This is a genomic window from Catenuloplanes niger (assembly GCF_031458255.1).
GTDB classification, from domain to species: Bacteria; Actinomycetota; Actinomycetes; order Mycobacteriales; family Micromonosporaceae; genus Catenuloplanes; species Catenuloplanes niger.
This window is the reverse complement of sequence record NZ_JAVDYC010000001.1, coordinates 9461294-9516817: the sequence shown is the minus strand read 5'-3', so window position 1 is coordinate 9516817 and position 55524 is coordinate 9461294. Positions and strand designations below refer to the sequence as shown.

At 73.6% G+C, this 55524-nt stretch carries 57 protein-coding genes, 3 pseudogenes and 2 riboswitches (2 of these 62 only partly in view); of the genes and pseudogenes, 24 read left to right on the top strand and 36 right to left on the bottom strand.

The annotated features are described in order from the left end of the window. Positions 1-487, top strand: partial view of a DEAD/DEAH box helicase gene (locus J2S44_RS41920; protein WP_310429090.1) — the final stretch only. 2036 nt of this gene lie to the left of the window's left edge; only the last 487 of its 2523 coding nucleotides appear in the window; its start codon lies off the left edge, out of view; its stop codon occupies positions 485-487. Positions 488-503: 16 nt separating this feature from the next. Here the strand turns inward: J2S44_RS41920 and J2S44_RS41915 are convergent, their stop codons facing one another. Continuing rightward, positions 504-845, bottom strand: coding sequence for a hypothetical protein (locus tag J2S44_RS41915; RefSeq protein ID WP_310429088.1), 342 nt, complete (start codon positions 843-845; stop codon positions 504-506). 122 nt (positions 846-967) lie between these two features. Further along, positions 968-1501 carry a GNAT family N-acetyltransferase gene (locus J2S44_RS41910; RefSeq protein ID WP_310429086.1) on the bottom strand — a complete coding sequence of 178 codons (534 nt, stop codon included), beginning with the start codon at positions 1499-1501 and terminating at the stop codon, positions 968-970. Positions 1502-1617: 116 nt separating this feature from the next. Between J2S44_RS41910 and J2S44_RS41905 the strand changes: the two genes are divergently transcribed. Next, entirely contained in the window at positions 1618-3057 is a 1440-nt protein-coding gene (locus J2S44_RS41905; protein WP_310429084.1) for a family 43 glycosylhydrolase, read from the top strand. A 52-nt stretch (positions 3058-3109) separates the two neighbouring features. Here J2S44_RS41905 and J2S44_RS41900 read toward each other — a convergent pair whose 3' ends face one another. Further along, a complete protein-coding gene (locus tag J2S44_RS41900; RefSeq protein WP_310429082.1) occupies positions 3110-3949 on the bottom strand; it encodes an acetoacetate decarboxylase family protein in 840 nt (279 codons plus the stop codon). Positions 3950-4067: 118 nt separating this feature from the next. Next, positions 4068-4952 carry an alpha/beta fold hydrolase gene (locus J2S44_RS41895; protein WP_310429080.1) on the bottom strand — a complete coding sequence of 295 codons (885 nt, stop codon included), beginning with the start codon at positions 4950-4952 and terminating at the stop codon, positions 4068-4070. Positions 4953-5003: 51 nt separating this feature from the next. Here J2S44_RS41895 and J2S44_RS41890 point away from each other — a divergent pair, with 51 nt between their 5' ends. The 3 genes from J2S44_RS41890 (at position 5004) to J2S44_RS41880 (ending at position 7902) form a co-directional block, all read left to right on the top strand. Further along, a complete protein-coding gene (locus J2S44_RS41890; protein WP_310429078.1) occupies positions 5004-5561 on the top strand; it encodes a TetR/AcrR family transcriptional regulator in 558 nt (185 codons plus the stop codon). A gap of 105 nt (positions 5562-5666) precedes the next feature. Continuing rightward, positions 5667-7211: a PstS family phosphate ABC transporter substrate-binding protein gene (locus J2S44_RS41885; protein ID WP_310429076.1), complete on the top strand. Its 1545-nt coding sequence runs from the start codon at positions 5667-5669 to the stop codon at positions 7209-7211. Between the two features lie 49 nt (positions 7212-7260). Continuing rightward, positions 7261-7902: an alpha/beta fold hydrolase gene (locus tag J2S44_RS41880; RefSeq protein ID WP_310429073.1), complete on the top strand. Its 642-nt coding sequence runs from the start codon at positions 7261-7263 to the stop codon at positions 7900-7902. 116 nt (positions 7903-8018) lie between these two features. Here the strand turns inward: J2S44_RS41880 and J2S44_RS41875 are convergent, their stop codons facing one another. Then, entirely contained in the window at positions 8019-8732 is a 714-nt protein-coding gene (locus J2S44_RS41875) for a class I SAM-dependent methyltransferase (RefSeq protein ID WP_310429071.1), read from the bottom strand. Between the two features lie 63 nt (positions 8733-8795). Here J2S44_RS41875 and J2S44_RS41870 point away from each other — a divergent pair, with 63 nt between their 5' ends. Continuing rightward, the gene (locus J2S44_RS41870; RefSeq protein WP_310429069.1) at positions 8796-9707 is read left to right on the top strand and encodes a hypothetical protein; all 912 of its coding nucleotides are present in this window, start codon (positions 8796-8798) and stop codon (positions 9705-9707) included. 24 nt (positions 9708-9731) lie between these two features. Here J2S44_RS41870 and J2S44_RS41865 read toward each other — a convergent pair whose 3' ends face one another. The 3 genes from J2S44_RS41865 to pgm form a co-directional block, all read right to left on the bottom strand. Next, entirely contained in the window at positions 9732-10973 is a 1242-nt protein-coding gene (locus J2S44_RS41865) for an RNA polymerase sigma factor (protein WP_310429067.1), read from the bottom strand. Then, complete coding sequence (locus J2S44_RS41860; protein ID WP_310429065.1) at positions 10970-11293, bottom strand: YciI family protein; 324 nt, start codon at positions 11291-11293, stop codon at positions 10970-10972. The genes J2S44_RS41865 and J2S44_RS41860 overlap by 4 nt, the downstream gene beginning before the upstream one ends. Positions 11294-11580: 287 nt before the next feature. Further along, positions 11581-13224: a phosphoglucomutase (alpha-D-glucose-1,6-bisphosphate-dependent) gene (pgm, locus tag J2S44_RS41855; RefSeq protein WP_310429063.1), complete on the bottom strand. Its 1644-nt coding sequence runs from the start codon at positions 13222-13224 to the stop codon at positions 11581-11583. A gap of 349 nt (positions 13225-13573) precedes the next feature. Further along, a riboswitch (cobalamin riboswitch) is annotated at positions 13574-13777 on the top strand. Positions 13778-13813: 36 nt separating this feature from the next. Between pgm and bluB the strand changes: the two genes are divergently transcribed. Continuing rightward, positions 13814-14461: a 5,6-dimethylbenzimidazole synthase gene (bluB, locus tag J2S44_RS41850; protein ID WP_310429061.1), complete on the top strand. Its 648-nt coding sequence runs from the start codon at positions 13814-13816 to the stop codon at positions 14459-14461. 473 nt (positions 14462-14934) lie between these two features. Here bluB and J2S44_RS41845 read toward each other — a convergent pair whose 3' ends face one another. Then, positions 14935-15495 (bottom strand): DUF4184 family protein, encoded by a 561-nt coding sequence (locus tag J2S44_RS41845; RefSeq protein ID WP_310429059.1) that lies wholly within the window; start codon positions 15493-15495, stop codon positions 14935-14937. Between the two features lie 522 nt (positions 15496-16017). Continuing rightward, positions 16018-16464: a MarR family winged helix-turn-helix transcriptional regulator gene (locus J2S44_RS41840; RefSeq protein WP_310429057.1), complete on the bottom strand. Its 447-nt coding sequence runs from the start codon at positions 16462-16464 to the stop codon at positions 16018-16020. A 54-nt stretch (positions 16465-16518) separates the two neighbouring features. Between J2S44_RS41840 and J2S44_RS41835 the strand changes: the two genes are divergently transcribed. Continuing rightward, positions 16519-17337, top strand: coding sequence for a TspO-related membrane protein (locus J2S44_RS41835; protein ID WP_310429055.1), 819 nt, complete (start codon positions 16519-16521; stop codon positions 17335-17337). Positions 17338-17848: 511 nt separating this feature from the next. Here the strand turns inward: J2S44_RS41835 and J2S44_RS43155 are convergent. Together J2S44_RS43155 and J2S44_RS43100 are read right to left on the bottom strand one after the other, a co-directional pair. Beyond that, positions 17849-18337: pseudogene (locus J2S44_RS43155) on the bottom strand (LysR substrate-binding domain-containing protein); the annotation flags it as partial. A 228-nt stretch (positions 18338-18565) separates the two neighbouring features. After that, a pseudogene (locus J2S44_RS43100) lies at positions 18566-18937 on the bottom strand (LysR family transcriptional regulator); the annotation flags it as partial. Between the two features lie 97 nt (positions 18938-19034). Here J2S44_RS43100 and J2S44_RS41825 point away from each other — a divergent pair. After that, complete coding sequence (locus J2S44_RS41825) at positions 19035-19964, top strand: NmrA family NAD(P)-binding protein (RefSeq protein ID WP_310429053.1); 930 nt, start codon at positions 19035-19037, stop codon at positions 19962-19964. Between the two features lie 54 nt (positions 19965-20018). Continuing rightward, positions 20019-20192: a hypothetical protein gene (locus tag J2S44_RS41820; RefSeq protein ID WP_310429051.1), complete on the top strand. Its 174-nt coding sequence runs from the start codon at positions 20019-20021 to the stop codon at positions 20190-20192. On the opposite strand, the gene J2S44_RS41815 is transcribed toward J2S44_RS41820, so the two are convergent. From J2S44_RS41815 to J2S44_RS41805, 3 genes are all read right to left on the bottom strand, one after another. Beyond that, entirely contained in the window at positions 20189-20800 is a 612-nt protein-coding gene (locus tag J2S44_RS41815; protein ID WP_310429049.1) for an SMI1/KNR4 family protein, read from the bottom strand. The two genes, J2S44_RS41820 and J2S44_RS41815, sit on opposite strands and share 4 nt — an antisense overlap. Positions 20801-20909: 109 nt before the next feature. Then, the gene (mgrA, locus tag J2S44_RS41810; RefSeq protein WP_310429047.1) at positions 20910-21908 is read right to left on the bottom strand and encodes an L-glyceraldehyde 3-phosphate reductase; all 999 of its coding nucleotides are present in this window, start codon (positions 21906-21908) and stop codon (positions 20910-20912) included. A gap of 10 nt (positions 21909-21918) precedes the next feature. After that, positions 21919-22686 (bottom strand): ATP-binding cassette domain-containing protein, encoded by a 768-nt coding sequence (locus J2S44_RS41805; protein ID WP_310429045.1) that lies wholly within the window; start codon positions 22684-22686, stop codon positions 21919-21921. Between the two features lie 231 nt (positions 22687-22917). Further along, positions 22918-23007: riboswitch (glycine riboswitch) on the top strand. Between the two features lie 75 nt (positions 23008-23082). On the opposite strand from J2S44_RS41805, the gene gcvP reads away from it, so the two are divergent. Next, a complete protein-coding gene (gcvP, locus tag J2S44_RS41800; protein ID WP_310429043.1) occupies positions 23083-25911 on the top strand; it encodes an aminomethyl-transferring glycine dehydrogenase in 2829 nt (942 codons plus the stop codon). A gap of 255 nt (positions 25912-26166) precedes the next feature. On the opposite strand, the gene J2S44_RS41795 is transcribed toward gcvP, so the two are convergent. Continuing rightward, positions 26167-26367, bottom strand: coding sequence for a DUF5999 family protein (locus J2S44_RS41795; RefSeq protein WP_306829691.1), 201 nt, complete (start codon positions 26365-26367; stop codon positions 26167-26169). 314 nt (positions 26368-26681) lie between these two features. On the opposite strand from J2S44_RS41795, the gene J2S44_RS41790 reads away from it, so the two are divergent. After that, positions 26682-27182, top strand: coding sequence for a peptide deformylase (locus tag J2S44_RS41790; protein WP_310429041.1), 501 nt, complete (start codon positions 26682-26684; stop codon positions 27180-27182). A gap of 100 nt (positions 27183-27282) precedes the next feature. On the opposite strand, the pseudogene J2S44_RS41785 reads toward J2S44_RS41790, so the two are convergent. Then, positions 27283-27504: pseudogene (locus J2S44_RS41785) on the bottom strand (hypothetical protein); the annotation flags it as partial. 649 nt (positions 27505-28153) lie between these two features. Between J2S44_RS41785 and J2S44_RS41780 the strand changes: the two are divergent. From J2S44_RS41780 to J2S44_RS41770, 3 genes are all read left to right on the top strand, one after another. Further along, positions 28154-28930: an SAM-dependent methyltransferase gene (locus tag J2S44_RS41780; protein WP_310429039.1), complete on the top strand. Its 777-nt coding sequence runs from the start codon at positions 28154-28156 to the stop codon at positions 28928-28930. A gap of 272 nt (positions 28931-29202) precedes the next feature. Beyond that, positions 29203-33078 carry a hypothetical protein gene (locus J2S44_RS41775; protein ID WP_310429038.1) on the top strand — a complete coding sequence of 1292 codons (3876 nt, stop codon included), beginning with the start codon at positions 29203-29205 and terminating at the stop codon, positions 33076-33078. 16 nt (positions 33079-33094) lie between these two features. Beyond that, positions 33095-33709, top strand: a complete 615-nt coding sequence (locus J2S44_RS41770; RefSeq protein ID WP_310429036.1) for a hypothetical protein — start codon at positions 33095-33097, stop codon at positions 33707-33709. A 15-nt stretch (positions 33710-33724) separates the two neighbouring features. On the opposite strand, the gene J2S44_RS41765 is transcribed toward J2S44_RS41770, so the two are convergent. Genes J2S44_RS41765 through J2S44_RS41755 form a run of 3 tightly spaced genes read right to left on the bottom strand, consistent with a single transcriptional unit; the run spans position 33725 to position 35979 of the window. Next, positions 33725-34435, bottom strand: coding sequence for an SDR family NAD(P)-dependent oxidoreductase (locus J2S44_RS41765; RefSeq protein WP_310429034.1), 711 nt, complete (start codon positions 34433-34435; stop codon positions 33725-33727). 12 nt (positions 34436-34447) lie between these two features. Continuing rightward, positions 34448-35239, bottom strand: a complete 792-nt coding sequence (locus J2S44_RS41760) for a helix-turn-helix domain-containing protein (RefSeq protein WP_310429032.1) — start codon at positions 35237-35239, stop codon at positions 34448-34450. A gap of 20 nt (positions 35240-35259) precedes the next feature. Then, entirely contained in the window at positions 35260-35979 is a 720-nt protein-coding gene (locus J2S44_RS41755; RefSeq protein WP_310429030.1) for an alpha/beta fold hydrolase, read from the bottom strand. Between the two features lie 67 nt (positions 35980-36046). On the opposite strand from J2S44_RS41755, the gene J2S44_RS41750 reads away from it, so the two are divergent. Next, positions 36047-37255, top strand: coding sequence for an MFS transporter (locus tag J2S44_RS41750; RefSeq protein ID WP_310429028.1), 1209 nt, complete (start codon positions 36047-36049; stop codon positions 37253-37255). A 94-nt stretch (positions 37256-37349) separates the two neighbouring features. Here J2S44_RS41750 and J2S44_RS41745 read toward each other — a convergent pair whose 3' ends face one another. Then, positions 37350-37610, bottom strand: coding sequence for a hypothetical protein (locus J2S44_RS41745; protein WP_310429026.1), 261 nt, complete (start codon positions 37608-37610; stop codon positions 37350-37352). A 204-nt stretch (positions 37611-37814) separates the two neighbouring features. On the opposite strand from J2S44_RS41745, the gene J2S44_RS41740 reads away from it, so the two are divergent. Next, complete coding sequence (locus tag J2S44_RS41740; protein ID WP_310429024.1) at positions 37815-38309, top strand: SUKH-4 family immunity protein; 495 nt, start codon at positions 37815-37817, stop codon at positions 38307-38309. Positions 38310-38419: 110 nt separating this feature from the next. On the opposite strand, the gene J2S44_RS41735 is transcribed toward J2S44_RS41740, so the two are convergent. From J2S44_RS41735 to J2S44_RS41720, 4 genes are all read right to left on the bottom strand, one after another. After that, on the bottom strand, positions 38420-38782 hold the full coding sequence (locus J2S44_RS41735; RefSeq protein WP_310429022.1) for a globin domain-containing protein: 363 nt from the start codon (positions 38780-38782) through the stop codon (positions 38420-38422). A gap of 9 nt (positions 38783-38791) precedes the next feature. Beyond that, complete coding sequence (locus J2S44_RS41730; RefSeq protein WP_310429020.1) at positions 38792-39637, bottom strand: NmrA family NAD(P)-binding protein; 846 nt, start codon at positions 39635-39637, stop codon at positions 38792-38794. A gap of 69 nt (positions 39638-39706) precedes the next feature. Then, complete coding sequence (locus J2S44_RS41725) at positions 39707-41899, bottom strand: heavy metal translocating P-type ATPase (protein ID WP_310429018.1); 2193 nt, start codon at positions 41897-41899, stop codon at positions 39707-39709. Further along, the gene (locus J2S44_RS41720) at positions 41892-42815 is read right to left on the bottom strand and encodes a DUF8832 domain-containing protein (RefSeq protein WP_310429016.1); all 924 of its coding nucleotides are present in this window, start codon (positions 42813-42815) and stop codon (positions 41892-41894) included. Before J2S44_RS41720 ends, J2S44_RS41725 begins: the two co-directional genes overlap by 8 nt. A gap of 131 nt (positions 42816-42946) precedes the next feature. Here J2S44_RS41720 and J2S44_RS41715 point away from each other — a divergent pair, with 131 nt between their 5' ends. Beyond that, positions 42947-43243 (top strand): metal-sensitive transcriptional regulator, encoded by a 297-nt coding sequence (locus tag J2S44_RS41715; protein ID WP_307248392.1) that lies wholly within the window; start codon positions 42947-42949, stop codon positions 43241-43243. Positions 43244-43252: 9 nt separating this feature from the next. On the opposite strand, the gene J2S44_RS41710 is transcribed toward J2S44_RS41715, so the two are convergent. Continuing rightward, a complete protein-coding gene (locus J2S44_RS41710) occupies positions 43253-43927 on the bottom strand; it encodes a GNAT family N-acetyltransferase (protein WP_310429014.1) in 675 nt (224 codons plus the stop codon). A 79-nt stretch (positions 43928-44006) separates the two neighbouring features. On the opposite strand from J2S44_RS41710, the gene J2S44_RS41705 reads away from it, so the two are divergent. Further along, on the top strand, positions 44007-44753 hold the full coding sequence (locus J2S44_RS41705) for a glycoside hydrolase family protein (protein WP_310429012.1): 747 nt from the start codon (positions 44007-44009) through the stop codon (positions 44751-44753). Positions 44754-44791: 38 nt separating this feature from the next. Next, positions 44792-45427: an SAM-dependent methyltransferase gene (locus tag J2S44_RS41700; protein WP_310429011.1), complete on the top strand. Its 636-nt coding sequence runs from the start codon at positions 44792-44794 to the stop codon at positions 45425-45427. Here the strand turns inward: J2S44_RS41700 and J2S44_RS41695 are convergent, their stop codons facing one another. The 4 genes from J2S44_RS41695 to J2S44_RS41680 all read right to left on the bottom strand — a co-directional run bounded on the left by J2S44_RS41695 (position 45428) and on the right by J2S44_RS41680 (position 49005). Beyond that, on the bottom strand, positions 45428-45781 hold the full coding sequence (locus J2S44_RS41695; RefSeq protein ID WP_310429009.1) for a hypothetical protein: 354 nt from the start codon (positions 45779-45781) through the stop codon (positions 45428-45430). A 173-nt stretch (positions 45782-45954) separates the two neighbouring features. Further along, positions 45955-46488, bottom strand: coding sequence for a nucleotidyltransferase domain-containing protein (locus J2S44_RS41690; RefSeq protein WP_310429007.1), 534 nt, complete (start codon positions 46486-46488; stop codon positions 45955-45957). Between the two features lie 163 nt (positions 46489-46651). Then, positions 46652-47626 carry a 2-dehydropantoate 2-reductase gene (locus J2S44_RS41685; RefSeq protein ID WP_310429005.1) on the bottom strand — a complete coding sequence of 325 codons (975 nt, stop codon included), beginning with the start codon at positions 47624-47626 and terminating at the stop codon, positions 46652-46654. Positions 47627-47637: 11 nt separating this feature from the next. Beyond that, positions 47638-49005 carry an L-serine ammonia-lyase gene (locus tag J2S44_RS41680; protein WP_310429003.1) on the bottom strand — a complete coding sequence of 456 codons (1368 nt, stop codon included), beginning with the start codon at positions 49003-49005 and terminating at the stop codon, positions 47638-47640. 143 nt (positions 49006-49148) lie between these two features. Here J2S44_RS41680 and murQ point away from each other — a divergent pair, with 143 nt between their 5' ends. Together murQ and J2S44_RS41670 are read left to right on the top strand one after the other, a co-directional pair. After that, positions 49149-50054: an N-acetylmuramic acid 6-phosphate etherase gene (gene murQ / locus J2S44_RS41675; protein WP_310429001.1), complete on the top strand. Its 906-nt coding sequence runs from the start codon at positions 49149-49151 to the stop codon at positions 50052-50054. 6 nt (positions 50055-50060) lie between these two features. Then, positions 50061-51221, top strand: coding sequence for a BadF/BadG/BcrA/BcrD ATPase family protein (locus J2S44_RS41670; RefSeq protein ID WP_310428999.1), 1161 nt, complete (start codon positions 50061-50063; stop codon positions 51219-51221). A 184-nt stretch (positions 51222-51405) separates the two neighbouring features. Here J2S44_RS41670 and sodN read toward each other — a convergent pair whose 3' ends face one another. The 5 genes from sodN to J2S44_RS41645 all read right to left on the bottom strand — a co-directional run bounded on the left by sodN (position 51406) and on the right by J2S44_RS41645 (position 54085). Then, positions 51406-51810: a superoxide dismutase, Ni gene (gene sodN / locus J2S44_RS41665; protein ID WP_310428996.1), complete on the bottom strand. Its 405-nt coding sequence runs from the start codon at positions 51808-51810 to the stop codon at positions 51406-51408. 1 nt (position 51811) lies between these two features. After that, positions 51812-52318, bottom strand: coding sequence for a flavin reductase family protein (locus J2S44_RS41660; protein WP_310428994.1), 507 nt, complete (start codon positions 52316-52318; stop codon positions 51812-51814). A 90-nt stretch (positions 52319-52408) separates the two neighbouring features. Next, complete coding sequence (locus J2S44_RS41655; protein WP_310428993.1) at positions 52409-52663, bottom strand: YbaB/EbfC family nucleoid-associated protein; 255 nt, start codon at positions 52661-52663, stop codon at positions 52409-52411. Between the two features lie 71 nt (positions 52664-52734). Continuing rightward, positions 52735-53493, bottom strand: coding sequence for a sulfite exporter TauE/SafE family protein (locus J2S44_RS41650; protein ID WP_310428991.1), 759 nt, complete (start codon positions 53491-53493; stop codon positions 52735-52737). Positions 53494-53638: 145 nt separating this feature from the next. After that, entirely contained in the window at positions 53639-54085 is a 447-nt protein-coding gene (locus J2S44_RS41645) for a hypothetical protein (RefSeq protein ID WP_310428988.1), read from the bottom strand. 317 nt (positions 54086-54402) lie between these two features. On the opposite strand from J2S44_RS41645, the gene J2S44_RS41640 reads away from it, so the two are divergent. Further along, complete coding sequence (locus tag J2S44_RS41640; protein ID WP_310428986.1) at positions 54403-54813, top strand: PPOX class F420-dependent oxidoreductase; 411 nt, start codon at positions 54403-54405, stop codon at positions 54811-54813. On the opposite strand, the gene J2S44_RS41635 is transcribed toward J2S44_RS41640, so the two are convergent. Continuing rightward, positions 54814-55422, bottom strand: a complete 609-nt coding sequence (locus J2S44_RS41635; RefSeq protein WP_310428984.1) for a TetR/AcrR family transcriptional regulator — start codon at positions 55420-55422, stop codon at positions 54814-54816. A gap of 93 nt (positions 55423-55515) precedes the next feature. Here J2S44_RS41635 and J2S44_RS41630 point away from each other — a divergent pair, with 93 nt between their 5' ends. After that, on the top strand, positions 55516-55524 hold the 5' portion of the coding sequence (locus tag J2S44_RS41630; RefSeq protein ID WP_310428982.1) for an SDR family NAD(P)-dependent oxidoreductase. The gene runs 741 nt beyond the window's last position; the window shows 9 of its 750 coding nt (coding positions 1-9); its start codon is at positions 55516-55518; the stop codon falls past the right edge of the window.

Sequence of the window (55524 nt, the reverse complement as noted above, 5' to 3'; positions counted from 1 at the left end):
ATGGCTCGGCGAACTCGTCCGCCAGGTCGACTCGTCCCTGCTCGACGAGTGGGAGCGGCTGCGCAACCCGGGCGCGCTCCTCGTGGAGCAGCAGAAGCTCGACGACAAGCCGCCGGCCGTCACCCGCAACCTGCGCGCGTTCAAGGTGCTGGTCCGCAACGCCATGTTCCGCCGCGTCGAACTGGCCGCGCTGCACCAGTGGGCCGCGCTCGGCGAGCTCGACGCCGAGTCCGGCTGGGACGCCGCCGCCTGGGCCGACGCGCTCGCGCCCTACTACGAGGAGCACGCGGACATCGGCACCGGCCCGGACGCGCGCGGTCCGGCGCTGCTCCAGATCACCCAGGACCGCACCGAGTGGACCGTCCGCCAGGTCCTCGACGACCCCGCCGAGGACCACGACTGGGCCATCACCGCGGTCGTCGACCTGACCGCCTCCGACGAGGCCGGCGTCGCCGTCCTCACGGTGACGGACGTCAGCCGGATGTAGGGCCCGGCCGCGCGGTTCAGGCCTGCGGGCGGGTGACGCTGCCGCTGACCGGGTCGGTGACGGTCTGCGGGAGGTGCGGCACGTCGACGATCCGGTCCGCGTCGGACAGCCAGCGGTGCAGCCAGGCCGCGGCCTCCGGGTCGCGGTCCGCGAGCGCGGTCAGGGCGTCGGCGAACGCGGCCACCCGGGCCGGGTCGCCGGGCGCGTCGTCGACCGCGTCCAGCTCCGGGCCGCCGACGTCGTGCCGGGCGGCGAACTCGGCCAGCGCGGCCCACGCGGCCGTGCCGGGCGCACCGGCCGCACCGGTCGCGAGCGGGACGACGGTGGCGGCCAGGGCGGCGGAGGTCACGGGTTCCACGCCAGTACCGTACCGTGCCGGCCGCCCGTCACCCCGCGTCGTCGACGACCTCGAAGTCGTGCCGCGCCCCGGTGCGGCGGGACGCCGGCCGCCGCGCGCCGCACCGGAAGCCGGGTGGCCGCTCAGAAGTCGGTGAGTGCGCGGATGACGTCCGCGTCCAGCGGGCGGTCGGCGTAGAGCAGGCGGATCGCGGCCGGGTCGGGGTTTCCGGCGTCCGGGCCGCGCCACATCCGCTTCAGGCCGGCGCGTTCGACCGTACGCCGGGAGCGGTCGTTGCCCTCCAGCAGGTAGGCGGTCATCGGCAGCTCCGGCCGGAGTGCCGCGGCGGCCTCGCGCGCGGCCGCGCTGATCTCCTGCGCGTAGCCCCGCCCCCAGCAGCGGGGGAGCAGCCGGAATCCGAGGTTCCAGGCCACGCCGTACCGGACGAACGTGCCACCGATGCCGGCGAACGTGCCGTCCGGCTCGCGTGCCACCCACATGCCGTGCCCGTCCCGCGCCCACCCGGCACGCCAGTTGGAGATCGTGCGCGCGGTCTGCTCCGGCGTCTCGTGCCGGCTCAGCGGGTCCGGGCCCCAGACCAGCGGATCACTGTAGAGCGCGAACATCTCCGCCAGATCCTCCGGCACGGGCTCGCTGAGCCTCAGTCGCGACGTCACGGCGCCGATTCTGCACCATGGGCGGTGCACCCGCGCCCGGTTTCCCGGCTCTTGACGCACGCCATGTGAGCGCTAACACTCATCGATACATCTCGCTCCCGTACGGAAGGACCTCGATGAGACGTACCGCAGGAAGACTCGCGGCCGCCGCCGTCCTGGTGGCCTCGGGGCTCGCGGTGCTCGGACCGGCGGCGCCGGCGAGTGCCGCGCCCGCCGTGTCCTACACCAACCCGATCGCGGCCCAGCGTGCCGACCCGCACGTCTGGAAGCACACCGACGGCTACTACTACCTCACCGCGACCGTGCCCGCGTACGACCGGATCGTCCTGCGCCGCGCCACCACGCTGCAGGGGCTGTCGACCGCGGCGGAGACGACCATCTGGACCCGGCACGCCAACGGCCCGATGAGCGCGCACATCTGGGCGCCGGAGATCCACTACATCAACGGCAAGTGGTACGTGTACTTCGCGGCCGGCGGCGACGACGTCTGGGCGATCCGGCCGTACGTGCTGGAGGGCACCGGCGCGAACCCGCTCACCGCGTCCTGGGTGGAGAAGGGGCAGATCCAGACCGGCTGGCAGAGCTTCGCGCTGGACGCCACCACGTTCGTCAACAACGGCACCCGCTACCTGCTCTGGGCGCAGCACGACAACAGCCTGCCGGCCAGCAACACCAGCCTCTACATCGCCACCATGTCGAACCCGTGGACGCTGTCGTCCGCCGCGGTCAGCATCTCCGCGCCGACGCTGGCCTGGGAGAAGATCGGCTACCAGGTCAACGAGGGGCCGGCGGTCATCCAGCGGAACGGGAGGATCTTCCTGACCTACTCGGCCAGCGCCACGGACAGCAACTACTGCCTCGGCCTGCTCACCGCGTCCGCGAGCGCGAACCTGCTCAGCCCGGCGAGCTGGACCAAGACCCAGACGCCGGTCTTCACCAGCAACGTCAACACCAGCCAGTACGGCCCGGGGCACAACTCGTTCACGGTGTCCGAGGACGGGCAGAGCGACATCATGGTCTACCACGACCGTAGCTACCGGGACATCACCGGTGACCCGCTCAACGACCCGAACCGGCGGACCCGGGTCCAGAAGATCTACTGGAACGCCGACGGTACGCCGAACTTCGGCATCCCGGTCCCGGACGGCCGGCACCCGGTGCGGCTGCGGTCGTACAACCTGCCGTCCCAGTACGTCCGGCACTGGGACTTCCGGGCCCGGGTCGAGAGCAACGTGACGAACCTGGCCGACTCGCAGTTCCGGGTGGTGCCCGGCCTGGCCGGCGCCGGCACGGTCAGCCTGGAGTCGACCAACTATCCCGGCTACTACCTGCGGCACCGGAACTTCGAGCTGTTCGTGGCGAAGGCCGACGGCACCGCGCTGTTCAACGGCGACGCCAGCTTCTACCAGCGCGCCGGGCTCGCCGACCCGGCCGCGGTCTCGTTCGAGTCGTCGAACTACGCCGGCCGCTACATCCGGCATGCGAACAACCTGCTCTACGTCCAGGCCGTCACCGGTGCCACCGCGCCGGCCGACGCCACGTTCGTGACGGAGTGAGCGGGCCGCCCCGGGCGCCGTCCGCGCCGCCCGGGGCGGTGCGCACGCGGTCCTACACCGCCCGCAGCGGGTGGGTCCGGATCAGGAACGTCGGCGACACCAGGCCCACCGGCACCGGCAGCCTGCCGACGCGCATGTCGACCCGGCGGTAGTGACCGTCCAGCGGCGCACCGGAGATGATCGTGTCGAGCGGGTCGGTGTACGACCCGCCGACCGTGAGCCGCACGTCGGCCGCGCGCAGCTCGATCGGCTCGTCCACGGTGCTGAACGTGACCAGTCGCGGCACCGACATCCCCAGCGTGCCGAGCACGTTGCGGAACGGCTGGTTGAAGATCGGCGGCACGCGGGCGACCTCGTCACCGATCGTGCCGGTCATCGACAGCAGCTCGACCCCGCGCCGGCGGACGGTCGCGGTCACCACGCCGTCCGCCACGGCCCAGTCGATCTCGGCGAGTTTCTTCGGGAAGCCGAGCGTCTCCCGCCCGCCGATGAGCGCGACGTCGTCGTCCACCACGATCCACGGGCAGTGCGCCGCCCGGAACGGCCCGTGCCGGACGTTGAAGAAGATCGCCGCCTCGCGGTAGGTGCTGTTGAAGTTCGTCCACGGGTAGTCGGCGACGAAGACCAGCGCGGTCGAGTCCTGGGCCATCCGCACGCCCGCGGGCAGCAGGTTGTCGGCTCGCTCCCGGTCCACCGGCACGGTCACCGACAGGAACGTCGCGTTCCGGTACTTGACCTTCGCGGGGTTCTGCCGGCGCTTGATGTCCGCCATCCCCTCGTCGAGCGTGAAGGCCGGCCGCGCGCCCTCCGGTGCGACCCCCTCCTCGGACATCCGCACCGGAACCCGGTCACCGCTCACGTCGTCGCCCTCCCGGAATCGATTCGCTTCCACCCGCCACACGCTGACCGTCCACACTGGAGCATGTCAATACGGAAGTGGGATGAACCGCAGAAAACGCCATCCGCGCGGGTACGCCGGGTCCTCGACGGACGTGACCGGTGCCCACGGCTCAGGACAGGCCGGCCCGGGTCGCGAGTTCGTCGGTGAGGAGCGGCCAGACGTGCGGCGGGAGGATGTGGCCCATCCGGGGGTGGACGACGGTGCGGGCGCCGGGGATCCGGCGGGCCAGGGCCGCGCCGGCGGACGGGCGGATCAGCGGGTCGTCGGCGCCGTTGACGATCAGGGTGGGCGCGGTGATCTCGCGGAACCGGCGGGCGACCGGGCCGAGCCGCAGCCCGGCGGCGGTCTGGCGCCGGGTGGTCCCGGGGTCGCGCGGGGAGCGGTGGTGGCTGATCGTGGCGACCGAGCGGGCCCACGGCTCGTCGAACGGCGCGTGCGGTGACGAGATCAGCCGGATCAGGTCGACCAGCGTGTCGATCGCGCCCGCGTCGGTCGGCGGGTGCGTGATCCGGGCGGCGCGCGGGAAGATGCCGAAGTTGACGTAGCGCAGCAGGTCGCGGCGGCGGCCGAGCGGCCCGCCCATCACGGCGGTGACCGTGCGGACGCGCTCCGGGTGCAGGGCGGCGGTGGCCAGTGCCAGACCGCTGCCGAGCGAGGCGCCGCAGAGGTGCGCGGACGCCCAGCCGAGCGCGTCGAGCACGGCGAGACCGTCGGCGACCATGTCGAGACCGGTGTAGGCCGGGGCGGCGCTGCCCCGGAACAGCATCCGGAACGGATTCTCCGCCGTGGGCGAGGCGAAGTGGGTGGAGAGGCCGGTGTCGCGATTGTCGAACCGGGCCACGTGAAAGCCGCGGGCGGCGAGCATGCGGCAGAACCCGTCGGGCCAGAGCACCATCTGGAAGTCCAACCCCATGATCAGCAGCAGCGGTACGCCGCCGGGGTCGCCGAACGTCTCGTAGGCGAGCCGGACGTCGCCGTTGGACGCGTACCTCATGGTGCCTCCCCGTGTTTTTACAATGCGATCGCATTGTAATACGGTGTGACGATGCCACGAAAGGTCGACCACGACGCCCGCCGCCGCCACATCGTCGAGTCGCTGCTGCGGATCACCGCGGAGCACGGGCTGGAAGCGGTGTCGCTGCGCGAGGTCGCGGCCGCGGCCGGTGTGTCGATGGGCCAGGTGCAGCACTACTTCGCGACCAAGGACGAGATGCTGCTGTACGCGCTGCGGCACTGGCTGAGCCTCGGCACGCACGACGGCTTCGCGTCCCGGGTCGCCCGCCGCGCGGACGGCGGCCCGCGCGCGGTCGCGGCGGAGTACCTGCCCTACGACGAGACCAGCCGGCGGGAGGCGTGCGTCGCGGTGGCGTTCGTGTCCCGCGCCGCGGTCCGGCCGGAGATCGCGGCCGCGCTCGCGCCGGCCTTCGCCGGGTTCGCCGCCGCGCTGCGCACGATGCTCGACGCGACCGGTGTGCCGGACCCGGCGGCCGAGGCCCGGCGGCTCGCCGCGCTGCTCGACGGGCTGCGGCCGGCGGTGCTGACCGGCGCCCTGTCGCACGCGGACGCGCTGGCCGTCGTGGACCGGCACCTGAAAAGCCTTTAGTTGCATTCTTGCCGCCGTTGGATACGTTGTGACGTGTCGATTCAGGACAATGCACAACGACGGGTCGACAATTCACGAACGGCAGGTTAACGAACGGGGTGCGCCGTGCCGAGTCTCGCGTTGGATTGGCTGCTCGAAGGGCCGTACGGGCTGCTCGTCGCGCTTGTGGTCATCGGCGGCGGCACCGCGCTGAATTATCTGCGCACGCGCCGGGAAAAGATGCTGTCGTTCCGGGTCCGGTTCAATTCCCGGCTCGGGTTCGACCCGCCGGACGCCGGTAACGTGGTGCGCCTCATCGGGCCGGACCACACCGAGATCCCGGACCCGGGCATGGTCGTCGCCCGGATCAAGAACGTGGGCCGCAGCTCGATCACCGAACAGGACTACGTGCACCGGCTCGGCCTGACGTTCCCCGGCACCGACCGGCGGCTGGTCACCGTGGACGTCACCGAGGCGCGTCCGCCGGACCTGCAGGACCTGCTCACCGGCGAGGGCTTCGAGGTGCACGACAACCGGATCGTGCTGCCCCGGGTGCACCTGAACCCGGGCAGCGAGTTCAAGCTGGTGGCGCTGCTGGAGCACACCAGCGGCACCGGCAAGCCCGCGGTCCAGACGAACGGCATCCTCCGCAACGGCCGCATCTTCCTCGACAGCGACGGCCGCCGCCTGCGCCGCAGCACGCTGATCGGCGCCGGGCTCAGCACGCTGCTGGCCGGTGCGCTGGTCGCGGTGCTGCTGGTCGGGCTGCCACCGGACCCGCGGGCCGAGTGCGCCGAGGGCGAGCTCACCGTCAACGGGTCCAGCGCGTTCGCGGACGCGGTCCGGACGCTCGCCGGGCAGTACATGGAGCGGTGCCGCGGCTCCCGGATCACGGTCGACGCGTCCGGCAGCATCGAGGGCCTCAACGAGCTCGACAACGCGCCGCCCGAGGACGGCCCGCGCCGGCTCACGCTCGCGGACGGCCGGTTCGACGGCGGCGGCGAGTTCCCGAACGTGGAGATCGCCGGCACGCTCGCCGTCGTGCCGTTCAGCTTCGTGGTGCACCCGGCGCTGCCGGTCACCGACGTCCCCCGGGCCGAGCTGGCGAAGGTCTTCCGCGGCGACGTCTCGAACTGGAACGAGATCACGCTGGCGGACGGCACCCGCGGCCCCGACACCGAGGTGCGCGTGGTCGGCCGCACCTCGACGTCGGGCAGCCGCACCGTGATCCAGAAGCTGCTGCTCGACGGCGACCCGCCGGCCGGCAACACCGTCAACAGCTGCGCGGCCGCGCGGACCGAGGCGGCCGTCGAGGCCCCGATCATCTGCGAGGTGAGCAGCACCGGCGCGGTCATCGACGCGGTCTCCCGGTACGAGGGCGCGATCGGCTACGTCGACATGCCGAACGCGGTCGCCGCCGGGACCGCGGTCACGCAGCTCACCGTCGACGGGCTCGGCGCGACGCTGGACGACCTCAACGACGGCTATCCGATCTGGACCGTCGAGTACCTCTACAGCCACGGACCGCTCGCCGAGACCGCGGACCTGACCCGGTCGTTCGCCGGCTTCCTGGTCGACGCGGACCAGGCCGACGAGATCCAGCAGCTCGGCTACCCGCCGTGCGTCCAGGTCGGCAGCGTGCCGCAGGGGCTGTGCAGCAAGGGCAACTGACCGCCGTCTCTCCCGCGTCCGGCGTGCCGGGTGTGCGAGGCTTCCGGGCATGGCGACGTTCGTTCTGATCCACGGTGGCGGCGGCAGCGCGTGGGACTGGCATCGGCTGGTCCCGGAGCTGACCGCGCGGGGGCACGACGTGGTGGTGCCGGAACTGCCGATCGGCGACCGGGCCGCGGGGTTCGCCGAGTTCCGGGAGACGGTGGCCGGCGCGGTCGGCGGCCGGAGCGAGCTCGTGGTGGTCGGGCACTCGTACGGTGCGTTCACCGCGCCGCTGATCGCCGGCCGGCTGCCGGTGCGGCGGATCGTGCTGCTCACGCCGATGATCCCGAGCCCCGGCGAGTCGCCGGCCGACTGGTGGGGCAACACCGGCCACCGGGCGCCGGCCGGGCTCAGCGAGGCGGAGCAGTTCTTCGACGGCGTGCCGGACGCGGTCGTCGCGGAGGCCCCGGCGCACGTCCGCGAGCAGGTCAGCGCGGAGTGGGCCGAGCCGTGGCCGCTGGCCGCGTGGCCGGACGTGCCGACGACGGTGCTCATCGCCCGCGCGGACCGGTTCTTCCCGGCGGAGTTCCAGCGCCGGGTGGCCGCGGACCGGCTGGGCGTCGTCCCGGACGAGATCGACGGCGGCCACGCGGTGGCGCTCAGCCACCCGGTCCAGCTCGCCGACCGGCTGATCGCCTACCTCGGCTGATCTTCTCGCCCGAGCCGGCCCGCTGATCCGCGCTGATCCGCGCTGATCCGCGCTGGTCCGCGCTGGTCCGCGCTGGTCCGCGCTGGTCCGCGCTGATCCGCGCTGATCCGCGCCGGTCAGGCGGGGGTGCGGGCGAGGAGGAGGCGGTAGTGCGGGGTGCCGTCGCGGCGGTTGCCGAGGGCGGGCAGGTCGACGGCGTCGACGGCGAAACCGGCCGCGGTCAGCGCGGCCTGGATCGCGGGCTGCGTCATGATCCGGTAGTACATGACGAACGGCGGGCGCCACAACGCGTTGCGCACCCGCATCGCCGCGTCGAAGCCGCCCGTCACCCAGTACGCCGGCGAGGTCGGCGGCGGCGGCGTGCCGACCGGCACCGCGAACAGGCCGCCGGGCCGCAGCGCGCGATGCACGCCGCCGAAGAGCGCGGGACGCTCGGACGGCAGGAAATGGCCGAGCGCGCCGAACGTGACGGCCAGGTCGAACTCCGCGTCGAACGGCAGATCCCGCGCGTCGGCCCGGACGACCGTGGCGTCCGGGTGGGCCGCGCCGGCCCGGGCGAGCATCCCGGCGCTGAAGTCCACACCGGTCACCCGCTCGGTGCAGAGCGGCCCGAGCACGCCCAGGCCGGCGCCGGTGCCGGTGCAGACGTCCAGCCCGGCGCGGAACGGGCCGAGCGGGCGCAGCGCGTCCGCGGTCGCGGTGAGCAGCGGGTCCGGCGTACGGAACGGGGTGTGGTCGAACTTCGGCGCCAGCAGGTCGTAGCCGCGCTCGACCGACGTCAGCGCCTGCCCGGCCAGCTCGCGCAGCGACGGTCCCTGCGGCGAGAACATCGGCCGAGCGTACCGCGCCCGGCGCCGCCCGAAACGGGTTGACGCACGGGCGACCATGGTGGGGTGAGGACGCCGTTGCAGGGCGGGCTGCTGGCTCCGGGCACGCTGACCGGCGCGGTGGTGGAGATCGCCTGCGACGAGTCCGGGTTCTCCGGCACCAACCTGCTGCACCCCGGCATGCCGGTGATCGCGCACGCGAGCGTGGACCTCCGCGTGGACGAGGCGGTCGCGCTGATCGAGGCGCTGCGGTCGGAGTTCCGCCGCTCACCGCACGAGCTGAAGTCCGGCGGCCTGCTGCGCGGCCCGGACGCGCCCGCGGCCCGCCGGTGGCTGCTGGACGCGTTGCGCGGCCGGGCGCACGTGCACCTGCTCGACAAAGAGTTCTTCCTGGTCACCCGCGTGGTGGACCTGCTGCTCGGCGAGCCGTCCTACGTCGGCGGCACCCGGCTGGCCCGGGCGTACCGGCGGGAGGCGGAGGCGCTGCACCGGGGTGGCCGCGCGGCCGGGCCCGGCTGGCCCGCGTTCCTGGGCGCGTTCGTCGATCTGGTGCGCACCAAGCGGCGCGTGCCCGGCGCCGCCGAACGGTTCCTGCACGCCCGCGACACGCTGCTCCGGGCGGTGACGGATCCGGCGGCCGTCGCGGTGCTCACCGCGATCGAGGCCGGCCGGGCCCGGGAGCTGCCGCACCGGCGCGACGACGACCCGGCGATCCCGCCGCCGCTCGAACCGCTGCTGCCCGCGCTGGCCGAGACCGTGCTGACCTGGGCCGGCGGCGGACGGCAGGTGCTGGTCACGCACGACGAGCAGAGCGCGCTCACCGCCACCCGGCTGCGCCGCCTGCAGGCCGCGCTGGCCGACGGCTCGGGCCGGTCACCGCTGGCCGGCCTGGTGATGGCCGACTCCCGCACCGACCCGCGCGTGCAGGTCGCCGACCTCCTGGCCGGCGTCGCCCGCCGCGCGCCGCACCCGGCCTGACCCGCCCCGGGCCGGGGCGCGGCGTCATCCGAGCTGGTCGCGGCGGCGGGTCAGGTACGCGGTCTCGGCCGTGTTGCCGGCCAGTGCGATCGCCCGGTCGTACGCGGCGCGCGCGTCGGTGCTCCAGCCGAGCCGGCGCAGCAGGTCGGCGCGGGTCGCGTGGAACGCGTGGTAGCCGGCCAGCGGCTCCTCGAGGCGGTCGACCGCGGCCAGCGCCACGTCCGGGCCGTCCAGCTCCGCGACCGCGACCGCGCGGTTGAGTGCCACGATCGGCGACGGGTCGAGGTGGGCGAGCCGGTCGTAGAGCGCGACGATCTGCGTCCAGCCCGTGTCGCGCACGTCCCGCGCGGCCGTGTGCACCGCGTTGATCGCCGCCAGGAGCTGGTAGCGGCCGGGCGGCTGCCCGGTGGCCAGGCGCTCGACCAGCAGCCGGTGGCCCTCCTCGATCAACTCGGTGTCCCAGGCGCCGCGGTCCTGCTCGCCGAGCGCGATCAGCTCGCCGCTCGCCGAGACGCGGGCGGTCCGGCGCGCCTCGGTGAGCAGCATCAGCGCGAGCAGGCCGGCAACCTCACCGTCCGCCGACAGCAGCGAACGGACCAGGCGGGCCAGCCGGATCGCCTCCGCGGTCAGCTCCTGGCGTACCGGCGGCGTCTCCGGCCCGGTCGCCAGATAGCCCTCGTTGAAGATCAGGTACAGCGCCGCGAGGACGCCGGAGACGCGTTCCGGCAGGTCGGCGGCGGACGGCACCCGGTACGGGATGCGGGCCGCCTTGATCTTGGTCTTGGCCCGGGTGATCCGCTGCGCCATCGCGGTCTCCCGCACCAGGAACGCGCGCGCGATCTCCGCCACGGTGAGCCCGCCGACCATGCGCAGCGTCAGCGCGATCCGGGTCTCCGGCCCGAGCGCCGGATGACAGCACGTGAAGATCAGCCGGAGCCGGTCGTCGTCGATCGCCCCGGTCGGCGCGGCCGGCTCGTCGTCGTGGAGCATCCGCGCCTCCCGGTGCTTCTCGTCGCGCCGGCTCTCCCGCCGGATCCGGTCGATCGCCTTCCGGTGCGCGGTGGTGGTCAGCCAGGCACCGGGATTCGGCGGTACGCCGTCGGCCGGCCACCGCTCGACCGCGGTGGCGAACGCCTCCGCCGCGGCCTCCTCCGCCACGTCCAGGTCACCGAAGCGCCGGGCCAGCGCCGCGACCACCCACGCCCACTCCGCCCGGTGCGCCCGCGTCACCGCCTCGGCCGCACCGGGCTGATCGGGGCCGGTCACAGGAACGGCCGCACCTCGACCCGCCGGTTGCAGGCCCGCGAACCGTCCGCCGCGGTCGCGAGTGCCGCGTCCAGGTCCGGCGCCTCGACGATCCAGAAGCCGGCGATGAACTCCTTCGTCTCCACGAACGGCCCGTCCGTGAACACCGGTGCCGCGCCCCGGTTGTCGATCACGGTGGCGGTCTCCGGTGCCGCGAGCCCGCCGGCGAACACCCAGTTGCCGTCCGCCCGCACCCGCTCGTTGAACGTGGTGATCGCCGCCGTCTCCACCGGTGTCGCGGAGCCGGTCCGGTCGTCGATCACGGAAACCAGGTACTGCATGTCGGCTCATCTCCCGTACGTCCGGCGCCCTCGTGGCAGCCTCTCACCCCTTCCACGAACGCGGCCGCCCCGATCCGACACCGCCCCCGGGAAAATCGGGGCGCGGCCGGGACGTGACCGGCCGCGCCGCCGGCGTGCTCGCCGGTGACCACGGCGTGACCGGCTCCGCCGCGGCGGCCGGAGCGGAGCGCCGGCGGAGTCGGAGGACGCCGCGGGTTGGCCCGCGGGAGCACGCCCGGCGCGCCCACGACGGAGGTGGGAAGATCCGGGCCCGGGTTTCCGGCGGGTCAGGCCTTCAGTGCCGCCGACACCAGCTCGCGCGCCTCGTCCTGGATCTGGGCCAGGTGGTCGTCGCCCTTGAAGGACTCCGCGTAGATCTTGTAGACGTCCTCGGTGCCGGACGGGCGGGCCGCGAACCAGCCGTTCTCGGTCGTGACCTTCAGGCCGCCCAGCGCGGCGCCGTTGCCGGGCGCCGACGTGAGCGTGGCCGTGATCGGCTCGCCGGCCAGCGAGGTCGCGGTGACCTGGGACGGGGAGAGCTTGGCCAGGACCGCCTTCTCCTCGCGGGTGGCGGGCGCGTCGATCCGCGCGTAGGACGGCGCGCCGAACCGCGCGACCAGCTCGCCGTAGTGCTGGGACGGCGACCTGCCGGTCACCGCCTGGATCTCGGAGGCGAGCAGGCAGAGCAGGATGCCGTCCTTGTCGGTGGTCCAGACCGAGCCGTCGCGGCGCAGGAACGAGGCGCCGGCGCTCTCCTCGCCGCCGAACGCGACCGAGCCGTCGAGCAGGCCGGGGACGAACCACTTGAAGCCGACCGGGACCTCGACCAGCCGGCGGCCGAGCGACGCGGCCACCCGGTTGATCATCGAGGACGAGACGAGCGTCTTGCCCACCGCGGCGTCCGCGGACCAGCCGGACCGGGAGCCGTAGAGGTACTGGATCGCGACCGCGAGATAGTGGTTCGGGTTCATCAGGCCGCCGTCCGGCGTGACGATGCCGTGCCGGTCCGCGTCCGCGTCGTTGCCGGTGGCGATCTGGTACGCGTCGCGCTTGCCGATCAGCGACGCCATCGCGTACGGCGAGGAACAGTCCATCCGGATCTTGCCGTCCCAGTCCAGCGTCATGAACGGCCAGGCCGGGTCCGTCTCCGGGTTGACCACGGTCAGGTCCAGACGGTGCCGGTCCGCGATCTCCCCCCAGTACGCCACGCTGGCGCCGCCGAGCGGGTCCGCGCCGATCCGCACGCCCGCGTCGCGCACCGCGTCCAGGTCGAGCACGGACGGCAGGTCGTCCACGTAGGAGGCCAGATAGTCGTACCGGCCGGTGGTGTCCGCGTTGACCGCCCGCGCGTACGGCATCCGGCGCACCCCGGTCAGCCCGTCCGCGATCAGCGCGTTCGCCCGGTCCTGGATCCACTTCGTGGCGTCCGTGTCGGCCGGGCCGCCGTTCGGCGGGTTGTACTTGAACCCGCCGTCCGCCGGCGGGTTGTGCGACGGCGTGACGACCACACCGTCCGCGAGCCCGGTGCGCCGGCCGCGGTTCGCGGTCAGGATCGCATGCGACAGCGCCGGCGTCGGCGTGAACCCGTCCCGGCTGTCCAGCAGCACGGTCACGCCGTTCGCCGCGAACACCTCGACCGCGCTTGTCGTGGCCGGCTCGGACAGCGCGTGCGTGTCCCGCCCGATGAACAGCGGGCCGTCGACGCCCTGCTCCTCCCGGTACTCACAGATCGCCTGGCTGATCGCCACGATGTGGTCCTCGTTGAACGCGGAATTCAGCGACGACCCACGATGGCCGGACGTCCCGAACGCCACCTGCTGCGCGGGCACGTTCACATCCGGATGCCGGTCGCGATAGGCGGCGAGCAACTCCGCCACATCGATCAGGTCGCCCGGCTCCGCGGGCTGGCCGGCACGGGGGTGAACAGACACGGCGGTCTCCTCGGGTTTCGCGCATGAGGACGTCTTGCCTCGACCCTAATGTCCACCCGCGTCACCCGCCCGCCACACCCCCGAGATCACGTCACCACCCGGGCCCACACCGGCCCGCCCGCGCTCACCGCTGGGCGGCGTGCCGCGGCGATCATCGACCGATGCGAAAAGGTCGTCGCGAGGGCCGGACGACCTCACTTTCGCATCGGTCAATGATCACCCTGGTCGTGGTGCGCGGGTGGTCATCTGAGTGCTCGCGTGCTTTCGCCGGCCGGGGAGGGCGCACGCGCGTACGTACCGCCGGATGGGCTTGTGATCTGGTCCTCGCGGGCGGGTAGGGTGCCGGATGGCACGAACTTTGTTGCGAGGTGCCCGGCCGGCGACGGCGGGGAGAATCGGGAAGCCGGTGTGAATCCGGCACGGGCCCGCCGCGGTGACCGGGGAGCTGCCGCCCATGCGCGTACGCGCGGCCACTGGCCCTGACCGGCTGGGAAGGCGGGCGGTGAGGTGACGATCCGGGAGTCCGAAGACCGGCCTCGCGCCTGATGACCCCGGCATGCCCGGGGCCGGACCGCAGCGGGAGCCTGCCGTGAACCATGACCTGTACGAGATCATCCACCGTCGCCGGGACGTCCGCGGCCAGTTCACCGGTGAACCGGTACCGGACGCCGTGCTCGACCGGGTGCTCGGCGCCGCACACGCGGCACCGAGCGTGGGACTGTCCCAGCCGTGGGACTTCGTGATCGTCCGCGGCCGCGCGACCCGGGAGGGGTTCCACGACCACGTACGCCGGGAGCGCGAGGTGTTCGCGGCCACGCTGGACGCGGACGCGGCGGCCCGGTTCGCCCGCATCAAGATCGACGGCGTGCTGGAGTCGACGCTGTCGATCGTGGTCACCTACGACCCGGACCGGGGCGGCCCGGCCGTGCTCGGACGGCACGCGATCGCGGACGCCGGGCTCTACTCCGCCTGCCTCGCCGTGCAGAACCTGTGGCTGGCCGCGACCGCGGAACGGCTCGGCGTCGGCTGGGTGTCGTTCTACCGCGAGGAGTTCGTCCGCGACCTGCTCGGCATCCCGGCCACCATCCGGCCGATCGCCTGGCTGTGCGTCGGCCCGGTCACCCACCTCGAGGACACACCCGACCTCGAACGCCACGGCTGGCGCCACCGCCGCCCCCTGCGCCTCGCCCGGCACGACGACCGGTGGGGTACCCACAGCGAGCCCGCCCCGCGATAGCCGGCGAGGCCGGTTGCCCGGCCCGCCCCGGTCGCCGTTCGCCCGGGTCCTTCCGGCTCTGCCTCGGCAGCACGGGGGCGGGCTGAGCCCGTCCCCGCGCGGGTCCTGCTCCGCTCGCCCCGCCGCTCGGTGCCGGCCGCGGTGTGTCGGCCGGGGTGTGCTGGCCGGGGTGTCGGCAGCGGTGTGTCGGCCGGGGTTGGCCGCCGGCTCGGTGCCGGAGGGCGCTGTCAGTCGGGGCGTGGTCGGCTGGTGCGTGGTCGGATCGGTGCCGGGTGTGCGGTCAGCTGCGGCGGGGCGGGGCGGAAGGGCGCGCCGGATCGGTGCCGCGTGCGTCGCACCCGGGTCAGAGCCGCGTGCAGCGCGGCCGCGCCCAGGAGGGAGAGCGCGAACACGCCGATTCAGCCGGGCACCCGTGGTGTGCACGAGGAACGCGCCCGGCAACCGGGAGACGAGCGCCGCGCCGGCCACGGCGATCAGCGCGGCGACCCCCAGAACAGGCCCGGCCGGGTGGTGACGGCCGGTGGATCACCGTGCCAGGCGTGCAGCAGCCGGCGGCGCCCGATGTGGACCGCGAGCAGCAGCGCGGCGATCGCGCCACCGACTGTCGACGCCAGGTCGGCGATCGGCGCGTGGTCGGTGACCGCGTCCCACCCCTGGTGGGACGCGGCACCGGCCAGCGCCGACAGGACGGTGACCAGGAACGCCGGCCGGCTCGCACCGAGCACCCCGTAGTCGCGGGCCGCCAGCCACACCGGTCGCGCGGGCAGGTGCGCGGCGACGACCGGTGCGGCCCGGCGCACCAGGACCGCGCACGCCAGCGTCACCGGCAGGCAGAACAGCGGCAGCCCGGCCGGTCCGTGCGCCACCTGGTAGAGCGCCGTGCCGTTGACCGCCTCGAGGGCGGTGCCGTCCAGCGCGTACGCCAGGTCCGGCGACGCCGACCCGACCACCAGCGCCACCCCGTCGAACCAGCGCGGCCGCCACAGCTTCAACGGCAACGGCAGCGCGGCATGCGAGGGAAACGTCAACGGCATGCCCGGACCCTAACGGCGGGTGTCACCGATCCTGCGGGCGGATCGGGCGGTCCACAGTGGTACGAGACGGCCGTCAGTGTGCTCGGCCGCGGCTTCCGCACGCGCGCTGTGCCGTTTCCGGTGGCGGCGGTTCGATCTCGACTGCGCGGCGTGCGTTCGCGCCAGCCTCCGCGTCTCCCGGCACACCGGAAGGTAGGCGCACGCCGGAAGGCAGGCACACGCCGGGAGGCAGACGCACGCCGGGAGGCTGGCATGAACTGGGGAACGCCGGTATACGGGGAACGTCGGCACGCGCGGAAGGGCCGGCACGCGGCGGTGCTGCTGGCATGACGCGCGCCGAACGCCGGTCACGCGCCGGGAGCGCGCGTCCGTCGGGAGGCCGGACGAGTGTCGCCGCCTCGGTCATGCGCCGCCTCGGTCATGCGCCATCTCGGTCATGCGCCGGATCGCGGCGAGCGCCGTTCTCCGGCGTGCGCCCGGAATTTCGGGCATCCGCTGGGCCCGCCCGGCCCGGCGGTGCGCTCAGCGCGCGTGGCGGCGGTGCAGGTCGGCGAGCCGGCCGAGGGTGTCCGTCACGGTGCGACGCTGCGGACCGGTGAGTGCGGCCGAGGCCCCGGCGATGTCGTCCGCGAGTGGTCGGAGTTCGTCGACCAGGCGCTGCCGTGCGTGCGGCGTGATCACCACGGTCTGCCGGCGGCGATCGGTCGGATGCGGTCGCCGTTCCGCGAGGCCGTGCCGTTCCAGGCGGTCGACCAGGCCGGTCGCGGCGCCGGACGTGATGCCGAGCAGCCGGCCGAGCTCGACCGGTCCCATCGGGTCGCCGGAGATCGACAGGTGTTTGAGCGCGAGGTAGTCACCCCCGGTCAGACCCATCCGGCGGGCGATGGCCGCGTCGAGTTCGGCGGCGGCGACGGCGAGGTGGTGCACGGCCCACGCCAGATCGTCCGTGGCGGGCGGATGCTCAGACATGCGGAAGAGCATACGATGGCTTAGAAACTAAGCTACCGACGATGTGAGGTATCCATGGACGACCGCATCCGCTCACTGGCCCTCGCCGCCGCCACCGGCGCGTTCGTGGCCACGCCCACGCTCGGCGCGGTCTTCGGCGCCGGCGAGCAGACCCGCCGGTACGACACGGTGATCACACCTCCGGCGTACGCCTTCTGGGTCTGGGCGCCGATCTTCGCCGGCGCCGCCGCGTCGACCGTCGCGCAGTGTCGCGCGACCGGCCGGGGTGACCCGGTCAGCCGGCGCGCCGGATGGCCGCTGGCCGCCGCGTACGCCGCGAACACGGCCTGGTCGGTCGCGGCACAGAGTGACCGGTTCCGCTACACGCCATACCTGCTGCCGCTGGCCACCGCGTGCGCCGCGACCGCGCACATCCGGCTGCAGGACGCCGGCCCGGCCCGCGGCGCGCTGGCCCTGACACCGGCGAGCACCGGGCTGCTCCTCGGCTGGACCGCGCTGGCCAGCACCGTCAACATCGCCGCGGTCACGGTTCCCGGAAAACCCTCCCACGGTACGGTGGCCGCGTGCGCGGCCGGTCTGCTCGCCGCGTCCACCGCGCTGGCGACCGGGGTCGCCGCCAGCCGGCGCGGCGCACTGCCGTTCGCCCTCGCCGCCGGCTGGGGCCTGCTCACCACCGCGCTCACCGGCTCCCGCCCGCGCCCGGTCCGCCTCGCCGCCGCACTCGGCGCCACCACGGTCGCCCTCGCCGCCGCCCACGCCTCCACCCTTTCCGGCACCGGCACCGGCACCGGCACCCGGCGCCTGCGGCACCTCGACGCTCGGCGCCGGCGGCACCTTGACCGAGACGCCCGGCGCCGAAGCCGGACTCCATGAGAGCCCGGCGCGTAGCGTCCCGAGGCGCCCTGCCTCATCGATCTGAGGATGTGCAGACTTCGGCGAGTCCGGTTCGGCACCGATGCCGCCCCGCATCGCTTACGGGCCGCGCTGGTGTCAGCGTGACGCGGCCCGCGCTGCTCGCGTTCGCCCGGCCGGAAGCATCTCGCCCGGCGTCGAAGGACTTCCCAAACCGCAGGGCCGCGAGCAGCGCGATGCGGTTCGCGTTGCTCGCGGTTCGCGCTGGTAGCAGCGCGAACCTGACCGCGCAGGGCTCGGCGCGGCCAGGCGATCCGCTTCCCTCGCTCGAGGAATCAATCCAGCCTCCTAGGATGCGATAGGCGCTGTGCAGGGCTCGACGGAGGCCGCCGTCGCGTGGGCGAGGCTGCATCCTCGGAGGCCGGCCGGAGCGCGGCAACGCCGCGACGGGGGCATGACCGTGGTGCCGATCCACGACGGTGGCCGGGCGGGACTCGGTGGTGACGGAGGGCGCTGGTGACCCGCGGCGGTGCTAGATCGCGGGGACGGGGTGGGATTCGGCGACGTCGCGGGCCGCGCGGACGAAGGCGGCTACCGCCGGCGATCGCGACGTGGCCGGCCAGACCACCGAGAGCGGTACCGGGTCCAGGTCCGGTACCGGGCGGTAGGCGATGCCCGGCCGGGGGAAGCGCCCGGCCACCCACTCGGGCAGGAACCAGACCGCGCTGCCGACCTCGACCAGGTTGAAGATCTGCGAGAGGTCGCGGAGCCGGTCCGCGGGCGGTGGCGCGACCCGGCCCCGTTCGGCCGGTGAGCCGTAGGGGAGGAGGCGGCCGGTCAGGTCGGGGAGGCGGATGACCGTGCGTGCGGCGAGTGGATCGGCTGCGGCGAGCGCCACCACGGTCGGGCCGGTCAGCAGCAGTTCGGAGTCCAGGCCGGCGGCGTCGAACGGCCCGGGCAGCAACGCCACGTCGGCCCGGCCGTCGCGCAGCGCCCGCTCCTGCTCTCCCGGCCCGCCGAGCAACAACTCCACCGGCCCGCCGAGCAACGACGCCACCGGCGCGCCGAGCAACGACGCCACCGGCGCGTGCGGCGGCGCCTCGACCGCCGCTCCCGGCGACGTTTCGGCCCGCGCACCGGGCGGCGCTTCGACCGCCGCACCGGGCCGCGCCTCGACCGCCGCACTCGGCGGCGTTTCGGTCCGCGGGCCCGGCGCGGGTTGGTGGCCGGGCCGTCGTGGGGGCACGGCCGGGGTGCCGGACGGCCGCGCCGCGTTCGTGGCGTAGGCGTCCAGGATCGTGGGCAGCAGGCCGCCGTCGTAGTCGGCCTTGAGGGCGAGGCGCAGTCCGGGCCGGCCGGCCCGGCGGGCGCGGTGTTCCGCGGTCGCGACCGCGTCCAGCGCCACCCGCGCGTCGGTCAGCAGCGTCTCGCCGGCCGGTGTCAGCGTGACCCGGCGGGTGGTGCGGGTCAGCAGCGGGACGCCGAGCTGGCGTTCCAGGTCGCGGATCGCGCGGGACAGCGGTGGCTGTGCCATGCCCAGCCGTTCGGCGGCGCGGCCGAAGTGCCGTTCCTCGGCCACGGCGACGAAGTACCTCAGCTGCCGGGTCTCCAGGCCACTCATATCCGCACGGTATCAATCGGAACGCAGCCGGTCTTTCCGTACCGCGGGGGTGTGGGTCTTGACTGAACGGGTCGATGCCGCACGAAGGAAGAGAACGATGATCGTAGTCACCGCGCCCACCGGCCAGATCGGCGCGCACGTGGTGCGCGAGCTGATCGACGCGGACGTGCGATTCCGGGTGGTCGCCCGCGATCCGGCCCGGCTGGCGCCGGGCGTCGCCGAGCGCGCCGAGGTGGTGACCGGCTCGCACGGCGATCCGGACGTCATGGCCGCGGCCGTCGACGGCGCGGACACCGTGTTCTGGCTGGTGCCACCGAGTCCGGCGGCCGCGTCCGTGTCCGAGGCGTTCGCCGGGTTCGCGCGGCCGGTGCTGGACGCGTTCGCGGGCCGGCGGGTGGTCGCGGTCTCCGCGCTCGGGCGCGGCACGCCGGTTGCCGCGCGGGCCGGCCGCGTCACCGCCACGCACGCGATGGACGACCTGATCGCCGGGACCGCCGCGGCGTACCGTGCGCTGGTCATGTCGTCCTTCATGGACAATCTGCTGCGGCACGTCGTGCCGATCACCACGGACGGCGTGTTCCGCGGTCCGCACCGGCCGGACCTGGCGATGCCGCACGTGGCCACGCGGGACGTCGCCGCGGCCGCGGTCCGGTTGCTGCGTGACGGCTCGTGGGGCGGGCGGGCCGAGGTGCCGGTGCTCGGCCCGGAGGATCTGACGTTCGACGGGATCGCCGCGATCGTCGGTGACGTGCTGGGCCGGCCGGTCCGCTACGAGCGGGTGCCGGGGGACGCGTTCGTGGCGGCCATGACGCGCGCCGGGAACACCGAGCCGATGGCGCGGAGCCTGCTCGACATGGCGCTGGCCAAGAACGACGGCCTGGACGCGGGCGTGTCCCGGACGCCGGCGACGACCGGGCCGACCTCGTTCCGGCGGTGGTGCGTGGAGGTGTTCCGGCCGGCGGCGGAGCGTAGTGGCTTGATCACCAAGGAAGATAGCCGACAGCGCGGCTGGCCGAACGGCCAGTGACCAGGGGTTTTCCGGCGTGTGAGGGTACTGCTCGTGTCTGCACAGGAGGACCCCATGGACGAAGCCCTGACCGCGTACGCCGACGGCCACACCGACGGCCTGAACGGTGTCCGCGACGAGACCCGCACCGGTGACCCGGACTACCGCACCGGCCTGCACGACGGTCAGGTGGCCGCGTTCGAGCGTGACCTGCTGGCCGCCGTCCGCCGGGTCCTGGGCAAGTCCTAGCGCAGTCGTGGCGCCGGGCGCAGCGGCGTGCCGTTCAGGCCGGTCCCGCCGGGCAGGCTCCACCAGAGCTCGTCGTCGACCGTGAGGTACGGGTGCCGGGAGCCGACCGTGCCGCCGTGGTCGAGCGTGTCCGCGATCGCGGTCAGGTACGGGCCGAGCGGCGGGTAGCCGTCGGTGAAGTCGCCGCCGGCCGCGTGCCGGGCCATGCCGAGGCGGCCGTGGCCGGGACCGGGGCGCAGGTCGACGACGAGCGCGTCGCCGTTGTCCGCGCAGAACGGCACCCACCACGGGTCCCACCACGGCTCGCCGGTCTCCGGGTCGGGGTCGAAGCCGTTGACGTCCTCCGCGACGTCCATGCACGTCTCGTAGTGCTCCGCGATCGAGGTCGCGGACAGCGGCGCGGCGTCCGGGAACAGGTTGGCCCGGCCGGTCAGCCCGTTGTGCCGGCGCAGCGACTCGGCGAGCGCGGGCGGCGTCTCGAAGCGGAGCACGGCGTCCAGCGCTGCGATGTCGGCCGGGGTGGCCGGCGGGGCCAGCAGCGCGAGGCTGCGTGGCGCGTGTCGCGCCATCCACCGCTCGATCCGCTCCCAGGCCGCGTGCACGCTCATGCCGGGCCGTCCTCGCGTCCCCGGCCGGGACCGGCCGGCCGGAGTGCGGGCCAGGCCGGCCCCGGCGCGCGGCGGACCGCGTCGCCGGAGCCGGGCGGTGCGTCGAGGGTCAACGGTCGACCGCGTACTTCTCGATCTCGGCGAGTTCGTCGTCGGAGAACGCGAGGTTGCCGAGCGCCGCGATGTTCGTCTCCAGCTGGGTGGTGCTGGACGCGCCGATGATCAGGCTGGTCATCCGCGGGTCGCGCAGCGCCCAGGCGAGCGCGAGCTGGGCCAGGGACTGCCCGCGGCCGGACGCGATCTCGTTGAGCGCGCGGACCTTGGCCATGGTGTCCTCGGACAGGTCGCTCTCGTTCAGGAAGGTGCTGGTCGCGACGCGGGAGTCGGACGGCACGCCGCGCAGGTAGCGGTCGGTGAGCAGGCCCTGCTGGAGCGGGCTGAACGCGATGCAGCCGGCGCCGGCGGTCTCCAGCGCGTCGAGCAGGCCGTCCCGCTCGATCCAGCGGTTGAGCATCGAGTACGACGGCTGGTGGATCAGCAGCGGCGTGCCGAGCGAGCGCAGGATCTCGGCCGCGCGGGTGGTCTGCTCGGCCGTGTAGTTGGAGATGCCGACGTAGAGCGCCTTGCCGGAGCGGACGATCGCGTCCAGCGCGGCCATGGTCTCCTCGAGCGGCGTCTCCGGGTCCGGCCGGTGGTGGTAGAAGATGTCGACGTAGTCCACGCCGAGCCGCCGCAGCGACTGGTCCAGCGACGAGACCAGCTGCTTGCGCGAGCCCCACTCGCCGTACGGCCCGTCCCACATGTGGTAGCCGGCCTTGGAGGAGATGACGATCTCGTCCCGGTACGGCTTGAGGTCGGTGGCGAGGAGCCGGCCGAAGTTCGACTCGGCGGAGCCGGGCGGCGGGCCGTAGTTGTTGGCCAGGTCGAAGTGGGTGACGCCGAGGTCGAACGCCCGCCGCACGATCTCCCGCTGGGTCTCCAGCGGCCGGGTGTCGCCGAAGTTGTGCCAGAGGCCGAGCGAGATCGCGGGCAGCTTCAGCCCACTGCGGCCGGAACGCCGGTAGGTCATCGTCCGGTAGCGGTCACTTGCGGGGTTGTACGTCGTCACGCCGGTGAGCCTAACCCTGCGGTACGACGACTCGACCCGAGGCGGCCAGCAGCGCCGGGTCGGGCACGTCGCGGTCGTACTGCAGGCACGCGGTCATCGTGGTGCCGCCGTCGCCCACGGTGACCAGGTCCAGCGCGGGATCCGTGTCGTCACACACCCCCATCCGGTACGCGCACCGCGCGCGGTAGGGGCAGCCCGGTTCACTCGCCGGCGTGGCCCCGGACCGCGCGCCGGCGAACAGGTCGATCGTGTGCGGGTGGTGCGGGCCGGCCCACACGTCCTCGGCGCGGCCGTGCTCGACGATCCGCCCGCCGTAGAGCACCGCGACCTCGTCCGCGACGCCGCGCAGCGCGGCCGGATCGGTGCAGGTGACCACGATCGCGAACCCGTACCGGTCGCGCAGCCGGGCCAGCGCGGCCGCGGAGGAGGCCGGCGCGTCATCGATGACCAGCACGTCCGCGTGCCGCTGCCGGGGCGTGAGCACCGGGTCGGCGGCGTCCAGGACGCGCGGCGACGCGGCGGCCAGCCGTTCCGCCCGGCTGGGCCGGGGCGTGTCCGCGCGCAGCACGATCTCGGGGCCGTCGTCCCGCGGCCGGAGCGTGACCGTGCCGGTGTGCTCGACGTGGTCGCCGGTGAGCACGCGGGTGAGGGTGCTGCGGCCGCTGCCGGGCTCGCCGGCCACGCCGAGGACGGCGCCGGCCGGCAGGTCGAACGAGACCTCGCACAGCGCGGGCCGGTCGCCGCCGCCCGCGACCGTGACCTGCCGCACGCTCAGCACGAGTCCGTTCCGGGCATCACCGATGCTCAAACGCGCCCCCGAGCGTGTGGTTTTCCGCCTGTTTGCACCCGTTTAACCTGCGATAATGCTAAACGCGAGAAAATGGAAACATCCGGCCGGTTCCGGCGTCAACGTGTAGTCGTCGAGCAGTCGTCCGCAAGCGCCGAAGGGCCCGGACCGCCGCCGAGATCGGCCCGAAACATGATCACTGCTACCGTTGGCGGTGCCGGCATCATCCGTACGGGAGAGACTCGACTTCTCGGGCGCCGAAGGGGCAAATCCTCCCCGGAACCTCTCAGGCAAAAGGACCGTACGGGCAGGCGACTCTGAAGCATGGCTCCGCCGTGCGACAGAGGGGGAGGTTGATTCCGTCGACCTCTTCGCCCGAGGAGCCGCATGACCGCCTTCTTCGACCCCGATCTCTTCGCCACGCGCCACATCGGCCCGAACGCGGCCGAGCAGCGCCGCATGGTCGAGACCATCGGGTACGGCTCCGTCGAGGAGCTGATGGACGTCGCCATCCCCGAGGTGATCCGCTGGCACGGCACGCTCGACCTGCCGGCCGCGGTGACCGAGGCGGAGGCGCTCGCCGAGCTGCGCGCGCTCGCCGCGCGGAACACGGTCGCCACCTCCATGATCGGCCTGGGGTACCACGGCACGCACACGCCCGGCGTCATCCTGCGCAACGTGCTGGAGAACCCGGCCTGGTACACGGCGTACACGCCGTACCAGCCGGAGATCTCCCAGGGCCGCCTCGAGGCGTTGCTCAACTTCCAGACCATGGTGGCCGACCTGACCGGCCTGACCACGGCCAACGCCTCGATGCTGGACGAGGGCACCGCGGTCGCGGAGGCGATGACGCTCGCCCGGCGCTCGTCCAAGAGCAAGTCCGGCGTGTACGTCGTGGACGCCGAGACGCTGCCGCAGTCGCTCAACGTGATCCTCACCCGGGCCGAGCCGCTCGGCATCGACGTGCGGGTGCTCGACCTGACGACCGAGGCGCTGCCGGACGAGTTCTTCGGGCTGCACCTGCAGTACCCGGGCGCGTCCGGCGTGATCCGGGACGACGCGGCCCTGATCGAGGCCGCCCACGCGAAGGGTGCGCTGGTCACGGTCGCGGCCGACCTGCTGGCGCTGACGCTGCTGCGCTCGCCCGGCGAGATCGGCGCGGACATCGCGGCCGGCACCACGCAGCGCTTCGGCGTGCCGATGGGCTTCGGCGGCCCGCACGCCGGCTACCTCGCGGTCCGGTCCGGGCTGGAGCGCTCGCTGCCCGGCCGGCTGGTCGGCGTGTCCAAGGACGCGGACGGCGCGCCCGCGTACCGGCTCGCGCTGCAGACCCGTGAGCAGCACATCCGCCGGGAGAAGGCGACCAGCAACATCTGCACTGCGCAGGTGCTGCTCGCGGTGATGGCCAGCATGTACGCGGTCTACCACGGCCCGGCCGGCCTGCAGTCGATCGCGCGGCGCGTGCACCTGCGGGCGTCGCAGCTGGCCTCGGCGCTGAAGCGGATCGACGGCGTGACCGTGGTGCACGAGGACTTCTTCGACACGCTGCTGGTACGCGTACCCGGGAAGGCTTCTGCGGTTGTCGAAGCCGCCGCGCGCGCGGGCATCAACCTTCGGACGATCGACGCGGACCACCTCGGCATCGCGTGTGACGAGACCACGACCGTCGCGCACCTCGAGGCCGTGGTCGCGGCGTTCGGCGGGACCGGCATCCCGGACGGCGCGGCGACGGACCTCCCGGCCGCGCTGGTCCGCACCAGCGAGTACCTCACGCACCCGGTGTTCTCCAGCCACCACTCCGAGACCGCGATGCTGCGCTACCTGCGCCGCCTGTCGGACATGGACTACGCGCTGGACCGCGGCATGATCCCGCTCGGCTCCTGCACGATGAAGCTGAACGCGACCGCGGAGATGGAGGCGATCACCTGGCCCGAGTTCGCCCAGCTGCACCCGTTCGCCCCGGCCACCCAGACGGCGGGCTACGAGCAGCTGATCGGGCAGCTGGAGGGCTGGCTGGCCGAGGTCACCGGGTACGACCGGGTGAGCGTCCAGCCGAACGCCGGCTCCCAGGGCGAGCTGGCCGGCCTGCTCGCGATCCGCGGCTACCACCTGGCCAACGGCGACGCGCAGCGCACGGTCTGCCTGATCCCGTCGTCCGCGCACGGCACCAACGCGGCCTCGGCCGTGATGGCCGGCATGAAGGTCGTCGTGGTCGCCAGCCAGGACGACGGCACGGTCGACCTCGCCGACCTGGACCGCAAGATAGAGCAGCACCGGGACTCGCTCGCCGCGATCATGGTGACCTACCCGTCCACGCACGGCGTCTACGAGACCGGCATCGCCGCGCTCTGCGCCAAGGTGCACGAGGCCGGGGGCCAGGTGTACGTGGACGGCGCGAACCTGAACGCGCTGGTCGGCTTCGCCAAGCCGGGCAAGTTCGGCGCGGACGTGTCGCACCTGAACCTGCACAAGACGTTCTGCATCCCGCACGGCGGTGGCGGTCCCGGCGTCGGCCCGGTCGCGGTGCGTGAGCACCTGGCGCCCTACCTGCCGGGTGACCCGCTGGTGCCCGGCGCCAACGCGGTCTCCGCCGCGAACCACGGCTCCGCCGGGATCCTGCCGATCCCGTGGGCGTACCTGCGGATGATGGGCCCGGACGGGCTGGTCGCCGCGACCGGCGCGGCCGTGCTCGCCGCGAACTACGTCGCCGCCCGGCTGCGTAACCACTACCCGGTGCTCTACGCGGGCAACAAGGGCCTGGTCGCGCACGAGTGCATCCTCGACCTGCGCCCGCTCACCAAGGCGACCGGCGTGACCGTGGACGACGTGGCCAAGCGCCTGATCGACTACGGCTTCCACGCGCCGACCATGTCGTTCCCGGTGGCCGGCACGCTGATGGTGGAGCCGACCGAGTCCGAGGACCTGGCCGAGCTGGACCGGTTCTGCGACGCGATGATCGCAATCCGGGAGGAGATCGCCCGGGTCGAGGCGGGGGAGTGGCCGCTGGCCGACAGCCCGCTGTCGAACGCGCCGCACACCGCCGCGTCCGTCTCGGCGGACACGTGGGAGCACGCCTACCCGCGCTCGGTCGCCGCGTTCCCGCCCGGCGTGGACCGGGCCGCGAAGTACTGGCCGCCGGTCCGCCGCATCGACGGCGCGTTCGGCGACCGCAACCTGGTCTGCTCCTGCCCGGCGCCGGAGGCGTTCGAGGACTGACGCCGGACATGCGAGAAGCCGGGCAGTACGCTGCCCGGCTTCTCGCATGCGGATGACGGTGGTGTGGCGGTCTCCGGCGCCGGTCCGGGGGTCCTCCGTGCGGAGGCGTCACTCGCCGGACCGGCCGTCGGCAGACGGCCGATTGGTTACGGAGAGACAGCTCGACGCTGAGCCGCACCGGTACGGTGCGTTACGAGAAGTGACCCGGTGAGGTCACCGCCGGAGTGGCGTCGTTGACGTCCGGCTGAGTGGGGATCAAGCCGCCAGGGCGTGCCGCGCGGGGCCGCGGTGGGGCTCGATGCAGCTGCCGTCCGGCAGCAGTTCGCCCGTGTCCTCGAAGACGATGACACCGTTGCAGAGCAGGCTCCAGCCCTGCTCCGGGAAGGACGCGATCACCTTCGCGGCCTCCCGATCGGTGGCATCAGAGGTCGGACAGGGGCATTGGTGCTGGCACATCGGGGTCTCCGGTCCGGGGGTTTCCTGTGGCATGTTTCACATGCCCGGTGATGCACATTACCAAGGCGGTAGCGCACCGCCGAGCGTGCGGCGCGCGAATGAACGTGAATCCTCCGTTCGGCTGATCTACATCAGCCCGGACGGTTGGGATCGCTCCCACCGGGGGTGACCCCAGCGTTACGGAGATCGTCATCGCTGTCACGCTCCGAGTGTGACTCGCGGGCGCCACACCTGCCACACCGATTGTCCGCCATCCGTCCCGTCACACTGTGTCGCGTCGTCGCCCCGGTAAGGAGTCCGCTAGCCTGTCGGTCATGACGATGCGGCCCATCCGAGTGCTCGGCGACGCGGTCCTGCGCAGCCCCGCCGAAACCGTGACCACGTTCGACGCCGGCCTCCGGGACCTGGTGACCGACCTGATGGACACGCTGCTCGGCAAGCCCGGGCGGGCCGGGGTGGCGGCACCGCAGATCGGCGTGAGCGCGGCCGTGTTCGTCTACGACGACAGCGCCGGGCACCGCGGCCATGTCGTGAACCCGACCATCGAGATCGGCGCCGAGACCGAGGAGGACGACGAGGGCTGCCTCTCCGTCCCGGGGCTGTACTTCCCGACCGTGCGCGCGCTCACCGCCACGGTCCGCGGCGTGGACCAGCACGGCGACCCGCTGGTGATCGAGGGCGAGGGCTACCTGGCCCGGATCCTCCAGCACGAGACCGACCACCTGGCCGGCCGGCTGTACGTCGACACGCTGCGCGGCGACGCCCGCCGGTCCGCGCTCCGCGAGATCCGCGCGGCCTCCTGGTCCCGGGCGTAACCGACCGGCGCGCCCACCGCCGTCCGCCGGGGCGTTGCCCCGGCTTCGGGGCGCCGCACCGATCCGTCTCGGCCGTTCACCGTGCCGGCGGTCTCGGCCGTTAGCCGTGCCGGTGTTCGCCGTGTTGGCCGAGGCCCTGCTCCCGTGCCCAGGCGCGCAGCTCGGCCTCGGCCTCCGCGCGGGACAGCGGGCCGCGTGCGACGCGCAGGAGCCGCACCCGCCGGGTCGCCGCACCGACCAGCGGTCCGGGTGGGATGTCCAGCAACGCCATGATCGCCCGCCCGTCCAGATCCGGCGTGACCTCCGCCAGCGCCCGCTCCGCCTCCCGGAGTCGTGCCCGGCGGGCCGGCGCCTCGGCGTGCGCCGGTGTCCGTCCGGCGCGGGCACGGGCCAGCCAGTCGTCCAGGTCGCGTTCCATCCCGAGGCCGACGTCGTCGAACAGGTCGAGCGGCCGCCCCGGGTCGTGCGCGTACGTCCGTCCGCTCGGTCGGACCCCGAGCCGGGCCAGCGCCGCGTTGATCGGCCAGTCCTCCCGCGGGCCGTCGAACCGGTCGTCGGAGACCGGCCCCCAGACCGGCGCACCGTCCCGCCAGACCTCGGCGGTCTGGTCACCGTCACCGCCGTGGAAGGTGGCCTCCACGAGCGCGAGCGGACCCGGCACCGACCACTCCGCCAGCACCCGGCCGAACGTCGTGCCGCCGGTCACCTCCGCGAACAGCGCGTCGCTGATCGGCACCATGCCCATCCCGCGGCGCAACTCCGCGACCACCCCGTGCCGGGACCCGGCCACCCGATCCCGGAGCACCGCCGCCTCGGCGACCACCGCAGCCAGCCGGTACACGTGACCCCCACCGTCGTCGTCGACCGGCCCATGATGGCACCGGCGCGCGGGAACCCGCCACGCCGGCCGCCACGGTGACCGGTCCGGCGGTACTGTCGCGTCGACGTCACCCGTCGACGGAGGCCGCGCCATGACCGAGGCACAACCCGACACGACCGCGGTGAGCAGCGCCCGGGTGTGGAACTACCTGCTCGGCGGCACCGACAACTTCCCGGTCGACCGGGAGGTCGGCGACCGGATCCGCCAGGCCCTGCCGGACATCGTGGTCCTCGCCCGCGAGCAGCGGAAGTTCCTGGTCCGGGTGGTGACCTACCTGGCCGCGGACGCGGGCGTGCGCCAGTTCCTCGACATCGGCGCCGGCCTGCCCACCGCGAACAACACGCACGAGATCGCCCGCCGGATCACGCCCGGGGCCCGCGTGGTCTACGTGGACAGGGACCCGCTGGTCCGCGCGCACGCCCGCGCGCTGCTGGCCGGCGGCCCGCCCGGCGCCACCGACTACGTGCACTGCGCGGCCGAGGACCCGGAGACGATCCTGCGCGAGTCCGCCCGCACGCTCGACCTCAGCGAGCCGGTCGCGGTCATCATGTGCGGGCTGCTCGGCAACATCGCCGACTACGACACGGCCCGCGCGGTCGTCGTCCGGCTGATGGCCGGCCTGCCCGCCGGCAGCTACCTCGCGGTCTCCGACGGCGTCGACACCAGCCCCGGCATCATCGCCGCGGTCGCCGCCGCGAACCGGTCCGGTCACCCGTACAACCTGCGCACCCCGGCCCAGGTCGCCGGCTACCTCGACGGGCTCGACCCGGTCCCGCCGGGCGTGGTGCCGATCCCGCAGTGGCGCCCGGAGCCGGGCGCGGACCCGCCGCCGATGGACGGCCGCAGCGGGCTGGCCCGCAAACCCTAGGTTCCGGCCGGCCGGAACCTAGGGACTTCATCGGTGTGCCGGCCGTACCCGGGTCCTATCGTGGACGCGTCGAATGGGGGTCCCGCCGATGTGTGACCGAGGCCGGTGAACGGCGCGTGCGGCCGGCGCGCACCCTGGTGAAGGCGCCCGCGCCCGCAGTGCGCCCGGCTACCGTCGCGCGCCCGGCCACCGCGGTGCGGTCGCCTGCCTCGGCGTGGCCGGCTACCGCGGTGCACCCGGCCACCGCCGTGGAACGCGCGCCGTCGCGTGCCGTGGGAGCGACGCGGAGCGCGCACCCGGCGGTGGGCAACACCGCCACCACGGTCGCGTTGCTGGGCGCCCCCGACGCGATCGTGTTCGCCGCGACACGGAACCCACGGTCGACGGCGGGCAACGCGGCCACCGCGGTCACCATGCGGTCCGCCACCGCTCCCGGCCGGACGCCGCAGTCCGCCACCGTTCCCGCCCGGACAACCCAGCCCGCCACCGCTCCCGGCCGGACGCTGCGGTCCGCCACCGTTGCCGGCCGGACACCTCAGCCGGCGGTGCCCGCGCCCGCGGCGGCACTCGGCGGTTCCCCGCCGGCCGTGGCGGAGCCGCCCCGGAGCCGGCGGCCCGCCACACCGGCACCCGGCGCGCCGGCTGCCCCGGCCCGGCGGGCCGGACCGCACCGGGATCCGAAGTTCGTGGCGCTGAAGGCGGACGTCGCCGCCAAGGCGCGGACGGTGGGCACCAGCCATCCGCCGGCGCGCGACGAGGCCACGAACGCGCAGGACGCCGCGCTGCCGCCGCGGGACGACGAGCAGGCGCAGGGCAAGGCGGCGAACGCGGAGAAGATGGACGCGGCGCAGCCCCAGGAGTTCGACCGGGCGGCGTTCGTCCGCGCGGTCAAGGAGGCGATCGCCCGGAAGGCACCGCAGAACCTCGACGAGGCCGACAGCTTCGCCGAGTCGGAGCGACCGGCCGAGATCAAGGCCCAGGTCGAGGGGCAGGTCGACGAGGGCAAAGAGGCGTCGGCGACCCAGATCGCCACCACCATCGCCGCGCCTCCGGACACGTCGAAGGCGGTGTCGAAGAAGGTCGGCCCGCTCACCCGGGACCGGCCACCGGGCGTGCCGGGCCGGCCGAACCCGGCCGGTGCCGTCCCGGACCGGTTGCCGCCGGCGGCCACCGACACCTCCGGAGGACCGCGCCACGTCGACCGGCAGATGGCCGACGCCCAGATCACCGAGGCGCAGCTGGCGAAGTCGAACGAGCCGCGCTTCAAGCAGGCGCTCGACGGCAAGAAGGCGATGGAGCGCGAGGCGCCCCGGGCCCAGCACCGCATGCGGGCGCACGAGGCCGGCACGCTCGCGGCCGCGACGGCGGGCGCGGCCGGTCTGGGCGCCGCCGCCATGCAGGACATGACGGGCACCCGGACCGCCGCGGGCCGGCGGGTCGGTGCGGGCAAGGACACCGCCAAGAGCCGGGACGAGGCCAAGCGCGCCCAGGTCACCGCGACGCTGCAGCGCGTCTTCGACGCGACGAAGAACGACGTCGAGGACATCCTGTCCGGCCTGGACCACATGGTCGACGACCAGTTCACCCGGGAGGAACGGTCGGCCCGCGACGACTTCACCGCCGAGCACCGGCGCCTGATGGACGACTACAAGGACCGGCGCTACGGCGGCGCCGCCGGCAAGCTCCGCTGGGCGGGCGACCTGATCGGCGGTCTGCCCGAGGAGGCCAACCGGATCTTCGTGGTCGCCCGCGACCACTACGTGACCCGGATGGAGACCGTGATCGGCAACATCGCCGACACGATCGCCGCCGAACTGAAGCGCGCGAAGAAGCGCATCGCCGACGGCAAGGCCCAGCTGCACGACGCGGTCCGCCGCCTCCCCGCCGACCTGCGGGCCATCGGCCGCGAGGCGGCGGGCGAGTTCGCCGACCGGTTCGACGAACTGCACCAGGAGGTCGACGACAAGGGCACCGAACTGGTCGACACGCTGGCCACCAGGTACACCGACGCGCTCAAGGACGTCGACGACGAGATCGCCGCGGAGAAGGAGAAGAACAAGGGCGTGGCCGCCAAGGTCGTCGACGCCGTCAAGGGCGTCATCGACACCATCACCGAGCTGAAGAACCTGCTGCTCGGCGTGCTCCGCAAGGCCGCGCAGGCGGTGCTGGCCATCCTCAAGGACCCGATCGGTTTCCTCGGCAACCTCGTCTCCGGCGTCGGCGGCGGCCTGAAGCTCTTCATGAGCAACGCCAAGAACCACCTGGTGTCCGGCCTGCTCACCTGGCTGCTCGGCGTCGCACCCGCCGCCGGTCTCAAGATCCCGACCACCTTCGACGTACGCGGCATCTTCCTGCTCCTCGCCGGCCTGCTCGGCGTGTCCTGGGCCGGCCTCCGCGCGCGCCTCGCCGGCCGGGTGCCGCCGCAGGCGATGACCGCGGCCGAGACCGCCGTGCCGTTGGTTGCCCAGCTCAAGAAACGGGGCATCGAGGGCCTGTGGGACGAGGTGCGGTCCCGCGTCGGCGACCTGAAACGCGAGCTGACCTCGAAACTCGTCGAGTACCTCGTGCCGACGATCATCGTCGCGGGCGCCACCACGATCCTGTCGATGCTCAACCCGGCATCGGCCTTCATCCGCGCCTGCAAGCTGATCATCGACATCATCCGCTTCATCGTCACCCAGGCCCGCCAGATCATCGCCTTCGTCGACGCGGTCCTCGACGCCGTCATCGCCGTCGCCCGCGGCGGCACCGGCGGCGTCCCCGCCCTCGTCGAACGCGCCCTGGCCCGCTCGATCCCGGTCCTGCTCGGCGCCCTCGCCGCCCTGCTCGGCCTGGGCGGCATCCCCGCCCGCGTCCGCCAGATCTTCCAATCCATGTCCCGCCCCGTCACCCGCGCCATCGACGCGGTCCTCGACAAGATCACCGGCCTGATCAAGAAACTCTGGGCGAAGATCAAGCCGAGGAAACCCGGGCGATCGGGCGATCGCACGCGCCCGGCGGCTCCCGGCCGGCCGAAGACGCCCCGCGGCCCGGGCGCCCCCCGCCGCCCGAGGCGCGATCGTGCGGACCAGCAGGACGCGCGGATCAAGCGGCTCGTTCAGTCGGCCGAGGCCACCATCGCCTCGGCTCCGCCGGAACTGGCCAGGGAGATCGACTCGGTGAGCGAGGGCAGGGTCATTTACCGCGGCAGTGGCATCGGCCGTGGCCTGCGCGCCATTAGGGCGTTCCTGGCCCGGCACCGAGGTGCGCGCTTCGACCGGGCGACTGGCATGCTCGCGCTGCCCCCGTCACCGTCCCATGTACCCGACTCGCTGTCCAGCCTCGGTGCGGCGATGGCGCGGGCGACCGGAGTGTCGATCGTGCGCATCGAGCGGGTCGACGACGGCGCCGAGGTGTGGGGAGAGATCAATCCCGCCACGCGGCTCGCCCGCATTCGCGGTCTCGCCACCGCCGACGCGGTGCTCCGAATCGCCGTCGCCCAGCACGGAATCCTCCAGTTCCTGGAGAACCTGGCCACCAACAGGCCGATGACGGTCACACAGGGCACGGTGACCGGAACCATCGGGCTCCCGCAGTTCATCACCGCGTGGGCGACGGCGTCGAACCGGAACTTCGTCAAGAAACGCTTCCGGGACGCGATGAAGGGTACGCACGAATGGTTGCCCAGCGACTACATTCTCGACGTGACGCAGCGGGCCGCCACCGATGCGGTCGAAGGCACGAGATGGCTTACATTGCAGCACGATCTGCGCTCGAACACCTTCGAGGTCGTCTTCGATCCCGATGCGTCCACGCCGGACATCGTCTATGACCGGCTCCCGCGGGAGAGCCGGCCCCGCAACTTCAGCATTCCGCAGGGGCACGTCGGCGCGGTCTACTATCCCACGGTCTCCAAGAAGGACCAGCAGACGGACGGCACCGGCGCTTTCCACAACGACCTGCGGGCCGCCTTCACCTCGGCACGTAACGTCAAGGAGTCGGCGCAGCGCGCGAACGCGGTCATGCGGCTGTGGGTCTGGGACGGCGGGAAGAAGATAGCGCCACAGATCCATCCGAAGGCCCGGGACAAGAACGGTGTATCGGTCACACCGGTGGGGCAGCGCCGCAAGATGCAGAAGATCGTCAAGATGTTCCGCAAACACACCTGAGGAGCCGTACCCGCACATGGCTGATTTCGACACGGAGGGGCGCGTCGCCCGTGGTACGGCCGAGGTCGCACGGGACTGGGTTTCGGCCTCTGGCCTGAACGAAGCGGAGCGGGACGATCTCGCGGCGTTCGTCGACAACCACGACTCGCTCACCTTCGTGCAGGAGCGCGACGCGCTGCTCGACGCGTACGCCGCTGATGCCCGGGTGATACTTCCGCCGTGGTTCCGTGCGGTGCGCACCACGCTTGCCTTCGTGTATCCGCCGCAGCTCGTGCGAGTCGACGATTTCATCTGGGACGATTCGCCGTACTCCGAGGATGTCGAGGATCTCTGGTTTGAGATGTTCACCGGCTACAGCGACCCCGAGCAGCGCGACCTCTTCGCGGATCGCGCCGGCGTCTACACCATCGGTGGCTGCGCAGATCTCGACATCGACCTCTACATCGGCATCACCCTGTCCGATCCGCACGACCGGCGTATCTTCGCCTGGGCCGAGGCCGACCTCCGCGACGATTATCTGGACGGCAGGCCACCGAGCGAGTCGGTATCTCCCATCTTCGAGTCGTACCCGCAGTTCCTTGCGCACATCGTCGACATGCGCCCACGGCCCGGAGACCGGCCGGATCAGTGACGCCCGCGGTTCCGCCTAGACCACCAGGCCGCCCGTCGCGCGGATGTTCTGGCCGGTGATCCAGCCGGCGTCGGGGCCGGTCAGCCAGGTGACGACGGCGGCGACCTCGTCGGCGGTGCCGACGCGGCGGAGTGCGCCGAACGCCGCCGCGGTCGCCTCGATCCGGGGCCAGGGGGCGGTGGCGCGCAGCATGTCGGTGTCGGTCTGGCCGGGGGAGACCGTGTTGACCGTGATGCCGCGCGGGCCGAGTTCGCGGGCGGCGACCGCGGTGATCTGTTCGAGCGCGGCCTTGCTGGCGCAGTAGAGCGCGAGGCCGGGGCCGGCGACCACGGTGTTCAGCGTGGACAGGTTGACGATCCGGCCGTGGTCGCGCATCAGCGTGGCGGCCTCGCGGATGGCCAGCAGCGGGAACCGGGTGTTGATCGCCATCACCCGGTCGAAGTCGTCGCCGGTCAGGTCCGCGATCGGGATGCTGGGTGCGATCGCGGCGTTGTTGACCAGGATGTCCAGGCCGGACTCGCGGACCGGTGCGAACATCGCGTCCAGCGCGCCGGGGTCGGCCTGGTCGGCGCGGACCGCGATCACGTCGTCGCGGGGGAACTCGGCGGCCTCGCGGCGGTACGTGTAGACGACGCGCGCGCCGAGCGCGGACAGCCGGTGCACGATCGCCCGGCCGATGCCGCGCGAGCCGCCCGTCACGAGTGCGGTCTTTCCGGTGAGCGTCATGGTTTCCGGACGTTAACGGCGTACCGGTGCCGCGTCTTGAAGAATCGCGCGCAGCGCCCCGGGCGTCAGGCCGGCCAGCGTGCGTGACTCGCGGGTCAGATGCGGCTGGTCGGCGTAGCCGGTCCGGGCCGCGACCGCGGCGGGTGGCAGACCGCGGGTGAGCAGGCCGACCGCGCGCTGGAAACGGGCGATCCGGGCGATCCGGGCGGGCGACTGGCCGAGCCGGCGACGGCAGGCCAGCTCCAGGCGGCGGCGGCCGACGCCGAGCGTGGCGGCGACGTCCGCGACCCGGGCGCCGTCCCGCTGCAGCAGGTGCCAGGCCGCGTCCGCGAGCGTGTCGTGCGTGGTCGCGCCGGCCCGCGACGCACCGGCGCGCGCGGACAGCAGCGCGTCCAGCGTCGCGCGGCGCGCGTTCCAGGACGGCGCCGCGGCCAGCCGGTCCACCAGTTCCGCGGCGCGGCTCCCGGCCGGCAGCACACCATCCACAAGATCAGCCGAGGGTACGTGGAGGAGCTCCGACACGCCGCGCGGAGTGAACGCGATCAGCACGCCATGACCCCACGTGTGCTCGGCGCAGACGCCTCCGGCGGATCGCGGCCCGGTGACCACGGCGGTGCCGGCCCGCACGTCCACGATGACCGCGGTGGCGGCCAGCGCCAGCAGCCGGTGCGTGACCGGCCGGGCGCCGGGCCGGCCGAACCCGGCGTACCCGGCGACCAGGCCGCGCAACGCCGGGTGCGGCGCGGCGACGCGGGGCTCGCACGCGCGCGCGTCGCAGTGCACCGGCACCGAGTGGACCGCCACGATGCCGAGTGTGCCGGGTGTCAGACCCAGCCGTCCATCGCGGACAGGAAATCGGTGAGCCGGCCGTACCAGACGGTGTGGCCCGCGCCGGGGACGGTGCGGACCGTGATGCCGGCGGCGGTGAGCCGCTCCACCGCGGCGTCGTCCGGCACGTACTCGCTCGGATCCGCCCTGATCAGCAGCGACGGCACGGACGCGACCGGCGCCAGGTCCCGGTCGGCCGCGGACGCCAGCAGCTTCGCCGTGGACGTGGTGTCCCAGCGCAGCGCGGCCTCGATCTCGTTGAGCATGTCCGTCTCCGGCCACCACGGCCGGTCGCGCAGCAGCGTCTCGCGGTTGCGGGCGGCCTTGCGCTTGTTCAGGTACGCGATCGTCGCCTCCAGGCTGTACCCGCCGTCGTCCAGCCGCTGCGGCGGGTCGACGTAGACGGCCCGGGCCGGGCGGAGCGCGCCGACGGCCGCGGCCAGGACGACGCCGCCGAGCGAGTGCCCGACCGCCAGCTCCGGCTCGGCGGGCACGGTGCGCAGCAGCAGGTCCACGACGTCCGGCAGCGTCAGGTCGCCGTCCGGCGCCGGGGAGTGGCCGTGGCCGGGCAGATCCGGTGCGAGCACCCGGTAACCCTTCCCGGCCAGCGCCGGACCGACCTCGTGCCAGCTGCGCGAATCGGTGATCATGCCGTGGATCAGCACCGCGACGCGGTCACCGGATCCCCATTCCCTCGTGTTAAGGATCTTCTGCACCCCGGGATATTACCGGTGAGTATCGTGTCGTCGCGCGGGCGTGGCTCACATCGGCGAAGATCAGCGGATGCGTTGGACGCCCAACTTCACCCGGTACTTCGTGGCCCGCTCCGTCTCGGTCTTCGGCGACGCCATGCTGCTGGTCGCGTCCGCACTGGCCATCGGCGCGATCCACGGCGCCACCGGGATCGGCGTGGTGCTGGCCGCCTGGATGGTGCCGTTCCTCGGGTTCATCCTGTTCGGCGGCGTGTTCGCGGACCGGATCGGCGCGCGTCCGCTGATGCTCGGCGCCGACCTGGTGCGGCTGGCCGCGCAGGGCACGGTCGCGGTCGGGTTCCTCACCGGCGTACCGTCGCTGTGGCTGTTGATCGCCTGTTCCGCCGTGAGCGGCGCCGCGTCCGCCATGTACCAGCCCGGCGTGAACGGCATCATCCCGCTCATCACCGACGACCCGCAGCGCGCCAACGCCACCATCCGGGTCGCGAACGCGATCGCGGAACTGCTCGGCCCGGCCGCGGCCGGCATCCTGTTCGGCTTCGCCGGCGCCGGCGTCGTCTACACCGTCGACGCGGCCACGTTCGCGGTCAGCGCGGTCTGCCTGGCGTTCGTCCGGGTCGGCCCGGTCCCGCGCGCCGAGCGGTCGTCGATGGCCGCGGACCTGGTCGCCGGCTGGCACGAGTTCCGCTCCCGGACCTGGCTGTGGGGCGTCATCCTGGTGTGGGTCGTGTTCGGCGTGTTCCTGTTCGGGCCGCTGCTGCCGCTCGGCGCGACCCTGATCAGCGGCACGCTCGGCCCGGCCGCCTACGGCTGGACGCAGTCCGCGGTCGGCGCCGGCACGATCCTCGGCGGCCTGGCCGCGCTGCGCCTGCGCCCGGCCCGCCCGCTCGCGGCCGGTGCGGTCGCGATGACCGGCTACGTGCTGCTGCCGCTGGCGATCGCGCTGCACGCCGGCCTGCCGGTGCTGCTGGCCGCGGCCGTGGCGAACGGCGCGGCGTGGGCGTTCTGGTCGGTGATGTGGCAGACCAGCGTCCAGACCCAGGTCCCGCCGCGGATGCTGAACCGGCTCACCGCCTACGAGGTCCTCGGCTCCGACGGCAGCCTCCCCGTCGGCCAGTCCCTGGCCGGCCCGGTGTCCTCCTGGATCGGCGCGGAGCGGGTGCTGGCCGCGTCGGTCACCGCCGGCCTGCTCGGCTGCGCCGCGCTGCTGCTGACCCCCACGATCCGCAACCTCCGCCGCACCCCCGACCCGGCGGCCGTCCCCGCACACCCGTCGTGACCGCCGAGGCCCGCCCGTCCCGAGACAGGCCGGCACCCGTGTTTCAGTCGAGCAGGATGAGGGCCGTCGTCGCCAACGCCCGGACGCGCGCCCATTATGCCGCACCGGACAGGGCGGTGACGTGCCACAGGTCGCTGTTCTGCGGTCCGCTCATCGCGTCCAGCTGGGCGTCGATCCGCGCCAGCGCCGGCATCGCCGCGCCGTCCAGCCAGCCGTGCTCCACGAAGGTCGGTGCCAGCCGGTAGCCGTCGTCGAACTCCAGCGCCGGCTCGTCCGCGGAGGGCAAGGTGCCGCTGCTGTCCAGCCACGCCGTCTGCGCGTCGGCCTCCAGCGCCAGGACGGCCACACTACGCACGAACGCGACAGCGAATGGCGGGCCGGGTTCGTCCACGCGCGCAGCATGACGGCCGCCCGGCTCCCCGCTGCGGCAGGCCGGCCCGGGTCCTCGACCGGGGCGGATGGCGCGGCGTGGTCATAATCGGGGCGTGGCGAAGATCGGATGGAGTGCCGTGGCGGAACGGTGTCCGAGACTGCGGGCCTCCGGCGTGGAGGGACCGCGTTGATCGACGATGTGCGCCGGAAGGCGGCGGCGGTCCGGGCCGTCATCGCCGCGGACGGCCGGGCCGGTGTGTTCGGCCCGAAGGAGCCGGCCGCCGCCGTCCCCGCCGAGCTTCCGGAGCGCCTACGGCGACTGCTGCGGGTGATGGACGGGTGCGTCACCGCCTCGGTGTTCCTCTACGGCACCGCGGAGATCCGCACCGGTCAGGGCACGCTCCAGGTCGCCACCGCATTCCCGGAGATCATCGACGACCTCGACCGGTGGCTGGTCATCGGCGAGATCGACGGGGCGCCGCTGGTGCTGGACCGGCGCGACGGCCGGGTCTGGTGGTTCCCGGACACCGGTGTGACCTGGTGGGACAGCACCGAGTTCGTGCCGGTCGCCGCCGACGTGATCGATTTCGCCGGCCGCGTCCTGCTCGGCGCCGACTACGGAACGCTGACGATCGACACGCGGTGGGAACCGCTGCTGCGCCGCGCCGGCGCCATCGGCTGACCGGCGGCGCGGTCAGGCAGGTGGCGGTGAGAAGGGCTGCAGGCCGGTCCAGGACCAGTGGGGGACGGGCAGACCGGCCGGGACGTCGTCGGGGGAGTCGAGGTAGCGGGTCAGCGACTGCGTGGTGGTCCAAGTGAAGTAGTCGAGGAGAACCCGCGCGACCGGGGCGGGCATGGCGACGTCGGTGAGCGCGGCGCGAACGCGTCGATCGCGCGTCGGTCCATGTCCTTGTGCGGGCCGTTGCCGCTGTGCAGGCGGACGACCGTGGTCTCGTCGCCGACGGCGGTGCTGAACAGGGGTGGGCCGCCGAGCGCCTCGGACCGGTAGGCGGCGAGGCGGGTGGTGTGGTCGGGGTGGTGGCCGTGGCTGAACGCGTGTGCGACCACCTCGTCGGCGAGGGCGCGGGTGTGCCAGGCGTGGGCGAGGCGGAGCAGGCCGTCGTGGCCGCCGGCGGTGTCGTGCACGGTGGTCATGGCGGCAACTCAGTGGAAGTCGGCGGCGTGGTCGTGGGCCCATCCGGTGAACGGTCGGCCGGGGTTGCCGGTGACGGCCGGCACGTCGGGGGAGACCCAGGCGTTGGTGTCCGGGTTCCGGCCCATCTCCAGGAACCAGTCGATCACGATCGGCGGGTGGACGCCGGCCCATTCCGCGCGCGCCTCGTCCGGGCTGAGCGGCACGAACGTGATCTCCCGGCCGATCGCGGCGCCGATCGCGCGGACCGCGTCGGTGCGGCGGACGGCCGACGGGCCGGTGGGCATGTACACCCGGCCGGCGTGGCCGTCGTCGAGCAGCGCCGCGGCGGCGACCGCGGCGATGTCGGCCTCGTGGACCAGCGCCGAGTTCCAGTCCGGGAACGGTGCCCGGACCGTGTGCGAGGCCCGGATCGACGCGGCCCAGTCCAGCGTGTTGGCGGCGAACTCGCCCGGGAACAGGTGCGTCCACTCCAGCGACGATCCCTCGATCACCCGCCGCAGCGATCGGTGCGACGTCTCGAGTGGATCGTCGTCGCGGCTGGCGTCGTCGTGGCCGAGGTGGACCAGGCGGCGCACGCCGGACTCCTCGGCCAGCGCGACGACGTCCGCGCCGGCCGGGCCGAGCACGCCGCCCATCGCGACCAGGTGCATGCGCGTCACGCCGCGCAGCGCGGGGACCAGCGAGGCCGGGTCGTCGAAGTCGCCGGCGACGACCTCGACGGACGACGGCAGCGCGCGGGCGGCGGCCGAGGCCGGGTCGCGGGTCAGCGCGCGGACGTGGTGACCCGCGGCCACGAGTTGCCGGACGAGCGCGCGGCCGACCGTGCCGGTCGCGCCGGTGACGAGAATGGGCATGGCTCGATGAAACCACGGATCAAACGCGAACAACGTGTTCACATAAGCGTGCTGAGCTGCGGAAAAACCTCAAGAAAATCGTCGGAGGCGGAGGCTGTTGGCGACCACGAAGACGGACGAGAACGCCATCGCGCCACCGGCGATCATCGGGTTCAGCATGCCGGCGGCGGCCAGCGGCAGACCGGCCAGGTTGTAGGCGAACGCCCAGAACAGGTTCCCCTTGATGATCGCCAGCGTGCGCCGGGACAGCCGGATCGCGTCCGCGGCCGCGGCCAGGTCGCCGCGGACCAGCGTCAGGTCGGCGGCCTCGATCGCCACGTCGGTGCCGGTGCCCATCGCGAGCCCGAGGTCGGCCTGCGCGAGCGCGGCCGCGTCGTTGACGCCGTCACCGGCCATCGCCACCACCCGGCCGCGCGCCTGCAACTGCTTGACCGCGTCGACCTTGCCGGCCGGCAGCACACCCGCGATCACGTCGTCGATGCCGACCTCGGCCGCGACCGCGCGCGCGACCGTCTCGTTGTCGCCGGTCAGCAGCACCGGGTGCAGGCCGAGCCGCTTGAGCCGGGCGATCGCGTCCGCGCTGGTGGGCCGGATGCGGTCGGCGACCGCGAGCACGCCGCGGGCTTCGCCGTCCCAGCCGGCCACGACCGCGGTGCGGCCCTGCGCCTCCGCGGCCGCGCAGGCCTCCTCGACCTCCGCGGGTACGTCGTAGCCGCGCTCCCGGAGCAGGCCGGGCCGGCCGACGACGATCTCCCGGCCGGCGACCTCACCCCGTACCCCCAGGCCCTCGAGGTTCGTGAAGTTCGTCACCGGTGGCAGGCCGGTCTGCCCGGCCGCGATCGCGGCGGCGATCGGGTGCTCGGACGCGGACTCGACCGCGGCCGCGAGCCGCCGCACCTCGTCAGGGTCCTGACCCCGCGCGGGTACGGTCGCGGCCAGCGTCATCCGCCCCTCGGTGACCGTGCCGGTCTTGTCCAGCACGATCGTGTCCACCCGGCGCGTCTGTTCCAGCACCTCCGCGCCCTTGATCAGGATGCCGAGCTGGGCACCCCGGCCGGTGCCGACCAGCAGCGCGGTCGGCGTGGCCAGGCCGAGCGCGCACGGGCACGCGATGATCAGCACGGCGACCGCGGCGGTGAACGCGGCGTTCCAGCCCGCGCCGGTCCCGACCCACCAGCCGAGCGTGCCGGCCGCGAGCGCGATGACGACCGGCACGAAGACGCCGGAGATGCGGTCGGCGAGGCGCTGCACGTTCGCCTTGCCGGCCTGCGCCTCCTCGACCAGCCGGGCCATCTGCGCCAGGCGGGTGTCCGCGCCGACCCGGGTGGCGCGCACCACCAGGCGGCCGCCCGCGTTGACGGTCGCGCCGGTCACCGCGTCGCCGGGCCGCACCTCGACCGGCACGGACTCGCCGGTCAGCATGCTGGTGTCCACGGCGGACGTGCCCTCCTCGACCACGCCGTCCGTGGCGATCTTCTCGCCCGGGCGTACCACGAAGAGGTCCTGGGGCTGGAGCGCGTCGACGGGCACGCGGGTCTCGGTGCCGCCGCGGAGCACGGCCACGTCCTTGGCGCCCATGTCCAGCAGCGCGCGCAGCGCCGATCCGGCGCGCCGCTTCGACCGGTGCTCGAAGTAGCGGCCGGTCAGCAGGAACGTGGTGACGCCCGCGGCGGCCTCGAGGTAGATGTTGCCGGCGCCGTCGGACGGGCCGATGTCCAGCCGGAACGGGTGCGTCATGCCGGGCTCGCCCGCGGTGCCGAGGAACAGCGCCCACAGCGACCAGCCGAAGGCCGCGACGGTGCCCAGCGAGACCAGCGTGTCCATGGTGGCGGCGCCGTGCCGCAGGTTGATCACGGCGGCCCGGTGGAACGGCCAGCCGCCGTAGACCACGACCGGCGCGGCCAGCGTCAGTGACGCCCACTGCCAGTAGGTGAACTGCCAGGCCGGAACCATGGCCAGGAGGATCACCGGTACGGACAGCACCGCGGAGACGATCAGCCTGGTCCGCAGCGGGTCCGCGGGCTCGGCCGTCGCCGCCGGTTCGTCCCGGTGCCGGGTCGCGGTGTAACCGGTCTTCTCCACGGTGGCGATCAGGTCGTCCGCGGTGATCCCCGCGCCGACCGTCGCGGTCGCCTTCTCCGTGGCGTAGTTGACGGTCGCGGTCACGCCGTCCATCCGGTTGAGCTTCTTCTCGATCCGGTTCGCGCAGGCGGCGCAGGTCATGCCGCCGATCGCGAGCTCGATCCGCTGCGTGTCAGCCATGGGTGTGCCCCGGCTCCCCGTGCTCGGTGGTCATCGTGAACTCCGCGGTCCGGACCGTGCCGCGGTGCTGGAAATCCAGGAACAGCCGGTACGTGCCGGGCGACGGCACCTCGACGGTGAAGCCGAGCCCGTCCGCGTCCGGGTGCACGTGCAGGTAGGCCAGGTCGCCGTCGCGCAGCGCGACCAGGTGCCCGAACGCGCCGAGGTAGCGCTCCAGGTCGGTGACCGGCGCGCCGCCCTCGGTGATCTCCATGGTGAGCCGCGACGGCGCACCCGCGGTGATCTGGCCGTCCGCGGTCACGGTGTAACCGTCCACCGTGTCCGTGAAGCCGGGGCCGGGCAGCGGGCGCGGGCGGTAGTCGCCGGCGGCCGGCACGTCCGCGCCGAGCGTCAGCGGCTCGTCGCGGCCGGCCGGGTGGAAGTCGGCGAAGACGCGGTAGTCGCCGGGTGCGGGCACGGACAGCGGGACCTCCCACGTGCCGTCGGCCGCGCGCGCCGGGTGCAGGTGCTGATATCCGGTCAGGTCGCGGCGGACCACGATCAGGTGCAGGTCGCGCTCGTGCGTGGGCGTGAACGCGGTGACGGTCGCGGCGTCCGGCCCGACGATCCGGAACCGGAACGGCTGCGGCGCGGTGGTGCTGAGCGTGTCGGTGAGCGGCGCCAGCCGGTAGCCGTCCTGCGCGATCTGCAGACCGCCGGGGGTCTCCGCGGGCGCGCCGCCGTGTGCGTCGGTGCCGCCGTGACCGTCGGGACCCGGTGTGCTGCCCGGGCTCGCCGCGCCGCCGTGGCTGTCGGTGTGGGCGGCCGGGGCGGGTGGGCTCGCGTCCGGGCCGACGGTGCGGCCGAGGCCGAGGGCCGCGCCGAACACCGCGACCAGTCCGAGCCCGAACGCGCCGAGCCGGGTGGGTGTGTTCATCGTGCGTCTCCCTCCGTCGTCCTGCTCTGCGCCCCCGACGATACACATACCCCTGGGGGGTACCAAGGACGGACGGCCGCATGTTTCGTAGCGTGCGCCACATACCCCCGGGGGGTTGTATCATCCGTGCCATGAGCAAAACCGCGCCGACCAGGGGCTACACGGCTAGCAAGGGCGATCTGCAGGCGCGCCTGCGCCGGATCGAGGGGCAGGTGCGCGGCATCGAGCGGATGGTCGACGAGGACCGGTACTGCATCGACGTGCTCACCCAGATATCGGCGATCCAGGCGGCGCTGGACAAGGTGGCGCTGGGCCTGCTGGACGGTCACGCGCGGCACTGCATGCACGAGGGCGCGGCCGAGGGCCGCGCCGACGAGATGGCGACCGAGATGATGGCGGCGGTGGGCCGCCTGATGAAGCGCGGCTGAGCGGGGGCCTCAGCCGGCCGGCGCCCGGAGCACGGCGAACTCCGGGCGGCTGCGCACGGTGAAGCCCATCGCCACGTACAGCCGGATCGCCGCGGTGTTGGTCGCGGCCACGTGCAGGAACGGCGTCTCGCCACGCGCCACGACGCCCGCCGCGACCGCGCGCACCAGCCGCGACGCCAGGCCCTTGCCACGGAAGTCCGGGTCGGTGCAGATCGCGCTGATCTCGGTGAAGCCGGGCGGGCGCATGCGCTCCCCGGCCATCGCGATCAGCCGGCCGTCGTGCCGCACCCCCAGGTAGGTGCCGAGCTCGATGGTGCGCGGGCCGAACGGGCCGGGGCGGGTGCGCGCGGTCAGGTCCAGCATCTCCGGCACGTCGTCCGGGCCGAGGAGGATCGCGTCCGGGTCCGGCTCGGTGTCGAGGGCGGTGGCGACCATCTGCACGCCCTCCAGCCGCTCCACCACGGTCCAGTCGTCCGGCGGCGCGATCCGCGGGGCGGTGACCAGGAACTGCGCGCCGGGGTCGGCGAGGGCGGCCAGATCCGCCCAGGCGGCCGGGTCGCCGGGGTCGGCCAGGCCGTGGAACGGGCCGACCTCCGGAAGGAAGCGAACGGCGGCGCCGGAGCGGCGGCCGAGGTGGGCATGCGGGCCGTGGACGAGCGACGCCCACACCGGATTGTCGAGCATGGCCACCATTATCCCGATCATTCGTCGGACCCCCGACAGCCCTTGATCAACTTTGCCGGCCGGTCGTTATGATCGGCCGGTGACAGAGTCGTTCGGACTTCTCCTCGCCTTCAGCGGCGCCGGCACCGGTGACGTCCGGTTCGCTCTCTCCGAGGGTGCGGACGCGCTGCGCTGGCGGGTGCTGCGGGAGAGCGCGGGAGTGCTGCGCGGCGCGTCCGACCCGTTCCTGGTCCGCGACGCCGGCGGCACGATCCGGTGCCTGACCGCCGGGGACGACGGCGTGCGGGTGTGGACCACGGACGACCTGGAGGCCTGGTCCGGCCCGCGGACGCTGCCGGTGGGCGTGACCGGCGTGCGCGCGCCGAAGGCGTACCCGGACGGCGACCGGCACCGATTGATCTTCACCGCGGGCGGGCGTGCGTACGGCGTGCACACCGCCGACTTCGGCACCGCCACCGCGCCGGCACCGCTGCCGGTCGACCGGCCCGGCGCGGACGTGGCGCTGCTGCACGCGAACGGCGCGGAGCACTGCTTCCACTCCGACGGCGGCACGCTGGTGCAGGCGCGGCACGACGGCGGCTCCTTCACGGAGGTCGCCCGCGGTTTCGGTGAGGGCGAGGCCGCGGTGGTCTTCGCCGGGCTCGGCGGCCGCACCTGGTATCTGCTGGCCGACACCGGCACCGGGCTGCGCCCGTACGTCACGCGCGTCCTCGGCACCGGCGCCTGGCAGCCGGCCAGCCCGGACGGCATGCCCGCCGGCGCCCGCCGCGGCGGTGTCGTCGCCGTGACGGAGGACGAGTTCAAGCGCCTCGAGGCGCACGCCTGACCGTTGACCTTGGGTCGTTCATTCGCCATGGTGAATGCATGGGCGCGAACGAGGACTGGTACGAGTGGCACCGGCCGTACGACGACCCGGGCTCGCCGCTCGCGGCCCGGCTCGCCGTGGTGCAGCGGCACATCACCGACTGGCTGGACAGCCGCCCCGGCGAACTGCTCACCTGCGTGAGCGCCTGCGCCGGCCAGGGCCGTGACCTGCTCGGCGTGCTGGAACGCCGGGACGACGCGCGCCGGGTCCGCGCCCGCCTGATCGAGACCGACGCGCGCAACGTCGCGGCCGCCGAGGCACACATAGCCCGGGCCGGGCTGACCGGCGTCGAGGTGCTCCGCGCCGATGCCGGCGACCCGGTCAGCTACGCCGGCGCCGCCCCGGCCGACCTGCTGCTCTTCGCCGGCGTCCTGGGCAACGTCACCGACGCGGACGCGCGCGCCTGCGTGACCGCGTTCCGGTCGCTGTGCGCCACCCGCGGCACCGTCATCTGGACCCGCACCCGGCACCCCCCGGACCTGACCCCGGCGGTACGCGGCTGGCTGGCCGGCGACGGCTTCGAGGAGCTGACGTTCGAGGCACCGCCGAACGCGACGTTCTCGGTCGGCGTCCACCGCCTGACCGTCGCACCCCGCCCGCTCGCCGCGGGCCGGATGTTCACGTTCGTGCGCTGATCAGCGGCGGCACTCCGTCATCGCCTCGGCGACCGCCGGATCGTTCTCCAGGTCGTCGGAGGCGGTGAACTTCAGGCCGGTGAAGCCCCAGCCCGGGTTCGCGCTCAGGTCCGGACCGATCCGCCACAGGTGGCGGCCGTCGGTGCAGCGGATGTACTGCGGGGTGCGTGCCCTGCCGTCGATGTCGTGGCAGGCGACCGTGGCCTTCTTCTCGTCGATCGTCTTTCCCGGCACGAAGACCTCCGCGCACGAGATGAACAGGTCCTCGCCGCTGAGCTGGTCGGCGGGCGGGGCGACGGAGGCCACCGGCTGGCCGCACGCGGCGGTGACCAGAACGGCGGCAGCCAAGATCATGAGTCGGACGGGGCGCACGGCCACCATCGTGGTGGCAGCTCGAACTTAAATCAATGTTGAGCTTCACCGGTCACCCGTACGGGTGATCCGGACGCGCCGCGGGCAACCGTACCCCATCCGGCCCTTGCGCTTGCGGCCTCGCGTGGCTTCACCGCGGCGCCGTCGGCACGGCCTCAGCGGTACTGTGCGGGGACCGGCAGGCCGAAGCGCTCGCAGATCGCGTGCACGTCGGCGCGGTCGGTGGCGTCGCCGGGGTAGGCGTCGTGGAAGCGCACCACCCACTCCGGTGCGATGCAGTCCACGGCGCGCCCGCCGATCGTGCCGCGCCCGGCCGGCGAGGCCGCCGGATGGACGGCGTCGCGTTCCGGCGGGCCGAGTACGCCGTTGCCGTCCGCGTCACGCACGATGACGTGCAGGTCGACGACGGGGCCGCCGGGCCGTGCGACCAGGAAGTTCCACGGGGCCGCGCCGGCCTCGCCGACCGCGCCGAAGCTCGCGGCCGTCAGCGCCGCCACGAACGCCGGGAGGTGCGCGGACTCGATCGCCACGTCCAGATCGCCGTGCTCCCGGGTCTGCGTGCCGAGCAGCGCGTCGACGCCCCAGCCACCGTCGATCCACAGCCGCGCACCGGCGCCGTCGGCGAGCCGGAGCACGGCCAGCACGTCGTCCTGGCTGGTCCGGACGCCGTCCGGGGTGCTGGTGCCCACCGGCGAAGTCTACGGACGGCCCGGCCGTGCGGCGTGGACGGGCGGTCGGCGGTGGCGGGTTCGCGGTGACCGGCGACGGGACGTGCAGGGAGGCCGCCCGCGGCCGACCGGTGCCCGCGGGAGCACCGCGACGTGGGCACGCCGGAAGCGGGAATATCCGCTTCTATGCCGTGGGGTAGAGGCCCCGCCGGCGCGCGGCGAGCCGGGTGAGGCCGAGCAGCGCGTCGATGTTCGGCGTGGGGACGGCGAGGCGGGCGCCGATCTCGCTGACCGCCGTGACCAGCGCGTCGAGTTCGATCGGGCGGCCGGCCTCGGCGTCCTGGAGCATGGAGGTCTTGAAGGCGCCGAGGCGGCGGGTGACGGCGACGCGGTCCTCGGTGCTCTGCGCGATCGGGGCGCCGATCAGCGCGCCGATCGCGGCGGCCTCGGTCATCACGCGCTGGATGAACGCGTTGACCAGCGGATCGTCCAGGATCAGGTCGGCGGTGGCGGAGGTCAGCGCGGAGATCGGGTTCATGGTCATGTTGCCCCAGAGCTTGAACCACACGTCGCGCTGGATGGCGTCGCTGACCGTGACCCGGAAGCCGCCGGACCGCAGCAGCTCCGCGACGCGTCCGGCCCGCTCCGACGGCGCGCCGGACGGCTCACCGATGATCAATTCGTCGCCGGCGGTGAGCAGCGCGTGGCCGGGCTCGGCCTGCCGTGCCGCCAGGTGGACCACGCAGCCCAGCACCTGGGACGGCGGGAGCGCGGCGGTGACGGTGCGATCCGGGTCGGTCGCGTCCAGGACGGTGCCCTCGAGCGCGCCACCGAACTCATGGAAGAACCACCACGGTACGCCGTTGAGCGCCGGGACCACGACGGTCGACGGGCCGATCAGCGGGGTCAGCGCGGGGGCGAGCACGGGCAGGTGGTGCGACTTGACCGCGACGATCACCACGTCGTGCGGCCCGAGGTCGGCCGCGTCCGCGCTGACGGCGGCGGCCGGCGCGGACTCGGAGTCCACCAGCCAGCCGCGGGTGCGCAGGGCGTCGAGCGTGGCACCGCGGGCGAGCGCGGAGACCGGCACGCCGGCGCGGGCGAGCCGGCCGCCGAGCACGCCGCCGACGGCACCGGCACCGACCACGCAGACTCTCATCGCACCGAAAGCTAGCACTCGATGACGTTGACGGCGAGGCCGCCGCGCGCCGTCTCCTTGTACTTGACCTTCATGTCCGCGCCGGTCTCCTTCATGGTCTTGATCACCTTGTCGAGGGAGACGTGGTGCCGGCCGTCGCCGCGCATCGCCATCTTCGCCGCGGTGACCGCCTTGACCGCGGCCATGCCGTTGCGCTCGATGCACGGGATCTGCACCAGCCCGCCGACCGGGTCGCAGGTCAGGCCCAGGTTGTGCTCCATGCCGATCTCGGCCGCGTTCTCCACCTGCTCGGGCGAGCCGCCGAGCACCTCGGTCAGCCCGCCGGCGGCCATCGCGCACGCGGAGCCGACCTCACCCTGGCAGCCGACCTCGGCGCCGGAGATCGACGCGTTCTCCTTGAACAGCAGCCCGATCGCGCCCGCGGCCAGCAGGAACCGGACCACGCCGTCGTCGTCCGCGCCGGGCACGAAGTTGACGTAGTAGTGCAGCACCGCCGGGATGATGCCGGCCGCGCCGTTCGTCGGCGCGGTCACCACCCGGCCGCCCGCGGCGTTCTCCTCGTTCACCGCCATCGCGTACACGGTCAGCCACTCCATCGCGTGCTCGGCCGGGCTGCCCGCGGCACGCAGCTGACGTGCGGTGGTGGCGGCGCGGCGGCGCACCTTCAGCCCACCGGGCAGCAGACCCTCGTTGGCGGTGCCGTTCGCCAAGCACTCGCGCATCACGTGCCAGATGTCCAGCAGCCCGCTGCGGATCTCCGACTCGGTGCGCCACGCGGTCTCGTTGCGCAGCATCAGGGCCGAGATCGACAGCCCGGTCTCCCGGGTCAACCGCAGGAGCTCGTCACCGGTACGGAACGGGTGGCGCAGCACGGTGTCGTCCAGTTTCACCCGGTCCGCACCGGCGGCCTCCTCGTCCACGACGAAGCCACCGCCGACCGAGTAGTACGTCTTCTCCAGCAGCGTGGCGCCGGTCTCGTCGAGCGCGTGCAGCGTCATGCCGTTCGCGTGGTACGGCAGCGACCGCCGCCGGTGCAGCACCAGGTCGGTGCCCGGATCGAAGCGGATGTCGTGCGCGCCGAGCAGCGACAGCGTGCCGGTCGCGTGCACGCGCTGCACCCGCTCGTCCGCGGTGCTGATGTCGACCGTGTCCGGTGCGTCGCCCTCCAGGCCGAGCAGCACCGCCTTGGGCGTGCCGTGCCCGTGCCCGGTCGCGCCCAGCGAGCCGAACAGCTCCGCCCGCACGGTCCCGGTGTGCGCCAGCAGGCCCTCATCTTTGAGCCGGTGCACGAACATCCGGGCGGCCCGCATCGGGCCGACGGTGTGCGAGCTGGACGGGCCGATGCCGACCGAGAAGAGGTCAAAGACCGAGATGGCCACGATGCTGTCTCCGTCGGGGTGTTGGGCGGGGTGATCCGTTCACACGGTATCCCGGTCACGTTGGTACGTTCGCGGACGATGCGCGATGTTGTCGTAGGGCTTTCCCGGTCGTCACCGGATGAAATCCCGTCTGGAGGTGTGCGGTGAGCCGGCCGGCCGTACGAGTGCACTCACCCACCGAACAGCGGAACCCGGCCACCGCCGAGATCGACCGCCTGGACACGCTCGGCGTGCTGCGGTTGATCAACACCCAGGATGCCACGGTCGCCGGCGCGGTCGCGACGGCCCTGCCGGCCCTGGCACGCGCGGTCGACCTGGCCGTCGCGGCACTGCGCGGCGGCGGGCGGGTGCACTACGCGGGCGCGGGCTCGTCCGGCCGGCTCGGAGTGATGGACGCGGCGGAGATCCCGCCGACCTACGGGTACCCGCCGGACCGGTTCGTCGCCCACCTGGCCGGCGGCCCGCCGGCGATGACCGCCGCGGTCGAGGACGTCGAGGACTCCGCGTCGGCCGGCCGGGACGACCTCGCCGGCGTGACCGCGTCGGACCTGGTCGTCGGCCTGGCCGCGTCCGGGCGCACGCCGTACGTGGCCGGCGCGTTCGAGGCGGCCCGGGCCGTGGGCGCGCCGACCGTGCTGATCACCGCGAACCCGGCCGCGACGCTGGCGCCGGACGTGCTGGTCTGCGCGGAGACCGGCGCGGAGACGATCGCCGGCTCGACCCGGATGAAGGCCGGCACCGCGCAGAAGATGCTGCTGCACACGTTCTCCACCGCCGTCATGGTCCGGATGGGCCGCACGTTCTCGAACCTGATGGTCGACGTCCGCGCCACGAACGCGAAGCTGCGCGGCCGGATGCTGGCCACGCTCGCGGAGGCGACCGGCGCGGGCGAACAGGAGTGCCGCGCGGCCCTCTCCGCCGCGGACGGTGACCTGAAGGTGGCGATCACCTCGATGCTGGCCGGCGTCGACCCACCCGCGGCCCGCCGGGCGCTGCGGGACTGCGACGGCGTGGTCCGGGCCGCGCTGACCCGCCTCGGCCGGGACTGACCCCGGATGGCTCTCGTCGTCGGCATCGACGTCGGCGGGTCCGGCGTGCGCGGCCGCGCGGAGCTGAACGGCCACGTCCTCGCCGAGGCCACGATCCCCGGCCCGATCCTGATCACCGGCCCCGGCCTGGCCCCGCTGCTCGCCGACCTGGTCCGCTCCCTGACGGCACCGGCGGCGCCGGATCGTCCGGCGGCGCCTGATCGCCTGGCGGCGCGAGATAGCTTGCCCGCGCCGGATTCTCTGGCCGCGCCGGACTCTCTGGTGGCGCCGGACTCTCTGGTGGCGCCGGACTCTCTGGTGGCGCGGGATTCTCTGGTGGCGCCGGATGGCCTGGCCGCGCCGGATGGGCCGGACGCCGTGGTGATCGGGTGCGCGGGCGTGGCGACGTTCGGTGCCGCGCTGCGGGATCCGCTGCTCGCGGCCGTGCCCGGCAGGCGCGTCGCGGTGTGTTCGGACCTGCTGACCGCCTACCTGGGCGGCCTCGGCCTGCCGGCCGCCACGGTGCTCGCGGACGGCGGTGCCGGTGTGGTGCTCGCGGCGGGGACCGGCGCGGTCGCGTTCGGCGGCGGGCCCGGTTCCGGGTGGCGGCGCGCGGACGGCTGGGGACACCTGCTCGGCGACGACGGCGGCGGCGCGTGGATCGGCCGGGCCGGTCTCCGCGCCGCGCTGCGGGCCCACGACGGGCGGCCGGGCGGCTCGGCGGCGCTGCTCACCCTGATGCGTTCCCGGCTCGGCGACCCCGTGACCGTGGTCGCCGACCTCACCGGCCGTGCGGACCGCGCGGGGGTGATGGCCGCGTTCGCGCCGTCCGTGATCGAGGCCGCACCCGCTGATCCGGTGGCCGCCGGCATCCTCGCGGAAGCGGCCGGCCACCTGGCCGACACCGCCCGCGCCGCCGCGCCGTCGCCGGGCGCCACCTGGACCGCCGGCGTGGCCGGCGGGCGGGAGCGTGGCGCCGTCGGGGCGGTCGTCGTGGTGGGGAACCTGGTGCGGGCCGGCGGGCCGCTCGCCGGGCTGCTGGCGGATGCCCTGCGGGAGCGCGGCCTGACCTCGGCCCGGGCGGCCGGCACGCCGCTGGACGGGGCGGTCACGCTGGCCGGCGTCCTCTGCCGGGGCGGTCCGCCCGTCCCGCTGGCGACGGCCGGCGCGCTGACCGTGCGCGACTGACGGGCGCAATCGGGGAATTCGGCGGCTTGCCCCGTACCGGACGGGTGGTTGTCGGCAAGGGCACAGCGGCCCATCCGGCCGGCGCCGGGGAACGAATCCGTGCTGGAACCAGCCGTTCCCGTGAGGCCTTACCCACTGGCGCGGCGCCGGTGACTCTCCTCCGCCGGCGCCGCGCCCCGGGTGATCAGGCCTGCTTCGTCTCCCAGAAGATCTTCGAAATCTCCTCGATCTTGGCGAGCAGCTGGTCGGCGACCGCCGGGTCGGCCGAGCCCTTGGCGCCGCCGGCACCGGCCAGCTTCGTGGCCTCGTTGAACAGCACGTGCAGCTGCGGGTACTTCTCGAAGTGCGGTGCCTTGAAGTAGTCGGTCCAGAGCACCCAGAGGTGGTGCTTGACCAGCTCGGCGCGCTGCTCCTTGATGATCAGGGCCCGGGTGCGGAACTCCGGGTCGGTGTTGGCCTGGTACTTCTCGCAGATGGCCTTGACCGACTCGGCCTCGATCCGGGCCTGCGCCGGGTCGTACACGCCGCAGGGCAGGTCGCAGTGCGCGCTGGCGACGGTCGTGGGCGTGAGGAAACGGGGGAGACGCAACTCAGTGTCCTTTCGGGGCGATGACCGTGCTGAACGTACGGTCGTGGTGGATCAGGCGGTCGCCCGGCGTGCCGAGCAGGACCTCGACGACCTCGGCGACCACGACGGTGGACGTGCCCACCGGCAGCAGGTGCAGCGGCCGGCAGCGCAGCGCGGCCTGGGCGCCGCGCAGCAGCGGTTCGCCGGTCGGGAGCGTGTCCCAGCCCTGCTCGGGCGTGAAGCGTGGGGCGCCGGGCCGGGCGAACGACCGGGCGACGGCCGCGTGCGCCGGGCCCAGCAGGTGCACCACGAACGCCGACGCGGCCGCGACGACCCGCGCCGACGGCGAGCCCATCACGGAGAACGACAGCGCGGGCGGGTCCACGGACACGGACGCGACGCTGGACGCGGTCAGGCCGGCCGGCCCGTCCGCTCCGGTGGCGGAGATCAGCGCCACGCCGGTCGGGTAGGCGCGGAACGCGTCCCGGAATCGCTCTGACAGACCGGTATCGATGTCGCTGATGGTCACGTGGATCCTCGCTCGCCGGGTTGTGCTCCAGAGAACGCTAAAACTTCAACCTTGCTTAAGGTCAAGGTGACCGCATGGTCGAGACCGGCGTCACGGCCTCCCCAGGTGGTTGAGTGCCTCGGTGAGCGCCCCGGTGAACCGGGTCATCTCCGCCGCGTGCGGGTCCGGAAGCGAGTCGTCCAGCGCGGCGTTGACGGCCCGCAGCACCGCGGCGGCCATCTCGTCGAGGTGCAAGCGGCGCAGCCCGGGATCCAGCCGGATGCCGGTGACCCGGCCGTCGCGGCCCGCGGTCACCCGTACCAGCCCGTCCAGCGCCTCGCCCCGGCCCTCCCGTTCGTTGTCCATCACCGTCACCACATCCCCCCAGCGTGGTCGTCGGCGTACCGTGTCATTCGACCACGCGCATGCAAGCGCGTCTATGGAAAAACGACCAGCCTGCCGATCGCGATCAGGCCGATCACCACGATCAGCGTGCGCATCACCGGTGGGGACAGCAGGCGGCCGAAGCGCGCACCGGCCACGCCGCCGAGCGTGGCGCCGGCCGCGATCAGCGCGACCGCGGTCCAGTCCACCGAGTCCCGGGCCACGGCCGCGAACGTGACCGCGGCGATCGCGTTGACGCCGGTGGTGAGCAGGTTCTTCAGCGCGGTGATCGACTGCAGCGAGGTCGCGGTCAGCAGGCTCATCCAGCCGACGATCAGCACGCCCTGCGCGGCGCCGAAGTACCCGCCGTAGATGCCCAGCACGTAGACGCCGGCGGTCAGCAGCACGGCGTGCGACGTACCCGGGGACGGTGTGCGGTGGCGCAGTGCCCGCTGCAGGCGGGGACCGAGGACGACCATGAGCAGCCCGAGCGCGATGAGCGCCGGAACGATCGCGCGGAACGCCTCGTCCGGCAGCACGAGCAGCAGCACCGCGCCGGTCAGGCCGCCGGCCAGGGACGCGGGCAGCAGGCGGCGCAGCGCGGGCGCGTGCGCGGCCAGCTCACGACGGTAGCCGAGCGTGCCGGTGAGACCGCCGCCGACCAGGCCGATGTTGTTGGAGATGTTCGCGACCAGCGGCGGGTACCCGAAGAACAGCAGTGTGGGGAACGTGACCAGGGTGCCCGAACCGACCACCACATTGATCATTCCGGCCCAGAAGCCGGCGGCCAGAATCGCGAGCGCCTCGATCACGCGCTCACCGTAGTTGATCTGACGTTGATCGGGACCTCCGCGCACGTCGCCCACGCGACCGGGAACACCGGCAGCTACGGGAGTGGGCGCCCGGCCTCGGCGCCCACTCGACCACGTCTCACGACCGTCCCGGCGCCCGTTCGTCTCAGTCGATGGTGCAGCCGATCGAACCGCCGGTGCGGTGCCGGCAGGTCGCGTGGTCCATGAGCGGGTGCTTCCCCAGGATCCGGGTGTAGACGTTGGCACCCACCAGCCGCCACTTGTCGTTCTTGCCGAACCGCACCCAGTAGCGGCTGTTGACGATCGTGAAGGCGTCGGCATCGCCCCTGCTCTGGCCGCCGGCCGGAACGCGGGGTGCCACACACGGCTTGACCTGCCGGTCGGACTTGGCCCCGCCGCTCATGTTCCAGACCACGCACCGGTAACGCAGCCCCGTGTCGATCGACGCCGCGCGCAGATCGACGTGCGTGGCGAGCCGGTTGTAGACGTGTCCACTCGGCAGGGCCTGGGCCGGGCTCGAGACGACGAGCCCGGCGGTCAACGCGACGGTCGATGCGAACATCCCCGTCAGCAGTCGTCGGACGATCTTCATGGCGTATCCGCCCCTCTCCATGGGTTGTCGTGCAGTGCCCATGGTGTGAAGGGAAGAGCCGGCGGGGGAAGGCGTAACTGTCGGTCAGGAGCCGCCTTCTGTCTTTCTTCGACAGTTGGCAGCCGTGGCCCGGACGCGCGGGCTCGGCACCTGACCGCGGCCGACCTCGCGTCGCGGGTGACCGGGGCGCGTCGTGACCACCTGATCCCGGCCGCGATCGCGGCCCGCCGCGCGGTCGCGGCTGCCGGTCTGCCGCGCGGTGGGGGCCTATAGTGCGGCTGTGGGTCGATGCGTCGGCGCGGACGGGGAGGGGACCGGTGGCCTTCACGGATGAGGAGATCGCGTATCTGCGGTCGCACGCGCTGGGCCGGCTGGCGACGGTCGACGCGGGCGGGCAGCCGGACGCGGTGCCGGTGGCGTACGAGTTCGACGGCGAGGTCTTCTGGGTCGGGGGTACGGGGGAGTCGGTCCTGCGGACGCGCAAGATCCGCAACGTGCGGGCCGGCAACCGGCGGGTGGCGCTGGTGGTGGACGACATGGTGTCGTTCGACCCGTTCGTCGCGCGCGGCGTGCGGATCTACGGTGACGCGGACGGGCCGGTGGAGCGGACCGGCATGATGGGGCCGGGCGTGTTCCTGCGGATCGTGCCGCGCGTCTCGTGGAGCTGGAACATGGCCGGTGAGCCGGTGGGCGCGAACTGGTACGAGGCGCGCCGCGCGGAGCACTGATCAGGCCGGTGGCCAGTGCCGCAGGGCGGCGGTGGCGACCTCCTGGAGCTCGTCGCGGGTGGTGCCGCCGGCGGCCTGGACGGCGATGCCGTTGGCGATCGTCATCACGTAGCGGGCGATCAGTGCCGGGTCCGAGCCGGCGGGCAGGTCGCCGTCGTCGAGGGCGCGCTGGAAGCGGTCCCGCAGCAGCGCACGGCCGTGGTTGCGCCAGTCGGTGAGCAGCTCGCGGGCGGTCCGCCCGGTCTCGCCGGCGGCCAGCGAACCCTGCACGCTCAGGCAGCCGGCCGGGCTGTCCGGGAGCGTGCTGGCCGTGACCGAGCCGGTGAGGAACGCGGTGGCGACCTCGCGCGCCGTGGGTTTCGCCAGCGCGCACGCCACGTACGCGGCCGGGCCCTCCTCGTAGCGCTTCACGGCCTTGCGGAACAGCTCCTCCTTGTTGCCGAACGCCGCGTACATGCTGGTCTTGGTGATGCCCATGGCGGCGGTCAGGTCGGCCAGGCTGGCGCCCTCGTAGCCCTGCTCCCAGAAGACCCGCATGGCCCGTTCGAGGGCCTGGTCGGCGTCGAAGCCGCGCGGTCGGCCGATCGGCGATCTGCGGGTGTCATCCATGATCTCGATCATACCCTTCGGTACCGATTGGTTTGGAACTGCTACGGTCCATTTCGGTACCGATCGGTGCTGAAGGATGAACCGGAGGCTGGGATGAGCAGG

Excerpts from the sequence above, each read along its gene's own strand:
- J2S44_RS41905 (WP_310429084.1), top strand. The coding sequence starts at position 1,618 with ATGAGACGTACCGCAGGAAGACTCGCGGCCGCCGCCGTCCTGGTGGCC.
- J2S44_RS41895 (WP_310429080.1), bottom strand. The coding sequence starts at position 4,952 with ATGAGGTACGCGTCCAACGGCGACGTCCGGCTCGCCTACGAGACGTTC.
- J2S44_RS41890 (WP_310429078.1), top strand. The coding sequence starts at position 5,004 with ATGCCACGAAAGGTCGACCACGACGCCCGCCGCCGCCACATCGTCGAG.
- J2S44_RS41880 (WP_310429073.1), top strand. The coding sequence starts at position 7,261 with ATGGCGACGTTCGTTCTGATCCACGGTGGCGGCGGCAGCGCGTGGGAC.
- J2S44_RS41875 (WP_310429071.1), bottom strand. The coding sequence starts at position 8,732 with ATGTTCTCGCCGCAGGGACCGTCGCTGCGCGAGCTGGCCGGGCAGGCG.
- J2S44_RS41860 (WP_310429065.1), bottom strand. The coding sequence starts at position 11,293 with ATGCAGTACCTGGTTTCCGTGATCGACGACCGGACCGGCTCCGCGACA.
- J2S44_RS41845 (WP_310429059.1), bottom strand. The coding sequence starts at position 15,495 with ATGCCGTTGACGTTTCCCTCGCATGCCGCGCTGCCGTTGCCGTTGAAG.
- J2S44_RS41840 (WP_310429057.1), bottom strand. The coding sequence starts at position 16,464 with ATGTCTGAGCATCCGCCCGCCACGGACGATCTGGCGTGGGCCGTGCAC.
- J2S44_RS41835 (WP_310429055.1), top strand. The coding sequence starts at position 16,519 with ATGGACGACCGCATCCGCTCACTGGCCCTCGCCGCCGCCACCGGCGCG.
- J2S44_RS41825 (WP_310429053.1), top strand. The coding sequence starts at position 19,035 with ATGATCGTAGTCACCGCGCCCACCGGCCAGATCGGCGCGCACGTGGTG.
- J2S44_RS41820 (WP_310429051.1), top strand. The coding sequence starts at position 20,019 with ATGGACGAAGCCCTGACCGCGTACGCCGACGGCCACACCGACGGCCTG.
- J2S44_RS41815 (WP_310429049.1), bottom strand. The coding sequence starts at position 20,800 with ATGAGCGTGCACGCGGCCTGGGAGCGGATCGAGCGGTGGATGGCGCGA.
- gcvP (WP_310429043.1), top strand. The coding sequence starts at position 23,083 with ATGACCGCCTTCTTCGACCCCGATCTCTTCGCCACGCGCCACATCGGC.
- J2S44_RS41795 (WP_306829691.1), bottom strand. The coding sequence starts at position 26,367 with ATGTGCCAGCACCAATGCCCCTGTCCGACCTCTGATGCCACCGATCGG.
- J2S44_RS41790 (WP_310429041.1), top strand. The coding sequence starts at position 26,682 with ATGACGATGCGGCCCATCCGAGTGCTCGGCGACGCGGTCCTGCGCAGC.
- J2S44_RS41780 (WP_310429039.1), top strand. The coding sequence starts at position 28,154 with ATGACCGAGGCACAACCCGACACGACCGCGGTGAGCAGCGCCCGGGTG.
- J2S44_RS41770 (WP_310429036.1), top strand. The coding sequence starts at position 33,095 with ATGGCTGATTTCGACACGGAGGGGCGCGTCGCCCGTGGTACGGCCGAG.
- J2S44_RS41765 (WP_310429034.1), bottom strand. The coding sequence starts at position 34,435 with ATGACGCTCACCGGAAAGACCGCACTCGTGACGGGCGGCTCGCGCGGC.
- J2S44_RS41750 (WP_310429028.1), top strand. The coding sequence starts at position 36,047 with ATGCGTTGGACGCCCAACTTCACCCGGTACTTCGTGGCCCGCTCCGTC.
- J2S44_RS41735 (WP_310429022.1), bottom strand. The coding sequence starts at position 38,782 with ATGACCACCGTGCACGACACCGCCGGCGGCCACGACGGCCTGCTCCGC.
- J2S44_RS41730 (WP_310429020.1), bottom strand. The coding sequence starts at position 39,637 with ATGCCCATTCTCGTCACCGGCGCGACCGGCACGGTCGGCCGCGCGCTC.
- J2S44_RS41725 (WP_310429018.1), bottom strand. The coding sequence starts at position 41,899 with ATGGCTGACACGCAGCGGATCGAGCTCGCGATCGGCGGCATGACCTGC.
- J2S44_RS41720 (WP_310429016.1), bottom strand. The coding sequence starts at position 42,815 with ATGAACACACCCACCCGGCTCGGCGCGTTCGGGCTCGGACTGGTCGCG.
- J2S44_RS41715 (WP_307248392.1), top strand. The coding sequence starts at position 42,947 with ATGAGCAAAACCGCGCCGACCAGGGGCTACACGGCTAGCAAGGGCGAT.
- J2S44_RS41710 (WP_310429014.1), bottom strand. The coding sequence starts at position 43,927 with ATGCTCGACAATCCGGTGTGGGCGTCGCTCGTCCACGGCCCGCATGCC.
- J2S44_RS41700 (WP_310429011.1), top strand. The coding sequence starts at position 44,792 with ATGGGCGCGAACGAGGACTGGTACGAGTGGCACCGGCCGTACGACGAC.
- J2S44_RS41695 (WP_310429009.1), bottom strand. The coding sequence starts at position 45,781 with ATGATCTTGGCTGCCGCCGTTCTGGTCACCGCCGCGTGCGGCCAGCCG.
- J2S44_RS41685 (WP_310429005.1), bottom strand. The coding sequence starts at position 47,626 with ATGAGAGTCTGCGTGGTCGGTGCCGGTGCCGTCGGCGGCGTGCTCGGC.
- J2S44_RS41670 (WP_310428999.1), top strand. The coding sequence starts at position 50,061 with ATGGCTCTCGTCGTCGGCATCGACGTCGGCGGGTCCGGCGTGCGCGGC.
- J2S44_RS41655 (WP_310428993.1), bottom strand. The coding sequence starts at position 52,663 with ATGGACAACGAACGGGAGGGCCGGGGCGAGGCGCTGGACGGGCTGGTA.
- J2S44_RS41645 (WP_310428988.1), bottom strand. The coding sequence starts at position 54,085 with ATGAAGATCGTCCGACGACTGCTGACGGGGATGTTCGCATCGACCGTC.
- J2S44_RS41635 (WP_310428984.1), bottom strand. The coding sequence starts at position 55,422 with ATGGATGACACCCGCAGATCGCCGATCGGCCGACCGCGCGGCTTCGAC.